Here is a 57,671-nt window from a genome sequence, read left to right on the forward strand (position 1 = left end):
GCGCCTGTCTGGTCTTGGCGCTTTGTGGTTCGTAGGGAACCTGTATCAAATCGTCCACCGGGGAATCGGCAATCAGCCGGAACTCAGTCCCTTTAATGACCGCAGCATCCAACTGGAGGCCTTCCACCCGAAAAGTCACATCGCCGCCGTATGACTTCCGAACGACCAAGTCTCCGATATTCATCAACGTAATCACCTCTACCCCATCGTATGGGCAGAGACCCGGTTTGGTTCATTCAAATTTTACAGCGCTGCACGTACCCCTGCTTCCCACATTACGGTGCTGAGTGTGGCATACTCTTGCAGACTCAACGTCTCTCCACGTCGGGACGGTTGAATACCTGCCTGCTCCAGCAGAATGTCTGCCTGTTCCCGGTTCTCCTTTGTGAAGAAACGTGCCTTCAAGTTGTTTGAGATTGTTTTTCTCCGCTGGGCAAAAGAAGCCTGTACCACTTCGAAGTAGTGTGCTTCATCCGGAATCTCCACTGGCGGCTGCTCACGCACTTTCAGCTTAATGACAGCTGATTCCACATTAGGTTGCGGAATGAATACCGTAGGAGGCACAATACACACAAGTTCCGGCATACTGTAGTACTGAACTGCGATGCTCAGACTACCGTAGTCTTTTGATCCCGGTGCAGCAGCCATGCGTTCAGCCACTTCTTTTTGGATCATGACAACAATGCTGTCTACCGGCAGCTTCTCTTCCAGCAGTTTCATCATGATTGGAGTCGTTACATAATAAGGCAGGTTAGCTACGACACTGACTTTGTCCACGGATGCAAAATCCGTATTAAACAACTCAGCCAGATCAAGCTTCAACACATCCCCATGATGAACACGTACATTCGAATAAGGCTGCATCACTTCTCCCAGGATTGGGATCAAGCGCTGGTCAATCTCTACGGCTGTGACGGGACCGGCTACCCGAGCCAGTCGCTCCGTGAGGGCTCCAATACCCGGCCCGATCTCCAGTGCGCCCTTAGACTCGTCCAGATCGGCTGCATTAACGATTTTGTTCAGGATATTTTGATCGATCAGAAAGTTCTGACCCAGACTTTTCTTAAATGAGAATCCGTGTCTTTGAATAATCTCTTTCGTACGCTTGGGCGTTGCAATTTCAATCGTCTCTTCCATGTTCTTCATATGCTCACAATCCTTCACGTTCAATTTGCGCTAATGCTGTAGAGAATTCTTCCCGTGTAATCTGAAATACACTGAGACGTTTGTGGAACTGCTTCCCGTTACAATAACCGATGCCTAGCAGATTGCCCATCTCCATGCGACGTGCAGCAGCCTGCGGATGCACGATAAGTCCTGCCGCGATCAGGTCCTCCCAATCGATCAGGCTCGGAGCACCTTCGTATGAAGTATGTACGCGCGCCAGAGCATGACGGATCGCCTCTGGTGAGGCATTCTCCACCCCAATGTCCCCTTTGCGCGTTGCATCGGCTTCCGGAATGAAGGCATGTTTGCAGCCAGGGACCTTGTTCGCAATAATTTTACGAATGCGTTCGCCAGCATGATCCGGATCTGTCAGTACAATGACTCCCCGTCTCTCCTGAGCAAGCGCAATCCGCTTCAGAATGCGTTGGTTGATGGCTGATCCACCTGTTTCTATGGTATCGGCCTCCACGGCCCGACGGATAGCTACCGTATCGTCACGGCCTTCCACCACAATGACTTCTTTTATCATGTTCCATTTCTTCCTTTCTAACGCAAAAAGAAGAGGAATATCCTCTTCTCTGCCAAACGGCGGGGGAGACTGAATTCAGACTCCTCCGCCGCATATTCCGCATGAATCATTCATGCAACTATTTTATAGCATTCCCATTTCAAAGTAAAACGATTTTAGTTCGCTTCCGGCTTCACCGGACCGATCACGTAGACCGTTTTGCCTTTCTTACGTCCAAAATTCAGGGCATGCTTCACACTGTCATAATACACATCAATTTTGTTGCCTTTAATGGCACCGCCTGTATCTTCCGCACGACGGAATCCCAGACCTTCGATATATACCCACCAGCCAATTGGAATGACTTTGGGATCAACCGCAATGGTGCGTCCTTCTGTTACACGAGTACCAGAAGCCGTTTTAGTACCAATGCCAGGCTCTTCGGAAGAGTAGGCAGTCATGGATACATTTTTAAGTACTTTGGAGTATTTAAAAGAAGTTCCGGATACGGTAATTACTTTGCTGCCCGAGGCAGATGTTTTCTTCGAGTTCGTTGTTGTAGCCTTTTTGGTTGTTGACGTTTGAGCCGATACGGTCTGAATCTCAGGTTCCTTCACGACCGGTTTTGCTTTGGTGCCGACAGCGATCACTTTATCTACACGATTATTAGCGACAGATTTGCCAACCATTTTTTTGGAGACCAATTCTCCATCCTGAAATACCTTTTCGATATGCTGTACAATTGTGCCTTCTTTGCCGTTCACAACGACACGGTTATCACCTTTGTACAAGCTAGGGTCAGCCGTTTTAATGACTTTGTAAGCGATCGGTTGCTCTACATCCACTGTACGCTTTGTTACGCGCACTACACGAATCTTCATCTCCGCTTTGATAGCAGTTCCAAGCGCCGGATACACTTTATCATTACTTTCAACTTGAATACCTGATTTTTGAATTGCATCTTCTACCGATGAATCGGTTGTATACAGAGTCTTGGTGTCTCCGTCTGCCGTAATGTTAACTGGAACGGCCCGCTCAATAACGATTCGGTCTCCATCTGTTAACGCCCCATTCATGGACATGGATACCTTATCGTGAGGGCTGACTGTGATCGACTGCTCCTCCAGCATTTCCTGAAGCATTCCTGTACGAGTCTCTACCACCTGAGCTTTGCCATCAATAACCAGTGAAATTTGTTTCCCGGCCTGACCGTAAACGACTAACAAGATCATGATTGTAAGCGCAATTGAGAAAATCGCGATCAATGCCATTTGACGCATGTTCTCATGCTTCCACCGCAACGCGAAAGACTTACTGGATGATCGTGACTCATGGGTCTCTTCTGGTTGGAATGTGCCCACTTCTCCGTCCTCCTTCATAGCCTCGCCGTCTAAAGTAATGCATGATGTCTTTGACGTGACTATACCAAATTTTCTACAGAACACAGATTGGACCAACATAATCCGGTTCTGCACCATGAATCAATCTTCGCAACATGATGTCATCCTCCTGAATACCTACCGTATGATGACAATATTTCTTTTATTCAAAAACAAAAAAGCCAAAGAAAGAGTGTAAGAGGAACTCTTTCGTGGCTTCCGAATGATTCTGAATATCGGAAATTCATGCACGAGGTTGCCTCTCTTTTTCCGCTTGCGAGGTTAGCTGTCGGGTTCGGGCGAAAGAGAGCCGCCCTATCTTGGGTCACCCGCTCATGGCGGACGCCCTTGAATTCACCCCGAGACCCAAAGAAGAAATCAAATACGGCTTCGCAGTTCCCTTCGCTGCTTTTGGGTCAGCGAACGTTGCGCATCGGCCAAATACACCGATGTTTAAGCCCTATTGGTTCCCCCGCTCTCCGATAACGGAGACTCAGCGAGACTGATTCATGAAAGTAATGTTGTTTCATCGGAAAGTGTCCCTTTGTTCATCCCCCGAACATCTGTCCAATTTTCCGCACAACAATTCACTGAAAAGATGATATCCTGTTTTGATGCATGTTGTAAAGCGTTGATCAAGTACGTTTTTCTGAATATTTGGTTAAAATATTGTAATATTCTTGATTTATTTGGATCAAAGGGCAAATTACCTCCGCTTACCTGCCTTTTTCACCTCATTTGCTCGTTTTTTTAACGAATCCCAAATCGTTCCATGGCATTTTTGGTTGTTATTGCAGCAATTTCCTCCACCGAAATGCCTTTAATTTCCGCAGCTGCCTCTGCAACCAGACGTACATGCGCTGTCTCATTTCGCTTCCCACGATAAGGGTGCGGTGTCAAATATGGAGCATCTGTTTCAATGAAAAACCGATCCATAGGAACCTTCTCCAGCACCTCTTTGGGTTGCTTTGCATTTTTGAATGTGATCGGTCCTCCGAAGGAGAGATGGAAGCCCATATCGAGACAACTTTTTGCTGTTTCCCAGCTGCCCGAGAACGAGTGCATCACACCACCAACTTCGCCCGCCTTCTCTTCACGCAAAATTCTTATGATATCCTCATGTGCATCCCGATTATGGATGACAATTGGCATGTTCACTTCACGCGCCAAAGCAATTTGTTGTCGTAATACGCGATGCTGTATTTCTTTTGGTGAAGTATCCCAGTGATAATCCAATCCAATCTCACCGATTGCAACCACTTTTTCATGCTTGCATAAAGATGCAATCCACTCCAAATCGCCCTCCTGCATTGTGATCGCATCTACGGGATGCCACCCTACAGCTGCATATATAAAGTCATACGTTTCGGCAAGTTTCATTGTGGTTGGAATTGTCTCCCGGTTAAAGCCAATGTTGATCATGCGACCAACTCCTGCATCCACAGCACGCTGAATCATGTCCTCGCGGTCCTCGTCGAATTGTGGTGCATCCAGATGTGTATGTGTGTCGAACAGCATCATGTCTGTATCTCCCTTCATGTCGAAATAACGACTATCTTCTTTTTCAAAATCCAATTTGTAAAATTCAATAATTCAATGACTCATACATAAAACATTTTGGGTATCTGTGTATTACATCATTACGTTTGTTTCTTCACAAATACAATATATAGAAGATATACGGATATTCTGATCTATATATTGTTGATTGTGCTCATTCTGTCTACTTGCATTTACAAAATTATGTCGATCTACATATACTCCCCATTAAAGCAGATTACTGTATCATGGAAAATAGCTCTTTTAGAAAGTGTTTTGATATCGAAATTCTTCATCGGATTATACCCACACGATTACAAGAAATAGGGGCGTATATGTGACGGTAATTCGTGAATAATCGCATCCACCTTGTTTTGCGGGTAATACAAATGATGTTTCCCTCGGTGAAGCCCACTGATGGAACGGACAATGTCAGATACTTCTGACAACTCACGTAAATTGTCCTGTCGATCCAGAAGAAGAATCTGCTTATCTGTGGATTCATCCGGACGAAACACATCATACGGATTATCCGAAGGAAAATCAATTTCAAGATCATATTCGGGATCGAGGCCAGCCTGTACAAAAGCTTCCCGAATCTCTTCCATCATTGTCAAGTCGACCTGTTCAAGCTCTACATACTTATATAACTTGCGATCCATAAAACGTTCGCATAACTCACTCAGAACAGTATCGTCCTCCTTGCGCCACTGCATAAATGCCGTCTGAATTAATGCTTCATCCAACTGCAAATATTCATCCACGGATAATTCTCCTTCAAATAATTGAGGGAGTGGATCAATCATGAAGCGGAATTGAAAACCATGTTGTAGGAGTGTTTTCGCTCGCTTGAATATTTGCCGCAATATAATTTCAGAACTACGAGTTACCGGATGGAAGTAAATCTGCCAATACATCTGATACCGAGACATTAGGTAATCCTCCACAGCATGCATGCCTGACTCCTTGACTACAATCCGCCCATGATAAGGACGCAGCATCCGAAGGATACGATCAAGGTCAATCGTGCCGTAATTTACACCTGTAAAATAGGCATCCCTGAGCAAATAATCCATTCGGTCTGCATCAAGCGGACTGGTCACCAAGTTCACCACAATCGGCTTTTCATACGTTTTTTGAATGACAGACGCTACTTTCTCAGGAAAATCAGGAGCATACCGTCTTAAGATCGCCCCTACTTCGGTATCACCTGTAATAATGCGACAAGTCCAATCTTCGTGATTCATGTCAAAAGCTTCCTCGATGGAGTGAGAGAATGGCCCATGCCCGAGATCATGAAGTAGAGCTGCACACAGAGCTACAATCTTTTCTTCCTTCGGCCAATCCGAATAATGACTTCTTTCAAATTGAGAGATGATCTTGCGTGTGATCTCATAAACACCTAGTGAATGTGAGAACCGACTATGCTCTGCTCCGTGAAAGGTAAGGTAAGAAGTACCCAGTTGACGAATCCGGCGTAAACGCTGAAATTCCGGGGTGTTAATTAACTGCCATATAACCGGATCTTGCACGTGGATATAATTATGTACCGGATCTTTGAATACTTTCTCTTCCGTTAAACGTTGTTCCATGTCGACTCACTCCTTTAATTTCTTTTATATTAACGCTTTGAGCTCTGCGATTCACCTAAGATTCGACACCATATGACGAACTTTGTCGAATGAAGTAGTTTTGTCGTTTTCCAAATCGACAAAGCTGACATTGAGGTTTAAATGCGAAAAATGGCTTCCAATCCCTTACCACCAGTAACCTTGTGAAAAACAGCCTTAATTTTAAGCTAATTTTAAGGTTGACTGATTTGGGAATCGTTGGTATGATGAGTATCATAAAACATAAAATAATGTCGAATAATGACAAAGATAGTTAGCTGAGAGGAGCACTGATTATAATGATGAAATCAACAGGTATTGTAAGAAAAGTGGACGAACTGGGACGGGTAGTTATTCCAATTGAATTGCGCCGTACGCTCGGTATTGGTGAAAAAGATGCTCTGGAAATCTACGTTGACGGCGAGCGCATCATGTTGAAAAAATACGAGCCTGCTTGTATCTTCTGTGGTAATGCAGAGAACGTTACTTACTTCAAAGGTAAAATTGTTTGTAACGAATGTATTTCCGAAATCCCTGCACCTGTGACAAAATAAGAAAAACCAGGTATACTGGACTTATCTAAATTGTTATTTCTAACCTTTTTAATATTCCTTAATGACCTTCCCGGTGTGAACCCCACCGCGGAAGGTATTTTTTTGCCTTGTTATGGGTTCCATTACCCAAAATGATTCTGTCACACGCGAACTGGGAGAGAACGATGAATTTTGTTCGGAATTTTTTTTAGCCACTCTGCTCTTTTTAATATTCCACTAAGGTTGGATATAAGCTTCTTTTCAGGTTATGTTCCCCACAACAGAAGATATTTGGTTAGATTACTACTCGATTAATGCATTATATACATCACGCTTCGCCAGACCGCGATCGGTAGCCGTTTTTTTCATTGCATCTTTGCGGTTATGTCCTTCACCCTCATAATGGCTGACATGATCCGCGAGTGACATGAGCTGCCACCATGCTTCGCGCTCAGCCTTACGCTCCTCTTCCTTAATGCCTTCTACCAGCAAGCAGTACTCGCCAAGAGGTGGATGCTCTTCAAGCCAGTCTATGCATTCCCTCACAGTACCCCTTGCGAATTCTTCATGACGCTTGGTTAGTTCACGAGCCAGGACAATCGAGCGATCACCCAGAATTTCTTCAAGGTGGACTAATGTTTTCCGAATACGGTGAGGCGATTCATAAAATAACAAAGTCCCGTTGGATTCGTCAAAAGCCTCCAGCACTTTTCGCATGTCCTTTTTCTCCCGCGGCAAAAAACCGCCGAATGTAAAACGCTCCGTCGGTAATCCGGACACGATCAGAGCAGACAACGCAGCGTTGGGCCCCGGGATGGGAATGACCGTTATTCCGGCTTCCAGTGCAAGCTGTACAAGGTCAGAACCAGGGTCCGAAATAGCTGGCAAACCGGCATCGCTGACGAGTGCCAAATTTTTTCCTTCTATTATATAGCGTATCAGTTCAGGTCCACTCGCCCCCTTATTATGCTCATGATAACTAAACAGCATCGAAGGTGTAATTTCAAAATGGGTAAGCAGCTTTCGGGTCTGGCGTGTATCTTCTGCTGCAATGATGTCACAACTCTGCAATGTCTTGATGGCACGGAAGGTCATATCCTCCAGATTACCAATGGGTGTTCCAACCAGATAGAGCTTGCCTGATCCTTCAGGCTGCTCCGCATAGCTTTTTTGAATATGCAAAGTCATCTAAAGCCCTCCTTTCGTAGTACGCTCAGCATGTTGCTGACCATAGTAAATATCCATAATCTCTTCGCAGTATTTCCCCTCTTCATTGTAGACAATGAGTGGAGGAAGCATCCTAACTTCCGGTTTACCATCTTTCATTCCTTCAATTAACACCATGTTGGCTTCCAAATGAGCACGGGGATGTACCATCCGAATCCTTTTTGGTTCCAGCTTATATTCGCGCATGAGTGAGATAATCTCTGCAAGGCGCTGTGGACGATGAACCATCGATACTTTGCCGCCATTACGTACAAGTCGACTGCAAGCCTGAATCACTTCTTCCAGGGTACATCCGATTTCATGACGTGCCATTGCCTGATGTGTGTTCATCTTGAGGTCACTGCCATTCAGAGGCATGTATGGAGGATTAACCGTTATTGCATCGTATACAGCATGTCCTGTTTCTTTCACGAGTTCTCGCAAATCACCTTCACGAATCATAATCGACTCATCCAATGCATTTAATTGCACACTGCGACGCGCCATATCAGCCAAACGTGGCTGAATCTCGATCCCTTCCAGACTAGCCTGCGTACGCGTTGTAAGCAAAATGGGAACCACCCCGTTACCCGTACACAAATCAAGTATACGACCCCGTTTAGGTACGGAAGCAAACCGGGCTAATAATACGGCATCCATCGAAAAACTAAACACTTCATCACTTTGAATGATTCTCAGATCATGAGAGAGCAGATCATCAATCCGCTCTGACTCATGTAACACAACTTCATTTTCTTCCATATGTTACGCTCATCCTCCGGTACTCTATATCTCATGTTTGTTTAGTTTAGGTTTATAACCTTGAAAAAAAACCGTAGGGGATCCCTACGGTCACTTCATTTATTCAAAAAAGACAGGCAGAACAGACAATCGCCTTCCGTCCGCAAATGTCCATAATAGACGTTGCAGATATGGAAGCCTTCGTGATACAACCGGGCCAGATTATCATACCCTTCACCCACAACATCCTCGCCTGTAGCCGGACCTGCTGGTCTTGCTACAGGAGCGAGTGCTGAAGAGATCGGCAGATCTGCCGGAGCCTCACGTTTGAGCAGTTTGCGTAACTGCTCATTCTCGATGGTAAGCCGCTGATTATCCTCAAGCAGCTCCTTCACAATCATTTTTAACTCTCCTAAATCACCGTGCAACTGACCCAGTTGGGTTTCCATTTCATGAATGTGCGTAAACAGATTTTTCTTTTCCAAGTTTCCACCCCGAAGCAACCTTTATGGTTTACTTGATAACGACGTCATCCAGCGGAAGTTCTTTGACTTTACTGATGTCGAACAGTTGAACATGGACTGTGCGGCTACCGGCATTAATTCCGACAACTTTTCCTTCACCCAATGAGGTGACGACCAATTTGCCTACAGCTGGCAGTTCTTCTCTCACACTTTCATAGTTATCATGCTCAAATTTCAGACAGCACATGAGTCTTCCGCACAACCCTGAAATTTTCGTCGGATTCAGTGACAGGCTCTGATCTTTAGCCATCTTGATTGATACCGGCTCAAAGTCTCCCAGCCAGGAAGAACAACACAACACACGGCCGCAAGGTCCGATTCCGCCAAGCATCTTCGCTTCATCACGTACACCAATCTGTCTCAGCTCGATTCGTGTCCGGAATATGCTTGCCAGATCCTTGACCAGCTCCCGGAAATCAACTCTTCCTTCAGCTGTAAAATAAAATATAATTTTATTGCGATCAAACGTAAATTCCACATCGACCAGCTTCATTTTGAGGCCATGGTCTTTGATTTTATTTAAACAAGTACCGAATGCTTCTTTGGCTGCACGTTTGTTCTCATCAACCACACGGGCATCTGTATCGCCCGCAACGCGGATGACTTTCTTCAGCGGCAACACCACATCGGACTCGCCCACTTCCTTCTTACCTACGACAACCTTACCGTACTCAACCCCCCGCGCTGTCTCCACGATAACGCAGTTTTCTTTCTCAATGGGAAGGTCCAGGGGATCGAAGTAATAAATTTTGCCCGCTTTTTTGAAACGGACACCCACTACACTGTACAAAAAATTAACCCCCTTGTAAGCCAACCCCACTTCGTCTGAAGCCCCGTCTTCTTAGGGAACCGGCCGAAGTTATAACCGTTTGCATATGATTGGAGCTAACTTTGCCCTCTCCCAGTCTTATGCCAAACCGATCAAAAATTGCTCCAGACAAAGCTGGCCATTGACGTTGAAACGCAATTTTTTTCTGCATGCTGCGGCCATATCCATATAGGAGACCCACTGCTCTGTGCTGCGGGTATGTGCCAACTGAGATAACATGTCTAACTGATCTATAAAAACGATATGTTCATGCCTATCGTACTGAACATACAGCATGTCCCTAAACCATAGATGGAACAAACTAAGCAGCATGTCCAGGTGTTCAGAGAGTCCGGTTTTAAAAAGCTTCTGCTGTGCAGAGATCAATGATGTACTTCCTCTACCCAGGGACTCCTTCCCTAATTGTAACATTACGTTTCTAATTTCTGCAAACCAATTCTGCTGGAGAATTTCTCTACATGCTTCCAATCCTGACGCTAAATGGACGGCAGAGCGAGCCAGATTGGCAGGGTGCCCTTCCTCAATTAGTGATTGCAGCATCTCTTCCGGATTCAGTGCGCTGAACGGTACCAATTGGGAGCGTGATCGGATCGTTGGCAACATGGCCTGTCCATTATCTGTAATCAGGATGCCGACTGCTGGTACCTGCGGTTCCTCCAGAAATTTGAGCAAACTGTTTGCTGCCTGCACCGTCATTTTTTCGGCTTGTTCTATAATATATACTTTGGGATGGCCTGCCTCTGATCGGTATGAAAAGATACGTTGCAGATCCCGGATTTGATCTATTTTAATGTTGTTTCCATCTGGTGCAAGCATGGTTAGATCCGGATGGTTACCATGATCTACCTTACGACATTCAAGACACTGCCCACAAGCGTCATCTTCAAGCTCTGTACAGAATATTGCCTTGGCAAAGGTAATTGCCGTCTTCCGTTGCCCGCTACCAGCTGGACCGCTAAACAAATACGCATGGCTTATTGCCTTACGTCTCAAACTGCTTTGTAACATTTTCTTGGCCGCTTGTTGACCCATAATCTGTTGAAAGGACATACTTCCTCCTCAGAAGCTTAAATTAATAAGCATCCCCCGAATTTCGCCTACTTGTTGTAATAGAGAGATTTTTCCTTCTTCTGTATCCAGCAATTCATCAGCCATGGATAACAGAGCGGAGTCAATTTCATCAATCAGCTTATACCGCTTACCTCTGCCACGACGATCCCAACCCCTTGTCTCTTTCATGGATACACCGCGACGAACGGTCTCTTCCAGGAACCTTTTAACAAGTTGCTTATACGCCTTCAGTTCACGAATCGTCATGGAACGTGCCAAGCGATCTCCCTGAAGCTGGATTTCACTAAACCGGCGATTCAGTTCAGCTTGTGAGGCCCGTTCCCCCTGGTGATTCATCATATCAGAGAAATTTTTGGATTGAACCGGTTTGGAACCTGAATCAGTAGAACTGATCCCGCTCTGAATCGGTCTGAATCCAGGATTGATTTTCATGGATACGCCCGCTTTCTATCATAGTTAGCCAATCGCCCATCAGCACAGTGCGCGTTGCGCCTGTGCGTGAGAATGAGGCTTTTATATATGCTGATCACACTCTATATATAATGGTAGATACACATCACCATCAAGGACTTGTTCTTTGTAGTCAACCTCTTTCCGAAAGGAACCATTCCCAGCTGGGAAATGCTCATCCGGAAAGAGTATGCTGATTCTTCTCGTCAAGAAAGGCGTTCCGTAAGTGGCACGCACGAACTCTGTTAACTCTTCTTGCATCCATCGTTTCCAACATGCTATCGATCATGAAGGACCCTCATGGGATCCATGCAATAGGTTTAATTAGAAATGTTCGAAGCGATCTACCGGGAGAACAAATACAGTAGCTCCGCCTACTTGAACTTCAACAGGTAGCGGCAGGTAAGAGTCGGTTGTTCCACTCATCGGTGTGACCGGAGTCACGAGCTGTTCACGAACCTTACAGCTGCTGCGAATGACGTTCATTACGGATTCGACTTGACCATCATCGACACCGATCATAAACGTCGTGTTGCCTGCCTTCAAAAATCCGCCCGTACTGGCAAGCTTCGTCGCCCGAAAGTTTGCTTTGACCAATGCGCTGGATAATCGGTTGCTGTCTTTATCCTGTATAATCGCAACAATCAGTTTCATCCTGCATAACCTCCTTTAGAATAAGCACCTTTATCAAATGCCCTGTCTATATATTAGACAATTACTCGTCAAAATCCTTCAAAATCCCTGTCTCCAGCGACAAAATCATTGCTGCCAAGACATCCTCCTGCTTCATGGAAGCATCGATAACTCTGATTCGTTCCGGGAACTGCTCTTTTAATAGGAAGTAACCCTCTCGCACTTTACGGTGAAACTCCAGATTTTCCAGATCCAGACGGTTCACTTCGCGGCCATCATGAGCATCGATCCGGGCAAGCCCCACTTCAGGCTCAATGTCCAGATATAAGGTTACATCCGGCATGAGATCACCAATCGCAAAACGATTAATGGCCCATACATTCTCTATCCCGAGTCCACGGGTGTATCCTTGATAGACCAGACTGCTATCGACAAATCGGTCACAGATGACTGCTTTTCCAGCTCTCAGCGCAGGCTCTACTTTCTCCGCCAGATGCTGGCTGCGTGCAGCTGCATACAATAGCGCTTCGGTTCGAGCATCCATTGCCGTATGAAGAGGGTCCAGAATAATTGAACGTATTTTCTCCGCAATCTCAATTCCACCAGGCTCTCGCGTAACTACGTAAGGTATACCCCGTTCTTCAAAATAAGAACCTATTCTACCGATCATCGTTGTTTTACCGGAACCCTCTCCCCCTTCCAGCGTAATGAATTTACCTCTGCCCTGCATATGCTTCCCTGCTTTCTATGTCGATAATTGCATCTATTGCTGCTGTAATGGAATATGCTTAGACCCTCTTACTACAAGATATGATATCCCCCGCCCAGAGGTGTATAACTACAGCTATATCGGTACGTATTAATAACACCAAGATCATACAAGCTTGTTTCTTTCTATCATACTATAGGTCAGCGGTTACTCCAACATGAACAACAAAGTAAAGCGTTCAACCGTAGATAATCCATACCCATAATGGAAGCATAATTGATCCGGCAATAGCACTGACAATCATGGAAACTGAACTGAGGGCTACCGCATTCTCTCCATATTCAAAAGACCTTGCCATGCCGAGGGCATGAGATGCTGAACCCAGTCCAATTCCATAGGCATGTTTACTGCGGACCTTGGCCCATTTCAAGAGCATCGGCCCCAATAATATCCCTGAGAATCCTGCAATCATCACAAACAGCGATGTGAATGAGGCATTCCCCCCAACCTGATTAGCGAGTTGAATAGCCACAGGAGTTGTCACTGATTTTGGCAATAAAGCGATGACCATCTCTTGCGGATAACCGAGCAGAATGGCGATTAAAGCACCTGTGGAGACACCTGTAATACTGCCTCCGATTGTTCCACCCACAATTGGAATGATATTTTGCTTCAGAACATGCAGATGTCTGGACAAGGGAAAAGCGAGCGATACAACTGCTGGACCCAAGAGCTCCTGTATCCATTTTCCACCCAGCATGTACGTATCCAGCTTTATACCGGAGATTACCAAGATCAGGATCAGTATGGCAGTCGTTGTGAGTACAGGCATAAGGATTGGCCATTTCAGCCTTTTATATAGACGAGTGGCTGGAATATATACAGCGATGGTTAGCGCGATCATTCCAATTCCGAGGATGAATGCTGACAAGTGATCGCCTCCTTTTTGCCTGAATGAGACGATCTCCATGTCATAAGCCACTCACTTAATTTGGCAGATATCAGACATGTGATTAATGTGCTAACAATCAAACCAAGTACCAATAACAATGTGTTGGCTCTAAAAAAATCAAAATGATTAATAATGCCCACAGTTGGCGGAATGAACAACAATTGCAGATGAGATTGAAGCCACGTCGACCCTTCTTCTCCCCAGCTCATTTTGATCCATCCCAGTTGAATGGTGACAAACAATACCAGCATGCCCACAATACTGCCTGTTAACGGCAGATGTAATACAGCTTGAATCAAGTTTCCAATCCAATAAAAACCGTACATCAACAAAACTTGCAGGACTATTCCTGTATATTTTTTTAGCGGAATACCCAAATTGTTCCCTTCTTTCTTATGTCTATCTCTATAAGTTGAACTAAAGCGTGTCTTCAAACTGAATGTGTCTGGAGCAGGGCACGGAGCGGGAGGGCTAACGACCCTGTGACGTCTTATTCAGCGATTTGAAGCGCCCGCAGCAATCTAAGGAATCTGAAACACGGTATATTGGAATAACCAGCCGTTTACAGCGTGTTTGTTAGGTCAATATGGTTAATAACGTGTCTCAGGTTCCTTACAAAATAAAAGGAGGACTCGAAGGCTAAATAAGACGTCCTCGGTTTCTTAGAAAATCGTCTGGACAATTCGCCAGGATCAGCAATCCTTGACTTCAAGCTGTTGGACCCTGACATCCTTCAACGTATTGCATGCCTGATTTTGAAGACACGCCCTAGCAACTAGATTAATGACCAAGAGACCCTCACATGTGTAGGGTCCAGTATCGCTATCCGTATTGGTCATATTGCCTACCTATTGGTGAATGCAATTCAGATCCTCATGTGTTCCCTTCATTCCTTCATAACCTTCAATGACTGTAGAGATGCATCGGATACCCCATGAAATTTTGCACCCTCATCCCGCAGGAGTTGTATACGAGCCACCATCGATGTACTAATACGTTCACCCGGATATACAAGCGGAATCCCTGGAGGATACGGGACTACCATCTCAGCTGATCGACAGCCTACGCTTTCTTCTATCTGCACATTGATCGTATTCGTCTCCACAATTGGTTGCAGTGTGAAGGAGATCGGTTCCGAGTAGCGAGTGGTTTCTTGTAAATTGTTCCACGTGGAAATATAATGTGCCGAACCTTTCGCAATCTGTTGCGATGGCTCTGTATTGGATTGGTTCAGCTCATGCCCATTGGTAGAGCTGATATGGTGTAAAGCCTGCAACAGGTGCTGAGCATCTTCCACCGTTGAGCCCAGGCTGAAGAGCAAGACGACGTACCGTTCGTCGCTCATCTCAGGCACACAGCCGCATGCTTCCAGCTGCTGCTGTAGCCCATAACCGCTCAGCACCCCTGCGCCGTCATAGATGACGGCCTTGAATGGGTCCTGAGCGGTATACCCCGCGGCAGCTGGCATCGCCGCCGCGGTCAGGCCCTTCCGTATCTGCTGCGCAGCGGACACGGACATGCCAGCCGGCTTCGCTGTTCCGGCTGGCGGTTCTGGCTGCAGCGGCTGTGCAGGCTGCAGCAACTGGAAGCGCGGCAGCTCCGCGAGGCCGCGCTTAAAGGCATTCACGGCGGCGAGCCCCGCCGTGAAGGTGTTCGCGCCCTGCACGTGAAGCAGCCGGCGCGCCAGATCAAGCGAAGCCATCACCGGGTATGATGGGCTTGAGCTTTGCACCATGGCCAGACGCTGCCTTAACAGGGACCGGTTTAACCGTGGTCCCTGAATGTGCAGCATGGCACCCATGGTGAAGGCCGTCAGCATCTTATGTGTCGACTGCACGACACCGTCTGCTCCGCATGACAGTGCAGAGACAGGCAGCTCCGGATGCTGCCCATAATGCGCGCCATGCGCTTCATCCACGAGCAATGGCATGCCAGCGGCGTGGCATACCTCGGCTATGGGCGTCAGATCAGCGCCCATGCCGTAATAATTGGGCAACGTGACTAACACGCCCTTTGCCTCAGGGTAGGACTGGACAGCAGCCTGAACCGTCTCCACAGACAGCATGACCGCAAGTCCAGACGCAGGATCGACCCACGGCTCCAGAAATACAGCTCTTGCGCCCGCCAGCATTAACCCGTGAATAACGGATTTGTGCACATTCCGTTGCACCAGTACAATACTATTCGGCTCATCACACACAGTTAGCAATAAAGACAGATTACCTGCAGTACTACCTCCCACAAGGAAGAAACTCTCCTCAGCGCCAAAACAATCTGCCGCAAGTTCCTGTGCTTCCTGGATTACACCTTCTGGATGATGCAAATCGTCGGTGCCCGTGATCTCCGTAACATCCATCTCCATCATCTCCAGGAATGAACTATCTGGTACCAGTTCTATTTCCGAACGAACCCCCTCGTCACCAAAATGTTTCCCGCTCTCCAGATCAGCCCCATGTTCATCCACCGAACTGAAACGCTCTACCTTCTGGTTAACATTCTTTCCTCCATCATTCTGAATCTCACCGTTGTGCTGGTGTTCCTCATTGACGATATCCTTAACTGGAGGTTGCCCTGCTTCTGCTTGTTCTACCAAATGTCGATAAGCTTGTCCATTCTTATGCCCAGGCACATGAAAAGAACGCTGCTTCGAATCACGATACGCAAGCAACGCTTCATATAAAGGGGCTCTACTTGATTTATTTTTATGTTCCATGAAATAACCATCCTGTACATATATTATGTGCGTCCTATGCGCTTCAAAATGCTTCCTAATCCAAGGAACTCACTTCTTCCCCCATCTCCACACGCGTTACTGCAAATGATCTATACCATTATATCAGCATACGCCTTCCCAAGATGGCATACAAGACAATCTCTCCTCTTAAAAACAGAAAAAGGCCCATTGGGCCTCTATACACATCAGCATCGTTACAATGTGATGTTTCGCTTCTACTTCTATTAGCAACATTTATTATGCGTTTTTTTGTACCCAAATTTGCTTCATTTGATGAATAAAATAATTGTACTTGGCATCCTGCGCGTCGGTATGAACCATTTCTGCTTCACAAGTGTCACATATGAATTCAGATACAATAAAAATGCCTTCTCTTTTTCTTTGCTCGCAGATAATACATGTGTGTTCGGCATGTTCTTCCATGAACCATCCCACCTTGTTTTACGTTTACTATCAGTATTGCACAGTTTCTATTATTTTATACATTTTCATAGTGCTTTCTTTCTATAAAATATATATATTCGCCCACCCCCTCTTGGGTGTCTGTACCGAAAAATACATTCATTCTCCCTACAAGAACATTCACCTGCTTATGTATATACAGTTATCCTACATTCCATCGCATTTACCTCTACATCACGTATCCCTTGGCCTGACTCAAACTTATATTTAATTTCCTTAAAAAAACTTGGAATCCCAGCCGATATATAATACATGATAACGATATCAAAGCCTGACAGTCCGTGTATTCGGGAGTATACTGAGATAAGCTCCGTCGAATCTCAATATCTTGTACAATCGTTATGGCGTGAGATACAAGGTTCATATATACATACATGCATGATTCATTCCCTTTTACTCGTGTAAGAAAAACGAATACCTACCCCACACAAACGTGAATCCGAAGGAGGATATATAATCGTATGATCGCCGAACCGGAGAATAAAGCAACATTTTATCAATACCGGCTTCTGAAAAAAAAGGCTATCGCCCGCAGTGTCATTTACAGCTATCTGTGTCTGCCGGTCATCATGCTCTTATTCAATCTACTCGCATTCTCCTGGACTGGCCTCTTCTTTTTTGTACTGGCAGGTCCAATCACCATCTGGATTCATTATGTCATCGCCAGAACGATATTACTTCTGGTCCGTACCTCTTACGCCAAACGCTGGCGCTGGAATATGCGTATGCCCTGGTTAGGTTATATTCCTGATCAGCATTTTAGCTTCCGTATGTTTGTCCGGGTACACCTTAACATGAGCTGGATTGGATTATGTATCATTACAGTATGTTTGATATCGTCGCCATTGTCCTTCACCCTCTCGCTGATCTTCTGGCATTTGTGGTTGCTGGGTCCTCGCTTGTATGTTGTAATGGTTCTCTCCCGTGAGCGTAAAGACGGACTCATCAAATTGAATGAACAAGATGTCTCATATTATCTGCAATAACACTCCCTCATTTATGCAATACTCAATGTACCGTGCTTACTTGTAATACATAACCGCTGAGCCCTTCGAATAATCTGATGCAAAAACATAATCGTGTATCGTTCCTCATATGCGCAAATAAAGGTTATCCACTGTGGATAACCTTTATTTATTGTTCCCTTCTCATCCATTATCCACAGCATGGGCATAGTTAAATGAGTTATCCCCACTCGTGGCTCCGTTCTTCTCCTCTTTTCCTCCCGCTGCTCCATATCCTCATAACCCCAGATATCTCGTAGATCTTACACCTTTAAGCGATCTCTCACTCAGTCTCAGCTCTATCCCCCTTATGGTCGCTTCCATCAGCCTTTCATTACCTCAATACCTTTATGCAACTTATATCTCTCCCCCTCTACTTTTAGCGCTCTACACTCCCCTATGCTTCAAGCACAAATACCACCTATACGTGTACATAAGAAGCTGCCCCATTCCTTCTAAACCTGTATGACCTCTGATCCACCATACGTGATAGGTTCTCCCATCATTACTAAAGCCTACTTCGCCAAATAACAAAAAGCCCCCGATCATGTACACGGGAGCTTTACTATATTATAAGGAACATCACAGCGTTAATTAATCATACCAAACCATACTTGAACCAGCTTAATCATCTTCAGCCAATGATTTAACTGTCGTTTGAGTAGCATCATTTCTAGGAACCATTAGTGTAAAGGAACCATCATGTACTGCTAAATGCACAGTATGTCCTTCCTTTGCAAATACACGCAAGGTACTGGATTCATTGGATGTACCCTTGGCTTGCCTCTCTGTCCAACCCCAGCTTTTAATCTCGTCTAGATATACCTCAGGCAAGCTAGTACTCTCACTAATACCAGACAGCGTATATCGAACATAATCCATATCCGAATTATTTTCAGACTGGTCAGATTTATTCGCTACTTTCGGCACCGGAAAACTCTTCTCGTTCACCGCGCCTTCATATGAAGTCCATACAGATCCTGAAGCTTCACCGCATCCTGCTAGAACAACGGTCAGACAAAGCAACAGAAATGATTGTAGTCCAAGTCTCCGCCAACTTAACACACACACCCTCCTTTTCACAGCTGCACATTCCAGCTCTGTGGTCAGGTACTTTTAGCATATTTAACATAGTCCTATTATACTGGTTTTGCCGCTGTTATCCGTAACAAAAATGTTACCTTCCAGTATCGATCATGTCAGAGCTTCCACTTATCATATTTAATTCTTATAAACAAATAAAAACCACCGCCGAATAACATCGGCAGTGGTTCTTTGCTTGGCGGCGTCCTACTCTCCCAGGACCCTGCGGTCCAAGTACCATCGGCGCTAGAGGGCTTAACGGTCGTGTTCGGGATGGGTACGTGTGGAACCCCTCCGCCATCGCCACCAAACGCATAGCTTAGCTTACATTCAGAGATCGTTCTCTGAAAACTAGATTCGAAACGAAACATGCGAATGACAACTTGCTATTGGATAAGCCCTCGACCGATTAGTACTGGTCAGCTCCATGCATTGCTGCACTTCCACCCCCAGCCTATCTACCTCGTCGTCTTCAAGGGGTCTTACATACTGGGAAATCTCATCTTGAGGGGGGCTTCACGCTTAGATGCTTTCAGCGTTTATCCCGTCCGTACATAGCTACCCAGCGGTGCTCCTGGCGGAACAACTGGTACACCAGCGGTACGTCCATCCCGGTCCTCTCGTACTAAGGACAGCTCCTCTCAAATTTCCTACGCCCACGACAGATAGGGACCGAACTGTCTCACGACGTTCTGAACCCAGCTCGCGTACCGCTTTAATGGGCGAACAGCCCAACCCTTGGGACCTACTTCAGCCCCAGGATGCGATGAGCCGACATCGAGGTGCCAAACCTCCCCGTCGATGTGGACTCTTGGGGGAGATAAGCCTGTTATCCCCAGGGTAGCTTTTATCCGTTGAGCGATGGCCCTTCCATGCGGTACCACCGGATCACTAAGCCCGACTTTCGTCCCTGCTCGACTTGTAGGTCTCGCAGTCAAGCTCCCTTATGCCTTTGCACTCTTCGAATGATTTCCAACCATTCTGAGGGAACCTTTGGGCGCCTCCGTTACTCTTTAGGAGGCGACCGCCCCAGTCAAACTGCCCACCTGACACTGTCCCCGCACCGGATTACGGTACCAGGTTAGAACCTAGATACGATCAGGGTGGTATCCCAACGTTGCCTCCACGCAAGCTGGCGCTCACGTTTCAAAGGCTCCCACCTATCCTGTACAGATCGTACCCAAATTCAATATCAAGCTGCAGTAAAGCTCCATGGGGTCTTTCCGTCTTGTCGCGGGTAACCTGCATCTTCACAGGTATTAAAATTTCACCGGATCTCTCGTTGAGACAGCGCCCAAGTCGTTACGCCATTCGTGCGGGTCAGAATTTACCTGACAAGGAATTTCGCTACCTTAGGACCGTTATAGTTACGGCCGCCGTTTACTGGGGCTTCGGTTCACAGCTTCGGATTGCTCCTAACCACTCCCCTTAACCTTCCAGCACCGGGCAGGCGTCAGCCCGTATACTTCGCCTTACGGCTTCGCACAGACCTGTGTTTTTGCTAAACAGTCGCTTGGGCCTTTTCACTGCGGCCCCCTCGTGCTATTCACACTACCGGGGCACCCCTTCTCCCGAAGTTACGGGGTCATTTTGCCGAGTTCCTTAACGAGAGTTCTTCCGCGCGCCTTAGAATACTCTTCTCGCCTACCTGTGTCGGTTTGCGGTACGGGCACCATCACCTGGCTAGAGGCTTTTCTTGGCAGTGTGAGATCATGACCTTCGCTACTATAATTTTCGCTCCCCATCACAGCTCAGCCTTACAATGTGCGGATTTGCCTACACATCAGCCTTACTGCTTAGACGGACATCCATCAGTCCGCGTCACTACCCTACTGCGTCCCCCCATTGCTCATAACGGCTTACGGTGGTACAGGAATTTCGACCTGTTGTCCTTCGACTACGCCTTTCGGCCTCGCCTTAGGTCCCGACTTACCCTGAGCGGACGAGCCTTCCTCAGGAACCCTTAGGCTTTCGGCGGATCAGATTCTCACTGATCTTTTCGTTACTCATACCGGCATTCTCACTTGTATAATGTCCAGCGCTCCTTACGGTACACCTTCAACCCTTATACAACGCTCCCCTACCCCTGATGCAAAGCATCAAGCCATAGCTTCGGTGGTGTGTTTAGCCCCGTTACATTTTCGGCGCAGAGTCACTCGACCAGTGAGCTATTACGCACTCTTTCAATGGTGGCTGCTTCTAAGCCAACATCCTGGTTGTCTGTGCAACTCCACATCCTTTCCCACTTAACACACACTTGGGGACCTTAGCTGATGGTCTGGGCTGTTTCCCTTTTGACAATGGATCTTAGCACTCACTGTCTGACTCCCGGAAGTAAGTCTATGGCATTCGGAGTTTGACTGAGCTTGGTAACCCTTGCGGGCCCCGCACCCAATCAGTGCTCTACCTCCACGACTCTGTTTTCCGAGGCTAGCCCTAAAGCTATTTCGGGGAGAACCAGCTATCTCCGAGTTCGATTGGAATTTCTCCGCTACCCCCACCTCATCCCCGCATTTTTCAACATGCGTGGGTTCGGGCCTCCAGTGCGTGTTACCGCACCTTCACCCTGGACAGGGGTAGATCACCCGGTTTCGGGTCTACGTCCACGTACTACATCGCCCTATTCAGACTCGCTTTCGCTGCGGCTCCGGCTCTTCACCTTAACCTTGCACGGGAACGTAACTCGCCGGTTCATTCTACAAAAGGCACGCCATCACCCCTAAAACGGGCTCTGACTTTTTGTAAGCACACGGTTTCAGGTTCTATTTCACTCCCCTTCCGGGGTGCTTTTCACCTTTCCCTCACGGTACTGCTTCACTATCGGTCGCTAGGAAGTATTTAGCCTTGGCAGATGGTCCTGCCGGATTCATACGGGGTTTCACGTGCCCCGCACTACTCGGGATCCGTCTCGGAGGGAACAGACTTTCAACTACAGGGCTTTTACCTTCTTTGGCGGGCCTTTCCAGACCTCTTCGCTTAACCGGTTCCTTTGTAACTCCATGTGAGACGTCCCACAACCCCAAAGAGCAAGCTCTCTGGTTTGGGCTTCTCCGCGTTCGCTCGCCGCTACTGACGGAATCACTATTGTTTTCTCTTCCTCAGGGTACTTAGATGTTTCAGTTCCCCTGGTATGCCTCTACATAACCTATGTATTCAGTTATGAGTAACTGGAAATTACCCCAGCTGGGTTTCCCCATTCGGACACCCCCGGATCAAAGCTTGCTTACAGCTCCCCGAGGCAGTTTCGTTGTTCGCCACGTCCTTCATCGGCTCCTAGCGCCTAGGCATCCTCCGTGTGCTCTTAGTAGCTTAACCATTTTGTTCCGGTTTCGGTCGCTCGCTTCCCTTGTTTTGCTTGCGCAAAGCCAAAAGTCGCTCTCACCCGATACCATCACAAAAGCAATTTGACTACCGTTTTTATTGAAACTTGTTTAACACAAGTTCAGCTAAAAAGGAATGTTCTAATTCGCGTTTGTTTCGTTTCGATATCTAGTTTTCAAAGAACAAGCTCCATGCAAAAGCAAGCTGTTTGAGAGTTTGAGCTCTCAAAACTGAGCAACGAGTGAGTTGCTTGTGCTCTTCATTTCATCCACACCGAAGTGACGGACCGAAATGAATCGCTGTTGCAGGTTCTAAGAACCTGCTTATTTGAATGTTTCCGTTGCAGGAAACGATTCTCCATAGAAAGGAGGTGATCCAGCCGCACCTTCCGATACGGCTACCTTGTTACGACTTCACCCCAATCATCTATCCCACCTTCGGCGGCTGGCTCCTTGCGGTTACCCCACCGACTTCGGGTGTTATAAACTCTCGTGGTGTGACGGGCGGTGTGTACAAGACCCGGGAACGTATTCACCGCGGCATGCTGATCCGCGATTACTAGCAATTCCGACTTCATGCAGGCGAGTTGCAGCCTGCAATCCGAACTGAGACCGGCTTTGTTGGGATTGGCTCCATCTCGCGATTTCGCAGCCCGTTGTACCGGCCATTGTAGTACGTGTGTAGCCCAGGTCATAAGGGGCATGATGATTTGACGTCATCCCCACCTTCCTCCGGTTTGTCACCGGCAGTCTATCTAGAGTGCCCACCCGAAGTGCTGGCAACTAAATATAAGGGTTGCGCTCGTTGCGGGACTTAACCCAACATCTCACGACACGAGCTGACGACAACCATGCACCACCTGTCTTGAATGTTCCGAAGAAAAGGTACATCTCTGCACCGGTCATTCAGATGTCAAGACCTGGTAAGGTTCTTCGCGTTGCTTCGAATTAAACCACATACTCCACTGCTTGTGCGGGTCCCCGTCAATTCCTTTGAGTTTCAGTCTTGCGACCGTACTCCCCAGGCGGAGTGCTTAATGTGTTAACTTCGGCACCAAGGGTATCGAAACCCCTAACACCTAGCACTCATCGTTTACGGCGTGGACTACCAGGGTATCTAATCCTGTTTGCTCCCCACGCTTTCGCGCCTCAGCGTCAGTTACAGCCCAGAGAGTCGCCTTCGCCACTGGTGTTCCTCCACATATCTACGCATTTCACCGCTACACGTGGAATTCCACTCTCCTCTTCTGCACTCAAGTCACCCAGTTTCCAGTGCGATCCGGGGTTGAGCCCCGGGATTAAACACCAGACTTAAATGACCGCCTGCGCGCGCTTTACGCCCAATAATTCCGGACAACGCTTGCCCCCTACGTATTACCGCGGCTGCTGGCACGTAGTTAGCCGGGGCTTTCTTCTCAGGTACCGTCACCTTGAGAGCAGTTACTCTCCCAAGCGTTCTTCCCTGGCAACAGAGCTTTACGATCCGAAAACCTTCATCACTCACGCGGCATTGCTCCGTCAGGCTTTCGCCCATTGCGGAAGATTCCCTACTGCTGCCTCCCGTAGGAGTCTGGGCCGTGTCTCAGTCCCAGTGTGGCCGATCACCCTCTCAGGTCGGCTACGCATCGTCGCCTTGGTGAGCCGTTACCTCACCAACTAGCTAATGCGCCGCAGGCCCATCCCCAAGTGACAGATTGCTCCGTCTTTCCAGTTTCCTTCAGGCGAAGAAAACAATTATTCGGTATTAGCTACCGTTTCCGGTAGTTGTCCCAAACTTGAGGGCAGGTTGCCTACGTGTTACTCACCCGTCCGCCGCTAACTATCAGAGAAGCAAGCTTCTCTTCAAGTCCGCTCGACTTGCATGTATTAGGCATGCCGCCAGCGTTCGTCCTGAGCCAGGATCAAACTCTCCAATAAAGTATTGAAAAGAGCGATAAGCTCATTTTGAATCTGACGAGATTAAAAATCTCATTTGTGCTCCAGTCGATTCAAGCCAAGGCTTGTCTCAAACTTTCGCGTTCATTCTGCAAGCAGAATGTTTACTCACTCGTTGTTCAGTTTTCAAAGATCAAACTTATTTCGTTACCGAATGTCGTTCTCTTCAGCAACTTTTATATCTTATCACATCCGAACCAACTTTGCAAGCTCTTTTTTTAAGTTTCTTTCGAAGCTTATTTCATTCGCTTGCCGCACCGTGTAAACCGTGTTTTCTTGGCCGGAATTAGAATATACCATGTAGAGATTTTGAATGCAAGTCTTTTTTTGAGTAATTATATATAACTCTACAATCTTTCTGTTTTTTCTACACTTCCACATTTATCTCACGTAAAAAGCCTCTCTATAAAAGAAAGGCCCTCTCATCAAGTTACTTTAATATCTATTGTTATCCGATAACCTCTTGGATATGAAGTTGCCGTTGCTGCATCAGGTTAATGATGGTTCCTTCTACTGACACCATAGGCCGTGTAGGATGATCTCGATCAGAGAATACGATCTCTCCAATCTGGTTATTGCTGAGTTTCACTCGGATGCCATTATGGATCTGGGTCGACCGTTGAACAAATACACTTACGATTGCAGGGTCCAATTTCCCAAATGCCTCACTTTGGATCTGTTCTAGGACTAGGTATGGTGATTGTGCCTTGCGGTAGATCTTCTCCAGCGTCATGGCGTGGAAAATATCAGCGATAGCTACAATCTTGGCATAAATATGAATCTGCGTCCCACTAAGCTGCAACGGGTAGCCTGAACCATCCACTTTTTCATGATGCTGCAAAGCTGCAAGTCTGGTTCCCTCATTAATGGCCTTTGCCTGTTTAAGGATCTGATAACCATATTTCGTATGCTGACGAATCTCTTCTTGCTCTGTAGCCGTCAACGTGGATGGTTTATGGAGAATCTGCGGATCTACCTTGTTGTTACCAATATCATGGAACAAGCCTGCAAAAGCCACTTGCATCCAATCCTTGGAGGGGAGATCGATCCATTGAGCCAGTTGATAGGATGTGATCGCACTCAGTACGGCATGGTGATATACATAATCATGTTCTTGCATTACTCGTGGACTGAAGGTAAGCACATTATATTGTTTGAGATGTGCAAACACAGCCTCCAACTGTGTACGTAACTCATAGACCGGTAATTCAGCCGCCAGAGAGGACAGGAAAGCATTTTTCGTTAGTCCGACCATCTTCTCATACTCATCCTGCAAAGACGTTACTACAGGAGCTGTGGTGACGTTCCCTGTCTTCCCTGCCCGTTCACCATTGTTATCATTGGCAGAACTTCCTGCGGGCACAGATGCACCTTTGGTTCCTGTACTACTCGACACCGTTCTTTCTTGTTCAATATCTACCTGTTGAATCATAAAGGCTCTGAGCACTTCCATATCCTTGGGTAAAATGACTTTTCCCTTCTGAAGCAGAACGTTGCCGCGAAGTGTTTGCACATCACTCCCAAGTTTGAGTCCTGGTTTGACTTCTGACAGGGTGATTAATCCCATGTGTATTCCCCTCACTCATCGTTCTTCTATGTTAATACAAACAAGACCATAGTCCCGGTTTTTCATGATATTTCCCATTATATTACTCAGGAATCAGGCTGTACATCCCAGATTCGAAAGAATAAAAGAAGAGATTCCTTTATACAAACAAAAGGGCTCCCGGTGGGAGCCCTCGCAATCTTCTTCCAATCTCAAAGAGATCAGTCTTTATAAAATTCTATTTTATGCTTCCGAACCGGAATCGTCGTCGCCCTCAACTTCATTAACCTCAGCGTCAGAAACGGTGCCTTCTTCCAAGCTTACTTCCGGAGCTTGGGACTCCTCGCCTTCCAAGCCTTCAAGCGACTCATCGTCTGGTTCCTCTTCATTTTTGTCAATTCGGCTGACTGTAGCTACTGAATCCTCGTCACGAATATGAATCAGCTTCACACCCTGCGTGTATCGACCCATAGTGGATATGCCTTCCATGCTCATCCGGATCAACGTACCGCTGGACGTGATAATCATCAGATCCTCTTCGGTTTTAACCATTTTGAGGCTGACTACTGAGCCGTTCTTCTCTGTGACATTAATAGTCTTGATCCCTTTACCGCCACGAGTCTGCATCCGATAATCACTGACAGGTGTACGTTTACCGTAACCTTTGGCTGTAACGATCAGAACATCAAGCTCTTTATCAACTACATCCATGCCGATAACAGCATCCTGTTCATCCAATGTAATCCCTTTGACCCCGGTTGCGCTACGTCCCATAGAACGTACGTTACCTTCCGAGAATCGAATAGACATTCCGTGAGCTGTACCCATGATGATCTCTTGCAATCCATCGGTCAGCTTAACATCGATCAGAACGTCATCATCACGTAAGGAAATACCGATCAAGCCGCCTTTGCGAATATTGGTGTAATCCTCAAGTGGCGTCTTCTTCACAACCCCTTGGCGGGTAGCAAAGAACAAGTATCTGTCACTTTCGAATTCCTGGACCGGAATTACGGCATTGACCGATTCGCCCTGCTCGATCTGGATCAGGTTGATAATCGGCGTTCCCCGTGCGGTACGTCCAAGCTCTGGAATCTCGTAAGCTTTGAGACGGTACACTTTACCTTTGTCAGTGAAGAACATGAGGTAATTGTGGGAGTTGGTCACAAACAGATGCTCGACAAAGTCGGTATCTTTCGTATCCATACCCACGACTCCACGTCCACCACGTTTCTGGCTGCGGTATGTGGATACCGGCAGACGTTTCACGTAGCCTGTATGAGTAATCGTAATGATAACCTCTTCACGTGGAATCAGGTCCTCATCCAGAATACTCTCTTCACCTACAGTGATCTCTGTACGACGATCATCGCTGAAGCGGTCGCGGATCTCTTGCAGTTCCGTACTGATAATCTCAAGCACCAGATGCTCATTGGCCAGAATTTCGCGATACTCTCTGATTTTGACCATCAGTTCGTTATATTCATTTTCAATACGTTCGCGTTCCAGACCTGTGAGGCGTTGCAAACGCATATCGAGAATAGCTTGAGCCTGATCATGACTGAGTGAGAAGCGCTCAATCAAACCTTCTCTTGCTGCATCCGCATTACTGGATGAACGAATCAACGTAATAATCTCGTCGATATGATCCAGCGCAATACGTAAACCTTCTAGAATGTGTGCACGAGCTTCAGCCTTTTTCAGTTCAAACTGCGTACGTCTGCGAATAACCTCAATCTGATGCTGCAGGTAGTGATACAACACTTCACGCAAGTTCAGAATTTTAGGTTCTTTATTAACAATCGCAAGCATGTTAATCCCGAAAGTGGATTGCATCGATGTATGTTTGTACAGGTTGTTCAGGACAACCCCCGGATTCACGTCTCTGCGAAGTTCAATTACAACCCGCATACCATTACGGTCAGACTCATCACGAAGGTCAGTAATACCATCAATCTTTTTATCACGTACCAACTCGGCGATTTTCTCAACGAGTCTCGCCTTGTTTACCTGATAAGGCAACTCTGTAACGATAATTCGTGCCTTGTTGTTATTCTCTTCGATGTTGGTTTTAGCCCGCATCGTTACTGAACCACGTCCGGTCTGATACGCCTGGCGAATGCCTGAACGGCCCAAAATGTAGCCGGACGTAGGGAAGTCTGGTCCTTGAATGTAATCCATGAGTTCCATGGATGTAATGTCCGGATTTTGAATCATGGCCTGTACACCATCAATGACCTCACCCAGGTTATGAGGAGGAATATTGGTAGCCATACCTACCGCGATCCCGCCGACCCCATTGACAAGCAAGTTAGGAAAACGAGCAGGCAGAACGATTGGCTCATGTTCTTCACCGTCATAGTTTGGTTGGAAATCAATCGTATCCTTGTTGATATCTCTGAGCATTTCCATAGCAATCTTGGACAAACGTGCTTCGGTATAACGCATGGCTGCTGCCATATCACCATCGACCGATCCAAAGTTACCATGTCCATCTACATGCATATAACGCAGGGAGAAATCCTGTGCCATCCGTACCATCGTCTCGTAAACAGCAGAGTCACCGTGTGGGTGATACTTACCGATAACTTCGCCGACGATTCTGGCTGATTTTTTATGTGGTTTATCGGGTGTCATGCCAAGCTCTGACATCGCGTACAGAATACGCCGGTGAACCGGCTTCAATCCATCACGCACGTCAGGTAAGGCACGGCTAACGATGATGCTCATCGCATAATCCATAAACGATTCACGCATCTCGACGCCTATATCCCGATCTGTAATCTGAGAGTTCATTTCTTCCGCCATGCTGGACCTCCTTCTTGTCCTTCAACAAACGTTCCATTCCGTCATGCAAAAAAGTTGATTATATGTGAAAAGCCTAACAAGGCTAAAACCGCGCAAGAACGCTACTCTTTATTATATTACTTTCACAAAAGTTACACAATTAAACGTCCGCTGGGCAATAGCCTTTCTTCCGGGAACTTCTGCGTGTCTGGGGATACGCCCTGCCTTCCTCCCCAATTGCACATACAATGCTAGAAAAACGGCATATGTACTGTGCCTACCGAGGCTAAAGCCATTCCCGTCCTACGATCAAACTGCAAATTGTGCAGCTCATCGCACAAAACGCCATATTTCTCTATTATACCACTGAAATCGTCTCTTGTCCTTTGATTTCTCCGTGTCTGGTCCCTCTTTAGAACTGAACAAAACATGAAAGGACTGATGAATCTTGGGTATCCAACGCGTCTCCAGCAAATGGGCCAAAACAGCCGTGTTACAACGCAGTCGCATTGTGAATGAATATATCCCAGTGACCCGAAAATATAGCCGTCAAACTCTGGAACGAATGACTGAATTATTTGAGTCCAACTATATCAAACCGGACCGTGGCACTTACGGTAATGGCGTTATGCGGGTGAGAACAACCCGTTTATACGAACCTGTTGTTAATTCCGAAGATTCCACCACAGATGCAGAGGTTTCGGAAGAAACCAATGATCGAAACCTGCCTGATGAACCCGAAGCAAGTGCTGTTATCTCCAGAGCTACCTATCTCACAACAACATATCATCTCCAATACGGTACAGAGGAGAGATCATTTCATTCTCTGGACGAACTCGAACGAGCACTGAATGATCGTATTCAGGAACGTGAATATATCATTCAACAGGGAATCTCGCTGATGAAGCATGAAAATTTGCCTTTTGACTTGCGTGTGTTAACTCAGAAAAATCTGCAACACAACTGGGAAACAACAGGTGTTCTGGGACGTATTGCTGCCCCGGGCAAAATCATCACCAACATTCATGGTGGTGGGCGATTGGCTACGTTTGAAGAACTCGTACTCCCCCATCTTCACCAGGATGGCTTCAAAAAACTTCGCACTGAGCTGTACCGCTTAGGTATTCATACCGCTGTGCAATTGCAAACATCATTTCCAAGACTCAAAGAGATTGGTATTGATATTGCGCTAGACGAAGCAGGGCGTCCCTGGATTCTTGAAGTCAACACACTGCCAGGCATTTATGCCTTTGGCTTATTACCGGACAAGGAGGCGTACCGGAAGATCAAACGTTATGCGATTGCGTACGGTCGTTTGCCCTCCAAAAAGGGTAAGAGCTCCCGGCCATCCCCTAAAGCACAGGCTTCATCTGCCAAAAAACGTGTACGCAGATAACAAAGGGATATGGAGATCTAAATATACGCCTTCCCTGTTCCATAGCTTCCCTAATATAAAAAAGGCGCCCTCTCAGGCGCCTCTTCGAATATGTTAAATGTCGAGGTTTTTCACGTATTTTGCATTTTCTTGGATAAAGTCACGACGCGGTTCAACGTTATCCCCCATCAGGGTGTCAAACATGGTATCAGCAAGTATGGCATCATTAATCGATACTTGCATCATGGTCCGGCTCTCCGGATCCATCGTCGTTTCCCACAATTGTCCGGCATTCATCTCGCCAAGACCTTTGTAACGCTGAACGTTGAATTTCGCATTTTCGCCGAGCGTTGCAATAATTTCATCGCGCTCTCTCTCGGAACCGGCATAACGAATCACTTTGTTACGCTCAATCTTGAACAATGGCGGTTGTGCAATATATACATAACCTGCCTCAATGATTTTACGCATGTACCGATACAGGAATGTCAGCAATAGTGTTCGGATATGAGCACCATCAACGTCGGCATCGGTCATCAAAATGATTTTGTGATAGCGTGCTTTGGCAATATCGAAGTCATCACCAATACCGGTACCCATTGCCGTAATAATTGCTCTAATCTCCGCATTACCCAATATCCGGTCGAGACGAGCTTTTTCCACGTTCAAAATCTTACCACGCAGTGGCAAAATCGCTTGGAAATGACGATCCCGACCTTGCTTTGCTGATCCGCCTGCAGAGTCACCTTCGACGATGTACAATTCGCTGATTGAAGCATCCTTGGATGAACAGTCTGCCAGTTTACCTGGAAGTGAGCTCACTTCGAGTGCACCTTTACGACGTGTCAGTTCACGGGCTTTACGGGCAGCTTCACGCGCACGTGCTGCTTGCAGACCTTTTTCCAAAATGCGACGGGATACGGAAGGATTCTCTTCCAGGAACTCCTGCAGCTTCTCGGCAAACAAGGATTCGACAATCCCACGCACTTCGCTGTTGCCCAGCTTGGTCTTGGTCTGTCCTTCAAATTGCGGTTCCGGAATCTTGACCGAAATAATAGCTGTCAAGCCTTCACGCACGTCATCTCCGGAAAGGTTCCCCGTGCTGTCCTTGATTACCCCCGCCTTACGGGCGTAGTCATTGATAATCCGCGTAAGGGCACTCTTGAAACCTGATTCATGCGTTCCGCCCTCATGCGTGTTGATATTGTTCGCGAAGGAATAGATATTCTCGGTGTAGTTGTCATTGTATTGCAGGGCAACTTCCACCTGGATGTTATCTCTGGAACCTTCAACGTAAATTGGATTTTCATGCAGTACTTCGCGCTTCTGGTTGAGGAAGGAGACGTATTCGATAATGCCGCCTTCATACAGGAATGAGTTGGTTGCACCTGTACGCTCATCCGTCAGTGTAAGACCAATACCCTTGTTCAGGAACGCCAGCTCACGAATACGGGCCAGCAAGATGTCATATTCATAAACTCTTGTTTCCGTGAAAATTTCAGGGTCCGGATGGAATCTAACCGTTGTTCCTGTTTCGTCGGTTGTACCGATCACTTTCAGGTCGTACTGTGGAGCTCCACGGCGATATTCCTGTTGATAGATATGTCCCTCACGTTTAACCGTTACAACCACTTTTTCAGAGAGTGCATTCACAACGGACACACCAACACCATGCAAACCACCGGATACTTTATATCCGCCGCCGCCAAATTTTCCCCCTGCATGGAGGACAGTCATAACTACCTCAAGTGCAGGACGTTTCATTTTGGTATGTTCGCCGACAGGAATACCCCGTCCGTTATCGACTACAGTCACGCTATTGTCTTCATGGATACTGACCTCAATGTGGTCGCAGTAACCTGCAAGCGCTTCGTCAATACTGTTGTCCACTACTTCCCAGACCAGATGATGCAGGCCCTTGGAACTGGTGGAACCGATATACATGCCCGGACGCTTCCGTACGGCTTCCAATCCTTCAAGGACCTGAATTTCATTCGCATCATATGACGGTTGATTCATAGACATGCCTTTCACCTACTTCTATAGATTCAATATCGTAAATATGCGTTAACTAATAATTGTTTGCTGAAATAGGCAACGTCCTTCATTTCAGCAGCTATTCAAATTTAAAGACAAGCAGCAAAAGAGACATCTTTTATGCCACACAACGCTAGAGATCCGGAAAAATGTGAGCCCGCTTTTTCAGCGTGGCTGAGGAAATAGGCGAGTAGTACACAATGTTTTTGGTCACCACAATGGACTTGGCTTCCTCTTCGCCGATGTGTTCCACTGTTTTTTCCTGCTCGGCATGCGTGACATACTGCTTGGAGATCTTTGAGGATTTTTCAATCGATATATCAAAAATAGCGACCAATTCGGAAGAACGGATGATCTTCTCACCGCCCAGATGAATGTACATAAGCCCCTCACTCCTTAGCGTTCAACCTGTCCGGCATGAACGTGATAAATACTGGCATCTTTGAGCTTGTCAACGTTCAGGCTCTCGATCCCCGTAGCCGTAATAAAGGTTTGCACCTTGCTCTGGAACGTTTCGATCAGCTGCGTCTGGCGAAAAGGGTCCAGCTCGGACAGAACATCATCCAGCAACAGAACTGGATATTCTCCGATTTCTTCATGAATCAGTTCAATTTCCGCAAGTTTAAGGGACAACGCCGTTGTGCGCTGCTGCCCCTGCGAGCCATATGTTTGTACTTCCCGATCGTTAATGAAAAAGGACAGGTCATCCCGATGCGGCCCACTAAGGGTTGTGCCTCGGCGAATCTCCTGCTCTTTCATTTGTGATAATTTTATCATAAATTGGTCCATTAAGACAGCTTCATCTTCCTCAGCGGCTTCGCTGAAGGAAGGAAGGTAGGCCAGCCGCAAGACTTCTCCGCCTCCGGTGATCCCCTGATGAATCGTTTCTGCCCACTTTTGCAGTTTCTTTATGAATTGTTTCCTTTTTTTGACGATTTTAACACCATGCTCGACCAGTTGTTCGTTCCACACCTCAAGCATGGTCTGGGCCGATGCCCCTTTTCCCCATAACTGCTTAAGCAAATTATTTCGTTGGACGAGCACTTTTTGGTATTGCTGCAGGTGGTACAGGTAGCCAGGTGCAACCTGTCCAATCTCCATGTCAAGAAACCGGCGGCGGACCCCCGGTGTGCCTTTTACAATCTCCAGATCCTCCGGTGCAAACATCACCACATTGAGCGCTCCGACAAAATCACTTAACTTGCGCTGCTCCAGGCCGTTAATCTTTGCTTTTTTGCCTTGTTGCGACAAAGATAGTTCAAGCTTGACCGATCCGTACTTTTTGTCGACCTCTGCTGCAAGTCTGGCACGTTCCTCACCGAAACGGATTAACTCCTTATCACGGGATGTACGGTGGCTCTTGGTGAGTGCAAGTACAAAAATCGCCTCTGCAAGATTGGTCTTGCCTTGGGCATTTTGCCCGATCAACAAGTTTACGGGACCAAAAGAATCCAGTCTCAGATGTTCATAATTGCGGAAATTCTGCAGATCAATGCTGTTCACAAACACGCGGTAACCTCCCTTTTATCCCGTCCGTCAGGAGGCAGCAGGATCGAACTGGTCTTCTTATTCTGCAGCAACTTCGAATGTGCCTTCTCCGTCCACTTCAACGATATCCCCAGGGTATAACTTACGTCCCCGGCGTTCCTCAGGCTCTTTATTCACACGTACAAGTCCTTCCTGAAGCAGAGCTTTGGCCATACCTCCAGTTGGGATGCAATCCGCCAGTTTCAAAAATTGATCAAGCTTAATATATTCCGTACGAATCGTAACTTGGTTCACTATGATCTTCCTTTCGTTAGTTGGTCGTCCGATATGGCAATATCACGTAAAGGCTGTGACTGTCATCCAGCGGTTTCAAGATAATTGGACTCATGACTCCTGTAAAAGCAATCATCAGTTGCTCACTTTCAACAACTTTCAGCACATCCAGCATGTATTTGGAGTTGAACGAGATTTTTAACGGATCTCCTGTAAACTCGGCAGGTTCGATTTCTTCTCTTACTTTACCTAGCTCGGAAGAGCTTGAAGAAATTTCAACGGATCCTGAATCCATCGTTTGCATACGCACGATGTTTGTTTTCTCTTCACGCGACAGCAAATAAGCCCGGTCAATGGATTCACTTAATTTTTTTGTATCTAAAACAAGTTCTGTTTTGTATGACGTTGGAATAATTCTAGAAGTATCCGGATATGTTCCGTCCAAAATACGGGAGTAGAACAATACACGGTCGATTTTGAACAGAACCTGGTTATCTGCAACAACGATATCCACAAGGGTATTTTGATCCGGAACAATTTTGCTGAGCTCGTTCAGCGTTTTACCGGAAATGACCACGTTGTTAAAGCGGATACCTTCTGCATTATCCAGCATTGCTGATCGAGTAGCAAGACGGTGACGGTCTGTTGCCACAAATTTCAATTCGTTGTCACCCAAACTCCAGAGTACGCCTGTCAGGATTGGAGTAGTCTCATGTGTGGAAATGGAGAAGACCGTTTGTTTGATCATATTTTTCAGCAAATCTCCTGGAATGGAGACGGTTTGGTTTTCTTCGATGCTTGGCAGTACCGGGAATTCTTCCGGATCCAGACCTACCAGTTGAATTTCGGTAGCACCTGCGGAGATAAAGGTGTTGAAGTTCTCTTTGACTTCCATGTGCACTTCCTGTGATGGCAGCTTTTTGATGATCTCCACAAAAAACTTGGCTGGCAAAACTACACTGCCGGGTTGATCTACCTGAACTACGCTTTTATCTCCATCTTCAAGCGGGATGAAGGATTGAATGGATATATCGGTGTCACTTGCTGTCAACGTTACACCTTGATGATTGACGTCGAATTTAATACCGCTCAGGATCGGAATCGTCGTACGGCTTGAGATCGCTTTGGATACTTGCTGTATGGAATCGTTTAAGTAGTTTTTCATTATGCTGATTTTCATGGTTTCACTCCTAGCTGTTTTTTTGGGTGTTGGGGTGTTAAAAGGTGTTTTTCAAAGGCCGAAGGCTAAGCTCCGAAATGGCTATTTTGGAGATGATATCTTTAAGATCTTTTTAGTAATAATAGTAATAGGGGCACTGAATATGTGGATAAGTGGGTATAAACCCGTACACCCAAGCCTATCCACATGTGTATACGTTGTGCATAGGCTTGGGACTTGTTCAGGTTGGATTCTTTATTTTTTCGGTTAAGTTGTTGATAACTTTATAGAGATCCTGATCGTTTTTAATCGCTTGGGAGATTTTTTCGTGAGCATGTATGACAGTGGTGTGATCTCGTCCTCCGAATGCTTCCCCAATTTTGGGCAGAGAAAAGTCTGTCAGTTCACGAGAGAGATACATGGCAATCTGTCTTGGAAAAGCAACTGCCTTGGTCCGTTTCCGTGCTTTGAAATCTTCAAGCTTAAGGCTATAATACTCGCCGACCTTTTGTTGGATGTCATGAATAGTGATCATTTTGGGACGACTGGAAGGAATAATATCCTTCAGTGCTTCAGCTGCCAGATGAGTGGTTACATCTTGATTAGTCAGTGAAGAATAAGCAACGACCCGAATCAGGGCGCCCTCCAGTTCACGGATGTTGGTGTCAATCTGGTTGGCAATGTACATCATCGCTTCATTCGGAATATCCAAGTTTTCCGCACGTGCCTTTTTCCGCAAAATTGCGATCCTTGTCTCCAAATCTGGAGGCTGGATATCCGTGATTAACCCCCATTCAAAGCGAGAACGAAGCCGTTCTTCCAATGTCGGAATTTCCTTCGGTGGTCTGTCGCTGGAGATGATAATCTGCTTCCGTTCCTCATGCAGCGCATTAAACGTATGGAAAAATTCCTCTTGTGTTGATTCTTTTCCCGCCAAGAACTGAATATCATCAATGAGCAAAATGTCGACGCTCCGGTATTTGTTACGGAAGCTCTCCCCGCGGTTGTCACGGATTGAGTTAATGAATTCGTTCGTGAATTTCTCAGACGACAAATAAACGACTTTGCTGCCCGGATCATGCTCCAGAACATAATGTCCAATCGCATGCATCAAGTGAGTTTTACCGAGACCTACTCCTCCATACAGAAATAGAGGATTGTAAGCTTTGGCGGGCGCTTCAGCGACCGCCAGCGATGCGGCATGGGCAAAACGGTTGCCCGGCCCGATGACAAATGTATCGAACGTATATTTCGGATTCAGCATGCTGAGTACGGCTTCTTCTTGTACAACTGTAGGCGTTGGAGCCGGCAGTTGCGGGTCCGGTTCAGCAGGCTTGTTCTCTTCGATGACAAATTTCACATCGACTTGCTTGCCAAGCAACTCGTATACCGTCGAGCCAACCAATTTGGTGTAACGGCTCTCCAGCCATTCGACGGCAAACGTGGTTGGTGCGGAAATGACGATTGAACGGTCATTCAGCTTGGTGGCTTTGGTTGCTTTGAACCAGGTGTCAAAGCTGGGTTTGCTGAGTTTGTTTTGTATGATTGATAAAATTTGCTGCCATAAATCAGAAGTATGGCTGTCCACAGACTGTCACTCCTTTTACATGTTCCAAGTGTGGCTTAAGCCATGATGCAGTGTCGAAATACGAGATATATTGTTGAATTTATCCCCAAACCCCCGCAGGTCGAAAACAAAAAAAGTATGAACAACGGAAAATTGTTCACAACTTTATCCACAGGCTGTTGATAATATTATGGGTCAGATCACATATTCACATCCAAAAGTAATACAATCATAGCAAAAGAAACCCCGCATTTCAACGTATCGCGTGATTTTATCCACAAATTCAATAACTTGTGTATAATTTTTAGTCACAACACAATATATTGTTTATAAACTGTTTAATTTTCGACAGAATGACCTAAAAACTAAAAATGTCTTATACACAGGTTATCCGTCAAATGATGCCAAATTGTGTGTAAAAGTATTCTTCGTTTGTGAATAACCTATCTGTGGATAACCGTGAAGTGAAAATGGAGCATGGTTGAGATCGGAAAAAGAGTGACCTCTCACCCTCGTGTTTTTCTTGCTAATGGGGCGATGGTGAAAGCGACGAATTCAGTGTCTGGATGGGAGACGGAGAGGGAAGTAAACTCATGCTTTTGATTGAACAAGATCAGTGGTGTATTTTCTAAGTAGATGGTAATTCTGTGATGACAATGTATAAGGATAATGGACATAGATAACTTCATTTTGAGACATATGTAATGAGAATTATCAGGATCAAGAGGTAAGCTGATGCTCGAATATGGAGGTTGAAGTGTATGAATGTATAATATGAAATCAAAGGATAGATTATGCGTGTATAGCAAAAGAGGGTGTCCTCTAAAACCGATTTTTGGTTTTAGAGGACACCCTCTTTTTTAATGCAGAGACGAAGTATGGATTGATGATTTAGAGACGGGGAAGGGACATCTTACGCTGGAATTCAGCGATATCTGCGTATTCCTCTTCCAGTTTGCGAGAGATCCGAATAAAGATGGGCAGCAGCTCTTGGTAGAGTACAGCATTCTCTTTGACAGGGGTATGCCGATGCGTTGTACCGACCATGGAAGAAACGGCATGAAGCGATTGGATCCGCCCTGTAGCGTACAAACCAAGCACGACGGCACCCAGACAGGAACTTTCGAAGCTCTCGGGTACAACCACTTCCTGATTGAAGATATCAGACATCATCTGGCGCCAGAGAGGAGAGCGTGCAAACCCACCGGTGGCTTGAATGGAGGTAGGTTGCCCAATCTGTTCTTCCATGGCGAGCAGTACCGTATATAGGTTGAAAATAACCCCTTCCAGGACAGCACGAATCATATGCTCTTTCTGGTGATGGAGTGTTAAGCCAAAAAAGGAACCACGGGCATCCGGATTCCATAAAGGGGCACGTTCGCCCGAAAGGTACGGATGGAACAGAAGCCCTTCCGATCCCGGCCGGACACGTTCGGCAATTTTGGTCAGCACATCATAGGAATTGATACCAAGTCGCTTCGCTGTCTCCACTTCAGACGCGGCGAATTCATCCCGTACCCAACGAAACAGCATGCCACCGTTATTCACAGGTCCACCAATGACCCAAAGATTCTCTGTGAGGGCATAACAGAAGGTCCGACCTTTGGGATCGGTAACTGGACGGTCCACGACAGTGCGAATGGCCCCGCTGGTTCCGATGGTTGCTGCGACAACACCAGGTTCAATGGCGTTCACGCCGAGATTGGATAAAACCCCATCACTTGCGCCAATAACAAAGGGCGTAGAGGGGGAGAGGGCCATTTTTTCAGCCGATTCGTGATTCATTCCTTCTAATATATGTGTTGTAGGTACGAGCTTCGAGAGATGGTCGGGTGTAATGCCTGCAACCTCAAGGGCTTCCGCGTCCCAGTCCAGTTGTTCCAGATTGAGTAAACCTGTGCAGGAAGCGATGGAATGGTCGACGACATATTGTCCGAATAGACGGAAGAACAGATATTCTTTAATCGAAATAAATTTGGCGGTGCGCTCAAAAAGTTCAGGTTCATCGTGGCGCAGCCACATTAATTTGGTCAGCGGTGACATGGGATGGATCGGTGTACCTGTGCGCAGATAGATGCGATGGCCCAATCCATTCTCTTGCAGCTTGGCAGACCAAGCTGCACTTCGATTATCCGCCCAGGTGATGCAACGGGTTAAGGGTTTATTATCCTGTCCCATGGCAATGACACTATGCATAGCCGAGCTGCAGGATACAAACAGGATCTGCTCGGCAGCAACACCACTCTGATCCATGACTCCTCGTACAGAGCGGAGGGCCGCCTGTACAATCTCTTCAGGGTCCTGCTCGGCAACATCGGGTGCCGGGGTATACAAAGGGTATTCCTGCGTTGAGGTACTGATGACGGAGCCCTGCTCGGTAAATAACACGGATTTGGTACTGGTGGTACCAATATCGATCCCAATCATATAGTTGTTCATGTATTTAATCCTTCTTTCTCCAGAAAGCGATGAGATTTTAATTTCTTTCTACTATAGATACTCCATTTATACCACTGTACTCAGGAGCAAAATAAAGATCAGTCCCACTACAGATAATAGTGTTTCCATAACGGTCCACGTTTTCAATGTCTGGGAAACGCTCATATTAAAGAATTCTTTGATCATCCAGAATCCTGCATCGTTTACATGAGACAAGATGAGTGACCCCGCACCTGTGGCGAGTACAACCAGCTCAATATTGGCCCCTGGTGTGAGTGCAAGCACTGGAGCGACAATACCGGCGGCTGTTGTCATGGCTACGGTTGCTGAACCGGTAGCTACACGAATGAGCCCAGCGACAAGCCAGGCAAACAGGATCACGTTGATGTTGGCATGGGTAGCGACTTCAGCAATCGCGTTACCCACACCACTATTGATCAATACCTGTTTGAAGGCACCGCCTCCACCAATAATGAGAATGATGGTCGCCGTAGGCGCCAGACATTCACTGGTGAAACGGGAAATATCATGTTTGGTGAATCCACGTGCAAAGCCGAGTGAAAAGAGGGCAAATACAACTGAAATGAGCAAAGCAATGATCTCATGACCGATAAATTCACTGAAAACAGTGAAACCGCTCGTGGCATTTGGGTCAATGATGCTTGCTATGGAACCAATCAGCATCAAAATAACCGGCAGCAATATGGTAAACAGGGTAATACCAAACCCAGGCATGTTGCTGTTTGTTTTGGTTGCGAATTGTTCAGCTAGTTCTGCTGGCGGTTCGGTGTGTATTCTTTTTCCAATAAATTTACCAAACAAAGGACCTGCAATAATCGCTGTAGGAATACCAACAATAAGGGAGTACAAAATGGTTTTACCCAGATCTGCGCTGAAAGCTTCAATTGCTATCATTGGCGCTGGATGGGGTGGAACCAAACCGTGTACAGTCGACAGACCCGCCAAAATGGGAATACCAATCTGCAACAAAGACATGTTGGTTTTACGTGCAACGGTAAAAATGATGGGGATCATCAAAATCACGCCAACTTCGAAGAAAACGGGAATACCAACGATAAATCCAACGATCATCATGGCCCAGTGCACACGTTTCACACCAAACCGATCAACCAATGTAGTTGCAATGCGCTCGGCACCGCCAGATTCGGCCATCATCTTACCAAGCATTGTACCGAGAGCAATAACAATTGCGATGGTTCCAAGTGTGCCGCCAAGTCCCCCGGTAATGGAAGAGATCACATCGGCAGGTTTCATGCCTGTAAGCAAACCGAGCATTAATGCGGACAACAGTAGGGTGATAAAGGGATTCCATTTATACTTGGAGATCAAAACGATCAGAAAAACGATCGCAATTAACGTCCAAACCAATAATGTTGCATTGTGGGATAGTCCAAAAAGAGTGCTCATGATGTTGTGTGCTCCTTTATTTCTGATATAGAACGCTTACAAGTGAAATTATCGTCAACAATTAAAGTTGTACCAGTACCGCAGAAGGTGTTGGCGAAAAATGTAGTTTTATCATGCCCAAATTTGAAACAAATCGCATTTTGTATACTTGTCGACAAGTTAAGTCGCAATCATTCACGATGGATATGATTGCAAACTCCTTGCATCGATTAGGAATCAAAGCTTTCGTGCAGGGTTTTGCCTGAATCTTGGAAATAGGTGCGGACTCCAGCCTGAATGAGCATCTTGTCACCTGATTCAAGTGCTTCAATAAGCAAACGATGTTTCTTAATTACAGCGCTTACTTTCTGCTCGCCTTGAACAAATACTCTGCGCGTTGTGAGCAGCATAACGGTCATCACAACATATCGAATACTCTTCCATAGATGTGAAATACGGGAATGCTGAGCAGCTTCAATGATGGTCTCGTGGAAAACGAGATCCTGATAGGCGAATTCGACGGCGTCCTGATGTCGTCCAGCAAGTTGCATTTTGTCGATCACGTTACGCAGCTGGGTGATTAATGATTCTGGGACATCACCAGCAAGTCGCTGCTGCACAAAACTTTCAATCAGGAAACGGACATCATACAATTCTTCGACATCCTTGATTCGTAGTCCAATGACAACGACACCCATACGTTCAAGTCGAATAAGTCCTTCATTGGACAATGTTCGTAACGCTTCACGAACAGGTGAACGACTGCTGTCAAAATCAGCCGCAATTCGATTTTCCGACAAAATCTCTCCAGGTCGAAGGGTACCGCTGATGATCCGCAGCCTTAATTCGCAGGCAATGGCTTCACCACGGGAAGCCCCTTGAAGCCAGGAAGAAGGAAATAACATATGGCTAACGCTCCTATTAATAAGTAATCAGTTCATTACTGATCATAGCATAACTATTTTGCGGACTGGACATTCAGTTCCATCCATAGTCTGTAGCTACAAGCTAACGGCTAATGTTTTTTTCAAAGGACTACTTGTATACAAGATGTGATTTTTATCCTACACCTTTCTCAAAAGCTTGTAAACCTTAATTGAAGCGGATAAAACGGGATTAGAATATGACGATATTAATAGCCTATAATCATTATCCACATGTGAATAACTTTAAACAGGATGTAATGAAGGAGATAACGGGTATTGGAGGGTGTGGATAACTATAAATGCTGAAATATGGTGATTTGATCAGGGTCTGGGGATAACTTTCAGGACTCTCTTCGGGGCTTGGTCATGGTGTTGAAGTGAACGGACTGTGGTCATTACTATGGGTGGGATGGAGAGCGTATATAAAAGAGGGAGAAGCCTTGCGCCTTGCAGTTGACTTTTCCAGGTGGTCATGGTTAAATATATAAAGGTGTTTTCTGTGAAGATGAAAGTGATTCATCACATAAGTATTTCCTTGTGAGGAGGTGCAATACATTGAGACCTACATTCAAACCGAACGTTAGCAAACGTAAAAAAGTTCATGGTTTCCGGAAAAGAATGAGCACGAGCAACGGCCGTAAAATTTTGGCCGCACGTCGCCTTAAAGGCCGTAAAAACCTGAGTGCTTAATGCATTGAAGACCACCGAGGTGGTCTTTTTTTTCTTAATTAGCTCAAATCAGACTGGATGCTGCTACAGATCAGGTCTGAATGGTCTGCGAAAAAGTGCTGAACACACACGATGTATGTTGAGTGAGTTTTCCATTTTTCGAAAACTTACCTTATATAATGATGAATCGTTGATAGGTTTAAATGGCCAATCAACATTCATCCCGGCTGAATGCGGATCAGTTCAAGTAGCTGATTAACAATCATCCCAAATGAAGTTGTCGCCAAGGCGGTTTACCGTCATTCAAGAAAGCCTATACTAAATCAGTAATGAGGCCTCCGTCAATAACATTGGTGGAGAACAGCAAGGAGAAGCGCCGTGTATAAAAGACTGCGTCTACGAAACCGGGCGGACTTTAGCCGTGTATACCGGTATGGGAAATCGTTTGCCAATCATCAATTTGTGGTGTATGGTTGTCGCCGTAAAGATACGGAACAATTTCGGGTCGGCGTATCATGCAGCAAGAAAATCGGAAACGCTGTCGTACGCAACCGGATGAGACGCATGATCAAGGAAATTGTTCGGCATCATGAGCATGAGATCGTCACGCAGATGGATCTGATTTTTATCGTCAGAAAAGGTGCACTGGACATGCCCTATAAGGAAATGGAAAAAAGCCTGCTACACGCGATGCGTAAGGGCTCTCTTTTGAAGTCGAGCAAGCGGTAAGCTTCGGTTTATTTGTCCTCCTAATTATGGTATGATTTTACGATGGAATGGATTGGTTAAGAGAGGGGTTATGAAGTGTCGCGATTGAAGACATCAAAGGGGAAGTGGATTCTCCTCATTGCAGTCATTGCAATGGTCACTGTACTCGCCGGATGTACTCCACAAGGAGCCGGGGTTACTACGGAAGATCTGAAGAATAGTGATTCTTTTTGGCAAGCTAATGTTATTTACTGGTTCTCACTGGCGCTCGATACTTTCGCCAACTGGTTCAACGGTGAATATGGACTGGCCGTCCTCGTGATGGTGCTTATTGTACGGACATTGATTTTACCATTAACAATGAAACAAGTCCGTAGCTCCAAAGCTATGCAGGCGATTCAGCCGCAGCTGAAGGAGATTCAAGCCAAGTTTAAAGATACACCTGAGAAAGTTCAGCAAGAAACGATGAAGTTGTTCCAGGAGAACAAAGTTAATCCGATGGCCGGTTGTCTGCCACTTATCATTCAGATGCCGATTTACATCGCACTTTATAACTCAATTTACGGAAACTCCAGTCTGAGAACGCATGATTTCTTGTGGCTCCAGCTCGGATCACCCGATCACCTGTTTATTTTGCCAGTGCTGGCTGCCATAACAACATTCATTCAAACATGGATGATGATGCGTATGAATCCTGCACAGCAAGTGGGTCCGATGCAGTTTATGCTGTGGGTGTACCCAATTCTGATCTTCGTGATGTCTTATCAGTTCCCGTCAGCACTTCCGCTGTACTGGTTCTACAGTAACATCTACACGATCGTGCAAAACTATTTCCTTTACCGGAATAATGATAAAATCGTGGCTGAGGTCAACGTGAAGCAGAATAGCTCTTCCAAAAATGGAGCTAAACGCAAAAACGGTGGCAAAGCGACCGTCTCTGGAAAAGGGTCGAAAGGGGCCAAAAAATCGAAATGACCAAAGTCATTACGTCAGGAAAAACCGTTGAAGATGCTGTAAACCAAGGATTGACCGAGCTTGGCGTAAGTCGGGACAAGGTCGAGATACAAGTGTTAGAGCAGCCGTCAAAAGGATTCCTGGGTTTGTTCGGGGTGAGGGCGGCCAAAGTTGAAGTGAAATTATTGCCTGTACCGGAAGTTGTTCCACAGCCGATCAAGCCAGCTGCATACAAATCTGAAGTAGATGCATTACTCGAGGATGTTGCAGCTAAAAATCCCTATGAAGAAGCGGCTGCTTTCTTGAAAGAGGTCGCAGCAGGTATGGGACTGGATGTTGAAGTGCATATCAAAAAACAGCGGGATGGACATATCTTCAATATTGCCGGCGAAGATCTGGGCATGATTATTGGCAGACGTGGACAGACGCTGGATGCGCTTCAGTATCTAACGAACATTGTAGCGAACCGATATTCGGAAAGCTTCGTTCGAATTGTGCTCGACGCGGAGAATTTCCGTCAACGTCGGCGGAAGACGCTGGAGGATCTGGCTGAACGGTTGGCTGGACAAGCAATCCGTACCGGTAAGGAAGTTGTACTGGAACCAATGCCACCGCTCGAACGAAAAGTCATCCATGCAAAACTGCAAAATCACCCGCAGATTAAGACGTTAAGTAAGGGCGAGGAGCCTAATCGGCGTGTGGTTATTACGACGAAATAACACGAAATTGAAGACGCAATGGCTTCCTGCCCGGTGCAGAAGCCATTGCTTTTTTCGTACAGAAGCAATTTGATAAGGTGCGTAGAACAAGTAAAGAGTGGACTTAATACGATAAACAACATGTCATATGATATATCATTAATAGATTTGAAAATGGATATGGCGTCCCCAGAGGGACGGCAATTTAAAATAGAGCAAGGAGAGATAACTATGATCAGTGATACGATCACAGCGATATCAACGGCTGTCGGAGAGGCGGGTATCGCCGTGATCCGGGTCAGCGGCCCGGAAGCAGTGTCGGAGACGGAAAAGATTTTTCGCAGCAAAACCCCTTTAACTCAGGCAGCATCTCACACGGTTCATTATGGTCATATCATAGATCCCGTTAATGGGGAAAAGATTGAGGAAGTATTGGTTACGGTCATGCGAGCACCACGCTCGTTCACAACAGAAGATGTGGTGGAGATCAGTGCGCATGGTGGTGTGGTGTCCGTAAAACGGGTCATGGACCTCCTATTGCAGCTTGATATTCGTCTGGCTGAACCCGGTGAGTTCACGAAGCGTGCTTTCCTTAATGGGCGGATTGACCTGTCTCAGGCGGAAGGTGTCATGGATCTTATTCGTTCCAAGTCGGACCGAGCTTTCTCGGTTGCGCTGAAACAGGTTGAAGGCAAGCTGTCCTCCAAATTGCGTGATCTACGATATACACTGGTGGAAACACTGGCACATATTGAAGTGAATATCGATTATCCCGAGCATGATGTGGAATCGTTAACGTCTGATTTTATTAAAGAAAAGTCCAGTCAGGTTATGACTGAAATTGATAAATTGCTGACTACAGCAGAGCAAGGAAAGATCCTGCGAGAAGGTATCACGACGGCTATCGTTGGACGACCTAACGTAGGTAAATCCTCATTAATGAATACACTTGCGCAAGACAACCGGGCCATCGTCACGGACATTCCAGGAACAACTCGTGATGTAATCGAGGAGTTCATTACGATCAATAATATCCCACTGAAATTGCTGGATACGGCAGGAATACGGGAAACGATGGACGTTGTTGAGAAGATCGGGGTAGAACGCTCTCGTTCTGCGGTAAGTGAAGCTGATCTGATCTTGATGGTTGTGAATGCTGCGGAGCCACTTCATCCCGATGAGATTGAATTATTGGAACAAATCCGCGGTAGACAATCGATAATCATTATGAATAAAATGGACTTAACGCCACAGGTAGAACGTGACGTGCTGCTTCGTTACATTCCGGAAGAACGGCTTGTACCGATGTCGGTGAAAGATGATCTGGGTGTGGATCGACTGGAAGATGCCATCTCTACGCTATTCTTCAGTGGTAAACTGGAGTCCGCAGATCTGACCTATGTCAGTAATGTGCGTCATATTGCTTTGCTCAAAAAAGCGAAGCAGTCCCTGGTGGATGCCTATGAAGCAGCAGAGCAGTTCATTCCGATCGATATGATTCAGATTGATGTTCGTTTGGCGTGGGAGCATTTGGGCGAGATTGTTGGAGATACAGCACATGATGCATTAATTGATCAGATTTTCTCCCAGTTCTGTCTAGGAAAGTAAAAAAATATACTGCCGTTTGACTTAAATCGTAGTGTATGATAGAAAAGTACAATTTCTGCCTGTTGTCAAAGGATGGAATGATATTGTAGCCATTACGTGTTGGTTTCATATAGATAGGAATGCAAGTTCCGATGAACGGTTAGAAGTAGTTTCATTATTTTAGAACATGATCCGTCTGCGTGAGTTACACCAAATGCAGCGGAATAAGGAGGTAAACGGGAATGGCTTTTGATGGCGGCAGTTATGATGTAATCGTCGTTGGTGCAGGGCATGCTGGTGTGGAATCCGCGCTGGCCGCAGCTCGTATGGGGTCCAAAACACTAATGATTACGATCAATCTGGATATGGTGGCCTTTATGCCTTGTAACCCATCTATTGGGGGACCGGCTAAAGGACATGTTGTCCGTGAGATTGATGCACTTGGTGGAGAAATGGGACGGAATATCGATAAAACCTTTATTCAGATGCGGATGCTTAACACGGGGAAAGGGCCTGCTGTTCACGCGCTTCGTGCTCAGGCAGATAAATTCTCCTACCAGCATAAAATGAAGGAAACGATGGAGAATGAACGTAATCTGACAATGCGTCAGGGTATGGTTGATTCACTGATCGTTGAAGACGGAAAATGTGTAGGCGTTGTGACTCAGACCGGAACAGAGTATCGGGCCAAAGCGGTCGTTCTGACAACAGGCACATACTTGCGCGGTAAAGTAATTATGGGCGAGTTGATGTATGAGAGTGGACCGAACAATCAACAACCCTCTCTTAAATTGTCAGAGAATTTGCGTGAACTGGGCTTTGATCTGGTTCGTTTCAAAACGGGTACACCACCACGTGTGCATAAGGATACGATTGATTTTAGCAAAACCGAAATTCAGCCTGGTGATGACAAGCCGAAGTTCTTTTCCTATGAAACAGAATCTTCCGATAATGAGCAGTTGCCTTGCTGGTTGACGTATACATCTGTGGATACACATCAGATTATTAATGATAATCTGCATCGTGCTCCGATGTTCTCGGGGCTTATTGAAGGAACCGGACCACGTTATTGCCCTTCCATTGAAGATAAAATTGTTCGTTTCAGTGACAAGCCGAAACATCAGATATTCCTTGAGCCGGAAGGCAAGAACACATCCGAGTATTACGTACAGGGGTTGTCTACGAGTATGCCAGAAGACGTTCAACTGGCTATGCTGCGTTCCATTCCAGGTATGGAAAAAGTGGAAATGATGCGTAATGGTTATGCGATTGAATACGATGCGATGGTGCCTACACAATTGTGGCCATCACTGGAAACTAAACGTCTACCAGGTCTGTTTACGGCGGGTCAGATTAATGGTACCTCTGGCTATGAAGAAGCAGCAGGACAAGGTGTTATGGCTGGAATCAACGCTGCACTCAAAGTACAGGGGAAAGAGCCGGTAATACTTGATCGTTCCCAAGGTTATATTGGCGTGCTGATTGATGATTTGGTAACAAAGGGTACAAATGAACCGTATCGTCTGTTGACTTCACGCGCTGAATATCGTCTGTTGCTTCGCCATGATAATGCAGATATGCGTTTGACGGAAATCGGACATGACATTGGCCTGATCCCTGAAGAGCGTTATGCGAAATTCCTGGATAAAAAGGCGAAAGTCGAGCAGGAAGTTGCACGTCTGAAAGTGGCTAAAGCTCGCCCGGTTGAAGTGAATGCCAAGCTGGAAGAGTACGGATCTACACCTATTCAGGATGGCAGTACGTTGCTTACCTTGCTGCGTCGCCCGGAGCTGGGGTATGAACTGATTGAACAGCTCTCACCATCTGAGGTAGAACTGACAGCAGATATGAAAGAACAAGTGGAAATACAAATTAAATATGCGGGTTATATTGAGAAACAATTGATCCACGTGGAACGTTTGCAAAAGATGGAGAAAAAGAAAATTCCGGACACCATCGTATATGATGAGATTCATGGTCTTGCTATGGAAGCCAAACAGAAGCTCGCTACGATTCGTCCAATCTCGATTGGTCAGGCTTCTCGTATTGCTGGAGTTACTCCTGCCGACATCTCCATTCTGCTGGTCTACCTGGAGCATTATAACCGTGTAACCGCAGCAAGGGGACAATAATGGACGATATTCAACAGCAACTGCAGCGGCGCTTAAAGAAACATGGATTAGAGCTGGGCGAACTCCAGTTGGAGCAATTCGAATTGTATTATCAGGAACTGGTATCCTGGAATGAAAAGATGAATCTGACTGGAATTACGGATCGGGAGCAAGTGTATACAAAACATTTCTATGATTCGGTATCGCTGGCTTTTTATACTGACATGACTAAAGTGAATAAGCTTGCTGACATTGGATCAGGTGCGGGTTTTCCGGGATTGCCACTGAAGATCTGTTTCCCGCATATTAAGCTTACGATCATTGATTCATTAAATAAACGTATTGGCTTTCTACAGCATGTGGTAGATATCCTTGGTCTGACTGATGTAGAATTGGTCCATGGACGTGCTGAAGAGATTGGACGCAAAGAAGGGTATCGTGACAGCTACGATCTCGTTACGGCGCGTGCAGTAGCCAAGCTGGCTGTGCTGAATGAATTCTGCCTTCCGTTTGTTCGTAAAAGTGGAATATTCGCTGCCATGAAGGGCGGAGACCCGCGTGAAGAAATGAAGGAAGCGGAGTTCAGCTTCAATCAGCTGAAAGGACGGGTTAAGGCCGTTCATCCTTTCCAGCTGCCGGTTGAAGAATCAGAGCGTCACATCATTCTGATTCAGAAATTTGATAAGACACCATATAAGTATCCGCGTAAACCAGGTACTCCAATGAAGACTCCGCTGATATAGTTGCGTGATGGTTTTGAAGTAAGTCAAAACAAAATAGAATTTTAGACATGGATGAAGAGGATGTTTCACGTGAAACATTCTCTTTTTTTTGTTTTCTAAAATGGAGGACTGGATCAACATTACAGATACTTCGTATTACATATCTTTTAAAGAACCTGTATTGATGAATTTTACGCACAGTAACTCATGAACAATTTCATTAATTGAATGTGTGCAAGTCGTCATATTTCCAATATTCACAAAGAAAAAGCAGGATAATTAGTAGAGTTTAAAGAATAGGTAAGCATAGGATTATGATAGAAAAGATGATAGAATAGAAGTATCCGATCCTGGGTCACAGCGATCATAGATTATATGTATAGATAGATGGATATGCGTTCGATGTTGCATGACAGAAAGCGTTATGAAAGGCAAAACTTATTCCAAGAACGATGCATGTGAAAGGTCGCTTATTGAATAAGAAGCACCTGCAAAGACTGTGGGAGCTATTACGAAACTAGGTGGTAATCTGCGGAATGAAAGAACAATTTTCGAAGTTGTTTGGTTTGGCGGAGCGCAATAACGGAGATGAGATCAAACAGATTCCGGTTAATGAAATTGTGAGCAGCCCATATCAACCCCGTACTATTTTTGATGATGATAAAATTGATGAGTTGTTGCAGACGATCAAAACACATGGTGTAATTCAGCCTATTGTCGTTCGCGTGCGAAATGGATCATATGAGATTATTGCCGGGGAACGTCGCTGGCGTGCAGTTCGAAAATTGGGTTTGGATACGATTCCGGCTATTGTGCGTGAATTCAACGACTCTCAGGCCGCATCCATTGCACTGATTGAGAACTTGCAGCGTGAAGGATTGACTTCCATTGAGGAAGCTGTCGCTTATCAGAAGCTGATCGACTTGCATCAATTGACACAAGAAAGTCTGGCACAACGACTCGGCAAAAGCCAGTCAACCATCGCGAACAAAATTCGGTTGTTACAGCTCCCGGACGGCATTAAGGCCGCATTGATGGAACGCAAAATTTCTGAACGGCATGCAAGAGCATTACTTTCTCTGGATACGGAAGAACTGCAGATGAAGTTGCTCGGTGAGATTATCGAAAAAGAATTGAATGTGAAACAGACAGAGGCACGTGTTGCCTTCTACAAGGAATCTTCCAAGATTAAAAAATCTAGACGTGTTTCCTTTACCAAGGATGTAAGGCTTGCACTTAATACAATTCGCCAATCCATTGATATGGTAACTGGCTCTGGTCTGGACATCAAAACAAAAGAAGCAGACCATGAGGATCATTATGAGATCGTTATCCATATTCCAAAACGCAAATAATTGAAGCTTATGGCGGCAATGGGCCGCTTTTTATGTCTATAAAGCAAGTTAGGTCAGACATTTTTAAAGAACGGTATATTGATGGAACGGTAGTTGTTGTTTGTGTGGACGATAGCCGCCTGCTTTTTGTTAACAATATCTCACAACCTACAGAAAAGACTCCTATTTTATTTGAGGTGAAGTAATTGTCTAAGATTATGGCCGTAGCAAATCAAAAGGGCGGTGTGGGGAAAACGACGACATCTGTTAACTTGGGTGCAGGACTGGCTTCACTCGGGAAAAGAGTATTGCTTGTCGATATTGACCCTCAGGGGAATACAACCAGCGGAGTCGGAATCAATAAAGCAGATGTGGCTAATTGTATATATGATGTCATTATTAATGAGGTTCCTCCTCAAGAAGCGATTTTGGAGACTCAGATTGAAGGCCTTCATATCATACCTGCAACGATTCAGCTTGCCGGAGCCGAGATCGAATTGGTGTCCACGATATCACGGGAAGTTCGCCTGAAAAAATCACTCGCCATGGTGAAAAAAAACTATGATTACATACTGATCGATTGTCCACCATCTCTTGGTATGTTAACGATCAATTCGTTAACTGCTTCCGATTCGGTGATCATTCCGATTCAGTGTGAATATTATGCACTTGAAGGATTAAGTCAGTTGCTCAATACGGTTCGTCTGGTACAGAAACATCTGAATACATCCCTGCAGATTGAAGGGGTATTGCTAACGATGTTTGATGCGCGGACCAATCTGGGGATTCAGGTTATTGAAGAAGTGAAAAAGTATTTTCAACAAAAAGTATATCAAACGATTATTCCGCGTAACGTACGGCTTAGTGAAGCACCATCTCATGGTCAATCCATTATTACGTATGACCCTCGTTCAAGAGGGGCGGAAGTGTATTTAGAGCTCGCAAAGGAAGTGATTTCTTATGAGTAAGCGGCTTGGAAAAGGTCTTGATGCCCTCATTCCTTCGCTTTCAATTAATGACGATGATAAAGTCGTAGAAATCCCGATTAGTCAACTGCGGGCTAACCCCTATCAACCACGTAAAGTATTTGATGAGGGCGCAATACATGAACTGGCTGAGTCCATTCGTCAGCATGGTGTCATACAACCCATTATTGTTCGTCCGGTATTACGAGGTTATGAGATTATCGCCGGAGAACGACGGTTCAGAGCTTCGCAATATTGTGGTAATGCCACGGTACCGGCTGTAGTCCGCAACTTCAGTGATCAGCAGGTAATGGAGATTGCGTTGATTGAGAATCTGCAACGGGAGAATCTGAACGCCATGGAAGTTGCAGTTGCTTATCAGGGGTTAATGGATCAATTCGCGTTGACTCAGGAAGAGTTGTCTGTAAAAGTAGGTAAATCACGTTCTCACATTGCTAACTTCTTGCGTCTGTTATCATTGCCCGAAGAAGTAAAAGACCATGTTTCACGTGGAACATTATCTATGGGACATGCACGTGCGATCGTGGGTGTTAAAGACGAGGTTATAGTGAAGCAACTTGCCAAACAGACCATTGATCAGCAATGGAGTGTACGTGAGTTGGAGGAAGCTGTTCAACAACTGGATCGCTCCAAAACAGGTGAGGCTAAAGCCAAATCGAAGTTAAAAAAGAAAGATCCATTCATTGATACATTGGAAGAATCTCTTCGTGAACGTTTCAAAACCACAGTGAAAATCAAGCATAATAAAGATAAAGGTAAAATTGAGCTCAACTACTACAGTCAACAGGATCTGGAACGGCTATTGGAATTGTTACAATAACAGTCGGGTCTATGATTCATTAACAACATGCGGGGCTTACTCATGTCATGACATATCGCCTCTGTACCATGGAGAAACGATATGTCATTCTTTGTTTATAGGGTTATATGTGCAGTATGTGCAGGCGAATTATTAATTTATAGGACAGAGGTGGTTGTGAGGTGGAGGGAGTTATCTATCTAGATCATGCAGCAACATCTTGGCCCAAACCACCTGCTGTCGGTGATGCGATGTTGAGTGCATTGGAGATTGCCGGAGCTAATCCTGGCAGAGGAAGTCACCGTATGGCTGTTCAGGCAAGTCGTGTATTGTTCGAGGCGAGAAAATCCATATCCAATATCTTTGGAATCAAAAATGCGAATGATATTGCATTCGGATCAAATACGACAGAAGCACTGAATCTGGCGATTCAAGGCTCGCTCAGAGAGGGCGACCATGTGATTGCCACCATGGCGGAACATAACTCAGTCAGACGACCACTGGAGTACATGCGAAGACTCCGAAATGTAGAGATTGATTATGTACCTGTTGATGCTTCGGGAGCCATTGATCTGATGCAAATGGAACGTATGTTTCGTTCCAATACCAGATTGGTGGTATGTACACATAGTTCGAATCTGCTTGGCAGTATTCTTCCTATTGGAGAGATTTCGCTCCTATGTCGTAAACATCAGGCGATCTTATTGGTAGATGCAGCTCAGAGTGCTGGGGTTATACCTGTGAATGTACAACAATTGGGCATTGATATGTTGGCTTTTCCAGGGCATAAGGGACTGCTCGGTCCTCAGGGTACAGGGGGCTTGTACATTGCTCCAGAGCTCGATATAGAGCCTTTACTTCATGGAGGAACAGGAAGTCAGTCAGAAGCTCTAGAGCAGCCAAAGGTGCGTCCTGATCGGTATGAGGCGGGGACGCCGAATACAGTCGGGATCGCAGGGCTGAATGCGGGTGTGAAACATGTACTTGAGATGACACCAGCGGTCATCTACCAACATGAGTGGGAACTGACCCAACTTATGATGGATGGGTTGTCATCCGTTAAGGGTATACGAATGCTTGGTCCAGAGATTGGACAGCCACGCACTGGATTAGTATCTTTTACTGTAGATGGGTATGATTCAGCACAACTCGCCTTCCGTTTAGATCGGAATTATGGGATTGCGGTTCGCTCCGGTTTTCATTGCACACCCCTTGCACACGAATCTGCTGGTACAACCGCTACCGGAGCAGTAAGGGCCAGTGTGGGATACAATTCAACTAGAGAACATGTGGAAGCACTCGTTAAGGCAGTGTTGGAATTGACTGGAGCAGACTAGATTAGAGTTGAAATGATGAACTCATTTGATACAGGGTTGCTTGATTAAGCTTATGGATATCGGGTTGATTTATAATGAATGATAATATTACAGGACAGACGTTAATCTGATCAAAAATATAGAGGGGTAGTTGCAATTACATGGCTGAATTAAACGAGCTGATTCTGGAACAGCTGTTATGGATTATTGGCGGAATGGCATTACTTACGGTGATCTTGCTGATTGTGAGTATTGTTCAAGGGGCAAAGTTACGAAAGTTTAAACGTAAATATGAAGCCATGATGGCTGGCAGTGGAGTAGAGGACCTGGAATCATTGCTGATTAATCTGAAACTTCAGATGGACAGCATTGAGGATGAACACAAACTGCAAACGAATCAGCTGCAAGTTGTCATGCAAAAGCTGACCCGCATTCAAGGTAAAGTTGGCGTGAAAAGGTACAATGCATATGGAGAGCGTGGCAGTGATCTGAGCTTCTCAATGGCCATGATTAACGATAGCCAGGATGGCATGATTCTTACGGGGATATATAACCGCGACGGTTCTTATGTATATGCCAAACCTCTTAAAGGGGGAGAGTCCACGTATACTCTGTCCCCAGAGGAAAAGGAAGCTATTACTCTGGCACAGCAAGCAGAGTAGAACGTGTATGCCATTCCCGAATGGCCGAGTACAGACTGCTGGATATAATCTCGGACATGCGCATAACAAGACTGAGCCGTGTGTTCTGTAGAACAAAGTATTCCATAAAGCCGCCGACGTTAACGATACCTGTCAGATGGATATCGCCGACCGGCGGTAATTCTTTATTTACCCCCGCACCCGGCTTGAGTGGACCATTCACAACTTGAATGCATCCCACACTGGATGATTGTCCGAGACAGGCGTCAATGCCAATCACATAAGGGTTATGGTGTGTTTTCTGTATGTTGTGGAGTGTATCTTGCAGGTTCATCGCATGGACTGGTTCATCCAAGGTACCATATAAATGGAATAAAGGGCTGTCCCACTTGGAAAGGGCTGATCCGACCAGAGGACCAAGGCAGTCGCCTGTTGAGCGATCTGTTCCGATGCAGACAATCACTACATTTTGCAGAGAATGGGCTTTATAGAGATGGAACATTAAGCGATGGGTAATGGCTGAGTGAATACCTGGATCGGTATGGGGGATTTTCAAACTGGTCATGTCTTGTGATGAAAAGGAACGCGAAGTAGGATTCATAGGATCTATCCTTTCCCTTGGAATAGTAGTAACAGTATATGGAAAGGTAGAGCGTTTTATACTTCACGAGGACAAGCTTTTTCTCTAGGGTTGGACGTATGGCGAAAGGAGCCGAACATGGACGAATGGATTAACGATTGGATGCTGATTGCGTTTGATTCAACCCAGCAGGCACTGCGTGCTGAAATGCTGCTGGAGTTTGCTGAGATAGAGATTGATTTGTTCCCTACACCAAAAGAAATTACAGCAGGGTGTGCGCTATGTATTCAGTTTCCAAAAGAGGATCTGGAGCGAGTGCAGAAGATCATTCGTAACGAGTTCGTAGAGATCCGAGGCCTCTATTTCAAAACAGAAGACAGCTATGATAACATACCGATGTAGAGGAGGGATGATGAATGTTGTCATTTCAGTTTGCTCAAGGGAATGATGGCGGCGGTGCGGTAGCGGCCGTCGGTGAAGCCCTTCGATGGACGGATAAAGTATGGAACAAAATTGCAGATCCAGAAATGTGGCTTAACATTATGTTCAGCTCAATCCGGATCATCATTATTTTTATCATCACCCGTATTGTCATTAAGGTAGTCTATCGAATTATAGATCGTTCTATGGAACGTAAGCAGGAAGGCAAGATTCGCGTGAATCCGCGGAGGTTCGTAACCGTAGGGGAACTGTTGAAAAATGCGACCTCCATAACATGTAATTTTATTATGATTCTGCTACTGTTATCTGAGATCAATATCCAAGTTGGACCTCTACTCGCGAGTGCCGGTGTGCTCGGGCTTGCCATTGGTTTTGGTGCACAGGGTCTGGTCAAGGATGTTATTACCGGTTTCTTCATTATATTGGAGGACCAGTTCGCTGTGGGGGATGTTATTCAGACGGGAACCTACAAGGGAACGGTTGAAGTGATCGGACTTAGAACAACGAAACTAGTCAGCTGGCAAGGCGAAGTGCACATTATCCCAAACGGGGCGATTGCAAGTGTAACGAACTACTCCATGTCGAATTCGCTGGCTGTAGTGGATATTCCGATGAAGGCGGACTTAAGTCTCGATGAGTCAGTACATCTGGTGAAAAAGTCTTTGGTTGGGATTGAAGAGCGTGACCTAAATATTGTGAAGGTGCCGGATGTGCTCGGTATACAGTCGATGTCTACATCTGAGTATGTGGTGCGAATTGTGGCTGAATGTATGCCTAACTCTCGTGCTTCGGTGGAACGTCAGATTCAGGGCGATGTGAAAAAAACGCTGGAGTATCATGAGATGAGCAATCAAGCTGTATTGGAACAGGCAGTAGCTTTGGAGAAAGATGAGGGGGATGGCACAGGTGGAGCGTAAAAGTTTCCAGCTTGGGGATATCGTGCAGATGAAGAAGCAGCATCCCTGTGGCAGCAATGAGATGGAGATCATTCGTATGGGTATGGATATTCGGATTAAGTGTGTCGGATGTAAACACAGCGTGTTGATTCCAAGAGCGAAATTCGAGAAAAACATGAAGAAGGTACTGCGTTCAGCCGAAGATTCCACTGAATCCTGATCTTGCAATAATTCGGTATGCAGTATGCGTAATAACGTTTACATGCAGGCTCCGTAGGAGTGTTGCGTTCTGTAAATGATCATGCTATAATCAATATTGCTGCGGAAAGGTACCCAAGAGGCCCAAGGGGGCTGACTCGAAATCAGTTAGGCGTGTCACAGCGTGCGTGGGTTCGAATCCCACCCTTTCCGCCACTTCAATTGTAACTTACTCAATACACATTGAGTTTAATAAAAAGATCGATAAGAAGACTTTCCATTAGGAAAGTCTTTTTTGGTATAACGGTTTATTGAATATGTATTGAACATGTATCCACATCAGATGCATCATTAATGACTCGAACGAAAAACAAAGAGCCCCGAAGGGCTCTTTATCCGGCGGTGCATTTGTTTGTTAGGAAACAATCGGTCGTAACAATCAGACACTTGGTGTACTGCACGTAGCAATACGCGTGCTTCAGACGAAGGGCCTTACTACACATAACCACTTGCTTCTTAAATTACGTGATGAATCTCCAACAGCGAATGATCGGCTTCGTTGTCCAACGGAACCACACCTCTCTCGTGCACCGCCTGATTGTATTATGTGCTTTATTCTGTTTTATATACATGGATCGTAAAAAAGTATTGCGATTAATGGACGCGGGCTTTGGTCAGCTTCTTCCACTTGCGATTATGATTGCTTGTTTCGGGAAAAGCTTCACCTTTTTGCAACGTTACCCGCTTTGGGTTCTGAATTTCCGTGACAAAGCTTTTTTCCCCAACTTCCGTGTACTCTCCATCGTTTGGGGCTTTGTCTCCTGGTTCAAACTCGGTTTTTTCACCCATGATAAAACCTCCTCTGCAGATTATGTTACTTTGTTGCTTCTGTAGTGTGCTCCATAGCCGGGCTGATCATGTGCCAATATGTACAGGGAACGTTTGCTTGCACTTTGACTCGGTATTTGTTATATTAATATAGTTCGAGTTTGTGCTCGTTCCTTGCTCTCAACCTAGATTGAGGGCCAGAGTCCATAAGGAGGTGAAAATTATGCGCAAATATGAAGTGATGTACATTATTCGTCCTGACATTGAGCAAGAAGTTGTTCAAGCTACAGTCGATAAATTCCAAGGCATCATCTCCAACGGCGGTGGTGAAGTTACAGCTCACGACGTTATGGGTAAACGCCGTCTTGCGTATGAGATCAAGAAATTCCGTGATGGTTTTTATGTTCTGGTACATTTCACTGCTGAACCAGCAGTTGTAACTGAACTTGAGCGTCTCATGAAGATTTCTGACGAAGTAATTCGTTATCTCATTACCAACGACGTTAAGTCTGCTTAAGACTACTCGTGATTAACGCACCAATACGCTCTGAAGGAGGGGATTACATTGTTGAACCGTGTCATTCTGATCGGACGGTTAACCCGGGATCCTGAGTTGCGTTACACTCCAGCAGGAGTGGCAGTTACGCAATTTACTTTGGCAGTGGACAGACCGTTTACAAGCCAAGGGGGAGAAAAGGAAGCCGATTTCATTCCGGTCGTAACCTGGAGACAGCTTGCCGAGACCTGTGCGAACTACTTGCGCAAAGGACGCCTGGCTGCAGTCGAAGGACGCATTCAAGTACGGAACTA

Annotated in this window: 52 protein-coding genes, 1 tRNA gene, 3 rRNA genes and 1 riboswitch (2 of these 57 cut by a window edge); of the genes, 21 read left to right on the forward strand and 35 right to left on the reverse strand. The window is 45.9% G+C overall.

Annotation, left to right across the window (positions count from 1 at the left end; translation table 11 throughout):
• From yabG to MKY28_RS25980, 6 genes are all read right to left on the reverse strand, one after another.
• On the reverse strand, positions 1-184 hold the start of the coding sequence (gene yabG / locus MKY28_RS25955; RefSeq protein WP_017691377.1) for a sporulation peptidase YabG. 713 nt of this gene lie to the left of the window's left edge; 184 of the gene's 897 nt are visible here — the first part of the coding sequence; it begins with the start codon at positions 182-184; its stop codon lies beyond the left edge, outside the window.
• A gap of 59 nt (positions 185-243) precedes the next feature.
• The gene (gene rsmA / locus MKY28_RS25960; RefSeq protein ID WP_100528122.1) at positions 244-1,146 is read right to left on the reverse strand and encodes a 16S rRNA (adenine(1518)-N(6)/adenine(1519)-N(6))-dimethyltransferase RsmA; all 903 of its coding nucleotides are present in this window, start codon (positions 1,144-1,146) and stop codon (positions 244-246) included.
• 4 nt (positions 1,147-1,150) lie between these two features.
• Complete coding sequence (gene rnmV / locus MKY28_RS25965) at positions 1,151-1,696, reverse strand: ribonuclease M5 (protein ID WP_017691379.1); 546 nt, start codon at positions 1,694-1,696, stop codon at positions 1,151-1,153.
• 155 nt (positions 1,697-1,851) lie between these two features.
• Positions 1,852-3,036: a 3D domain-containing protein gene (locus MKY28_RS25970; protein WP_074092915.1), complete on the reverse strand. Its 1,185-nt coding sequence runs from the start codon at positions 3,034-3,036 to the stop codon at positions 1,852-1,854.
• Positions 3,037-3,309: 273 nt separating this feature from the next.
• Positions 3,310-3,563: riboswitch (cyclic di-AMP (ydaO/yuaA leader) on the reverse strand.
• Between the two features lie 241 nt (positions 3,564-3,804).
• Complete coding sequence (locus MKY28_RS25975; RefSeq protein ID WP_179087975.1) at positions 3,805-4,575, reverse strand: TatD family hydrolase; 771 nt, start codon at positions 4,573-4,575, stop codon at positions 3,805-3,807.
• Positions 4,576-4,907: 332 nt separating this feature from the next.
• On the reverse strand, positions 4,908-6,185 hold the full coding sequence (locus MKY28_RS25980) for an HD domain-containing protein (RefSeq protein WP_340937380.1): 1,278 nt from the start codon (positions 6,183-6,185) through the stop codon (positions 4,908-4,910).
• A gap of 317 nt (positions 6,186-6,502) precedes the next feature.
• On the opposite strand from MKY28_RS25980, the gene MKY28_RS25985 reads away from it, so the two are divergent.
• A complete protein-coding gene (locus tag MKY28_RS25985) occupies positions 6,503-6,757 on the forward strand; it encodes an AbrB/MazE/SpoVT family DNA-binding domain-containing protein (protein WP_024633700.1) in 255 nt (84 codons plus the stop codon).
• 282 nt (positions 6,758-7,039) lie between these two features.
• Here MKY28_RS25985 and rsmI read toward each other — a convergent pair whose 3' ends face one another.
• From rsmI to MKY28_RS26045, 12 genes are all read right to left on the reverse strand, one after another.
• Positions 7,040-7,924, reverse strand: coding sequence for a 16S rRNA (cytidine(1402)-2'-O)-methyltransferase (gene rsmI, locus MKY28_RS25990; RefSeq protein ID WP_036606130.1), 885 nt, complete (start codon positions 7,922-7,924; stop codon positions 7,040-7,042).
• Positions 7,925-8,704 carry a tRNA1(Val) (adenine(37)-N6)-methyltransferase gene (locus MKY28_RS25995; RefSeq protein ID WP_036606131.1) on the reverse strand — a complete coding sequence of 260 codons (780 nt, stop codon included), beginning with the start codon at positions 8,702-8,704 and terminating at the stop codon, positions 7,925-7,927.
• Between the two features lie 95 nt (positions 8,705-8,799).
• The gene (yabA, locus tag MKY28_RS26000) at positions 8,800-9,168 is read right to left on the reverse strand and encodes a DNA replication initiation control protein YabA (RefSeq protein WP_017691386.1); all 369 of its coding nucleotides are present in this window, start codon (positions 9,166-9,168) and stop codon (positions 8,800-8,802) included.
• A gap of 28 nt (positions 9,169-9,196) precedes the next feature.
• On the reverse strand, positions 9,197-9,997 hold the full coding sequence (locus MKY28_RS26005; RefSeq protein WP_017691387.1) for a PSP1 domain-containing protein: 801 nt from the start codon (positions 9,995-9,997) through the stop codon (positions 9,197-9,199).
• A 117-nt stretch (positions 9,998-10,114) separates the two neighbouring features.
• Entirely contained in the window at positions 10,115-11,086 is a 972-nt protein-coding gene (holB, locus tag MKY28_RS26010) for a DNA polymerase III subunit delta' (RefSeq protein WP_036606132.1), read from the reverse strand.
• A 9-nt stretch (positions 11,087-11,095) separates the two neighbouring features.
• Positions 11,096-11,539: a YaaR family protein gene (locus MKY28_RS26015; protein ID WP_017691389.1), complete on the reverse strand. Its 444-nt coding sequence runs from the start codon at positions 11,537-11,539 to the stop codon at positions 11,096-11,098.
• 342 nt (positions 11,540-11,881) lie between these two features.
• The gene (locus MKY28_RS26020) at positions 11,882-12,211 is read right to left on the reverse strand and encodes a cyclic-di-AMP receptor (RefSeq protein ID WP_017691391.1); all 330 of its coding nucleotides are present in this window, start codon (positions 12,209-12,211) and stop codon (positions 11,882-11,884) included.
• A gap of 61 nt (positions 12,212-12,272) precedes the next feature.
• Positions 12,273-12,920, reverse strand: a complete 648-nt coding sequence (gene tmk, locus MKY28_RS26025) for a dTMP kinase (RefSeq protein ID WP_340937381.1) — start codon at positions 12,918-12,920, stop codon at positions 12,273-12,275.
• Positions 12,921-13,137: 217 nt separating this feature from the next.
• Positions 13,138-13,830 carry an LrgB family protein gene (locus MKY28_RS26030; RefSeq protein WP_051449580.1) on the reverse strand — a complete coding sequence of 231 codons (693 nt, stop codon included), beginning with the start codon at positions 13,828-13,830 and terminating at the stop codon, positions 13,138-13,140.
• Complete coding sequence (locus MKY28_RS26035) at positions 13,800-14,177, reverse strand: CidA/LrgA family protein (protein WP_076329926.1); 378 nt, start codon at positions 14,175-14,177, stop codon at positions 13,800-13,802. Before MKY28_RS26035 ends, MKY28_RS26030 begins: the two co-directional genes overlap by 31 nt.
• 560 nt (positions 14,178-14,737) lie before the next feature.
• A complete protein-coding gene (locus tag MKY28_RS26040; RefSeq protein ID WP_340937382.1) occupies positions 14,738-16,564 on the reverse strand; it encodes an aminotransferase class I/II-fold pyridoxal phosphate-dependent enzyme in 1,827 nt (608 codons plus the stop codon).
• A gap of 258 nt (positions 16,565-16,822) precedes the next feature.
• The gene (locus MKY28_RS26045) at positions 16,823-17,008 is read right to left on the reverse strand and encodes a sigma factor G inhibitor Gin (RefSeq protein WP_017691396.1); all 186 of its coding nucleotides are present in this window, start codon (positions 17,006-17,008) and stop codon (positions 16,823-16,825) included.
• 500 nt (positions 17,009-17,508) lie between these two features.
• Here MKY28_RS26045 and MKY28_RS26050 point away from each other — a divergent pair, with 500 nt between their 5' ends.
• Positions 17,509-18,033 (forward strand): hypothetical protein, encoded by a 525-nt coding sequence (locus MKY28_RS26050; RefSeq protein WP_340937383.1) that lies wholly within the window; start codon positions 17,509-17,511, stop codon positions 18,031-18,033.
• Positions 18,034-18,675: 642 nt separating this feature from the next.
• Here the strand turns inward: MKY28_RS26050 and MKY28_RS26055 are convergent.
• From MKY28_RS26055 to gyrA, 6 genes are all read right to left on the reverse strand, one after another.
• Entirely contained in the window at positions 18,676-19,116 is a 441-nt protein-coding gene (locus MKY28_RS26055; protein ID WP_017691399.1) for a hypothetical protein, read from the reverse strand.
• A gap of 212 nt (positions 19,117-19,328) precedes the next feature.
• Positions 19,329-19,445 (reverse strand): 5S ribosomal RNA (gene rrf / locus MKY28_RS26060).
• A 78-nt stretch (positions 19,446-19,523) separates the two neighbouring features.
• A 23S ribosomal RNA gene (locus MKY28_RS26065) occupies positions 19,524-22,449 on the reverse strand.
• A gap of 369 nt (positions 22,450-22,818) precedes the next feature.
• Positions 22,819-24,371: ribosomal RNA gene (locus MKY28_RS26070) — 16S ribosomal RNA — on the reverse strand.
• The 16S, 23S and 5S rRNA genes sit together here, the layout of an rRNA operon.
• Positions 24,372-24,837: 466 nt before the next feature.
• Positions 24,838-25,956, reverse strand: coding sequence for an HD-GYP domain-containing protein (locus tag MKY28_RS26075; protein ID WP_340937384.1), 1,119 nt, complete (start codon positions 25,954-25,956; stop codon positions 24,838-24,840).
• 222 nt (positions 25,957-26,178) lie between these two features.
• Positions 26,179-28,743, reverse strand: coding sequence for a DNA gyrase subunit A (gene gyrA / locus MKY28_RS26080; protein WP_036612002.1), 2,565 nt, complete (start codon positions 28,741-28,743; stop codon positions 26,179-26,181).
• A 427-nt stretch (positions 28,744-29,170) separates the two neighbouring features.
• On the opposite strand from gyrA, the gene MKY28_RS26085 reads away from it, so the two are divergent.
• Positions 29,171-30,118: a YheC/YheD family protein gene (locus MKY28_RS26085; RefSeq protein ID WP_340937385.1), complete on the forward strand. Its 948-nt coding sequence runs from the start codon at positions 29,171-29,173 to the stop codon at positions 30,116-30,118.
• Between the two features lie 93 nt (positions 30,119-30,211).
• Here MKY28_RS26085 and gyrB read toward each other — a convergent pair whose 3' ends face one another.
• The 9 genes from gyrB to MKY28_RS26130 form a co-directional block, all read right to left on the reverse strand.
• Positions 30,212-32,122 (reverse strand): DNA topoisomerase (ATP-hydrolyzing) subunit B, encoded by a 1,911-nt coding sequence (gene gyrB, locus MKY28_RS26090; protein ID WP_047841032.1) that lies wholly within the window; start codon positions 32,120-32,122, stop codon positions 30,212-30,214.
• A 145-nt stretch (positions 32,123-32,267) separates the two neighbouring features.
• Positions 32,268-32,516, reverse strand: a complete 249-nt coding sequence (remB, locus tag MKY28_RS26095) for an extracellular matrix regulator RemB (protein WP_017691405.1) — start codon at positions 32,514-32,516, stop codon at positions 32,268-32,270.
• A 14-nt stretch (positions 32,517-32,530) separates the two neighbouring features.
• Positions 32,531-33,643, reverse strand: a complete 1,113-nt coding sequence (recF, locus tag MKY28_RS26100; protein WP_017691406.1) for a DNA replication/repair protein RecF — start codon at positions 33,641-33,643, stop codon at positions 32,531-32,533.
• A 57-nt stretch (positions 33,644-33,700) separates the two neighbouring features.
• Entirely contained in the window at positions 33,701-33,916 is a 216-nt protein-coding gene (yaaA, locus tag MKY28_RS26105; RefSeq protein WP_036611994.1) for a S4 domain-containing protein YaaA, read from the reverse strand.
• 16 nt (positions 33,917-33,932) lie between these two features.
• Positions 33,933-35,075, reverse strand: a complete 1,143-nt coding sequence (gene dnaN, locus MKY28_RS26110; protein ID WP_017691408.1) for a DNA polymerase III subunit beta — start codon at positions 35,073-35,075, stop codon at positions 33,933-33,935.
• A 220-nt stretch (positions 35,076-35,295) separates the two neighbouring features.
• On the reverse strand, positions 35,296-36,642 hold the full coding sequence (gene dnaA / locus MKY28_RS26115) for a chromosomal replication initiator protein DnaA (protein WP_036611990.1): 1,347 nt from the start codon (positions 36,640-36,642) through the stop codon (positions 35,296-35,298).
• A gap of 870 nt (positions 36,643-37,512) precedes the next feature.
• Entirely contained in the window at positions 37,513-39,060 is a 1,548-nt protein-coding gene (gntK, locus tag MKY28_RS26120) for a gluconokinase (RefSeq protein WP_340937386.1), read from the reverse strand.
• A gap of 66 nt (positions 39,061-39,126) precedes the next feature.
• Positions 39,127-40,488: a GntT/GntP/DsdX family permease gene (locus MKY28_RS26125; protein WP_036671886.1), complete on the reverse strand. Its 1,362-nt coding sequence runs from the start codon at positions 40,486-40,488 to the stop codon at positions 39,127-39,129.
• A gap of 209 nt (positions 40,489-40,697) precedes the next feature.
• On the reverse strand, positions 40,698-41,372 hold the full coding sequence (locus MKY28_RS26130) for a GntR family transcriptional regulator (protein WP_282319772.1): 675 nt from the start codon (positions 41,370-41,372) through the stop codon (positions 40,698-40,700).
• A gap of 576 nt (positions 41,373-41,948) precedes the next feature.
• On the opposite strand from MKY28_RS26130, the gene rpmH reads away from it, so the two are divergent.
• From rpmH to MKY28_RS26190, 12 genes are all read left to right on the forward strand, one after another.
• Positions 41,949-42,083 (forward strand): 50S ribosomal protein L34, encoded by a 135-nt coding sequence (gene rpmH / locus MKY28_RS26135; RefSeq protein ID WP_017691413.1) that lies wholly within the window; start codon positions 41,949-41,951, stop codon positions 42,081-42,083.
• Positions 42,084-42,440: 357 nt separating this feature from the next.
• The gene (rnpA, locus tag MKY28_RS26140) at positions 42,441-42,791 is read left to right on the forward strand and encodes a ribonuclease P protein component (RefSeq protein ID WP_036611981.1); all 351 of its coding nucleotides are present in this window, start codon (positions 42,441-42,443) and stop codon (positions 42,789-42,791) included.
• 75 nt (positions 42,792-42,866) lie between these two features.
• Positions 42,867-43,745 carry a YidC/Oxa1 family membrane protein insertase gene (locus tag MKY28_RS26145; RefSeq protein ID WP_017691416.1) on the forward strand — a complete coding sequence of 293 codons (879 nt, stop codon included), beginning with the start codon at positions 42,867-42,869 and terminating at the stop codon, positions 43,743-43,745.
• Positions 43,742-44,443, forward strand: a complete 702-nt coding sequence (jag, locus tag MKY28_RS26150) for an RNA-binding cell elongation regulator Jag/EloR (protein WP_036611977.1) — start codon at positions 43,742-43,744, stop codon at positions 44,441-44,443. The genes MKY28_RS26145 and jag overlap by 4 nt, the downstream gene beginning before the upstream one ends.
• 210 nt (positions 44,444-44,653) lie before the next feature.
• Complete coding sequence (mnmE, locus tag MKY28_RS26155) at positions 44,654-46,030, forward strand: tRNA uridine-5-carboxymethylaminomethyl(34) synthesis GTPase MnmE (protein WP_036671881.1); 1,377 nt, start codon at positions 44,654-44,656, stop codon at positions 46,028-46,030.
• Between the two features lie 221 nt (positions 46,031-46,251).
• Positions 46,252-48,141 (forward strand): tRNA uridine-5-carboxymethylaminomethyl(34) synthesis enzyme MnmG, encoded by a 1,890-nt coding sequence (gene mnmG / locus MKY28_RS26160; protein WP_036611972.1) that lies wholly within the window; start codon positions 46,252-46,254, stop codon positions 48,139-48,141.
• Positions 48,141-48,863 (forward strand): 16S rRNA (guanine(527)-N(7))-methyltransferase RsmG, encoded by a 723-nt coding sequence (rsmG, locus tag MKY28_RS26165; RefSeq protein WP_036611970.1) that lies wholly within the window; start codon positions 48,141-48,143, stop codon positions 48,861-48,863. The genes mnmG and rsmG overlap by 1 nt, the downstream gene beginning before the upstream one ends.
• A 515-nt stretch (positions 48,864-49,378) precedes the next feature.
• Positions 49,379-50,197, forward strand: a complete 819-nt coding sequence (noc, locus tag MKY28_RS26170; RefSeq protein WP_036611968.1) for a nucleoid occlusion protein — start codon at positions 49,379-49,381, stop codon at positions 50,195-50,197.
• Positions 50,198-50,382: 185 nt separating this feature from the next.
• On the forward strand, positions 50,383-51,144 hold the full coding sequence (locus tag MKY28_RS26175; RefSeq protein ID WP_036611966.1) for a ParA family protein: 762 nt from the start codon (positions 50,383-50,385) through the stop codon (positions 51,142-51,144).
• Positions 51,137-51,982, forward strand: a complete 846-nt coding sequence (locus MKY28_RS26180) for a ParB/RepB/Spo0J family partition protein (RefSeq protein WP_036611964.1) — start codon at positions 51,137-51,139, stop codon at positions 51,980-51,982. Before MKY28_RS26175 ends, MKY28_RS26180 begins: the two co-directional genes overlap by 8 nt.
• 161 nt (positions 51,983-52,143) lie before the next feature.
• A complete protein-coding gene (locus MKY28_RS26185; protein ID WP_340937387.1) occupies positions 52,144-53,298 on the forward strand; it encodes an aminotransferase class V-fold PLP-dependent enzyme in 1,155 nt (384 codons plus the stop codon).
• A gap of 140 nt (positions 53,299-53,438) precedes the next feature.
• Positions 53,439-53,939, forward strand: a complete 501-nt coding sequence (locus tag MKY28_RS26190) for a DUF4446 family protein (RefSeq protein WP_047841029.1) — start codon at positions 53,439-53,441, stop codon at positions 53,937-53,939.
• On the opposite strand, the gene yyaC is transcribed toward MKY28_RS26190, so the two are convergent.
• Complete coding sequence (gene yyaC / locus MKY28_RS26195) at positions 53,914-54,519, reverse strand: spore protease YyaC (RefSeq protein WP_036611957.1); 606 nt, start codon at positions 54,517-54,519, stop codon at positions 53,914-53,916. The genes MKY28_RS26190 and yyaC overlap by 26 nt on opposite strands.
• A gap of 117 nt (positions 54,520-54,636) precedes the next feature.
• Between yyaC and MKY28_RS26200 the strand changes: the two genes are divergently transcribed.
• The 4 genes from MKY28_RS26200 to MKY28_RS26215 all read left to right on the forward strand — a co-directional run bounded on the left by MKY28_RS26200 (position 54,637) and on the right by MKY28_RS26215 (position 56,249).
• Positions 54,637-54,900 carry a DUF3343 domain-containing protein gene (locus MKY28_RS26200; RefSeq protein ID WP_017691427.1) on the forward strand — a complete coding sequence of 88 codons (264 nt, stop codon included), beginning with the start codon at positions 54,637-54,639 and terminating at the stop codon, positions 54,898-54,900.
• A gap of 14 nt (positions 54,901-54,914) precedes the next feature.
• The gene (locus tag MKY28_RS26205; RefSeq protein ID WP_445670911.1) at positions 54,915-55,856 is read left to right on the forward strand and encodes a mechanosensitive ion channel family protein; all 942 of its coding nucleotides are present in this window, start codon (positions 54,915-54,917) and stop codon (positions 55,854-55,856) included.
• Positions 55,846-56,055, forward strand: coding sequence for a DUF951 domain-containing protein (locus MKY28_RS26210; RefSeq protein ID WP_036611950.1), 210 nt, complete (start codon positions 55,846-55,848; stop codon positions 56,053-56,055). The genes MKY28_RS26205 and MKY28_RS26210 overlap by 11 nt, the downstream gene beginning before the upstream one ends.
• A gap of 103 nt (positions 56,056-56,158) precedes the next feature.
• A tRNA-Ser gene (locus tag MKY28_RS26215) sits at positions 56,159-56,249 on the forward strand.
• Between the two features lie 438 nt (positions 56,250-56,687).
• On the opposite strand, the gene MKY28_RS26220 is transcribed toward MKY28_RS26215, so the two are convergent.
• Positions 56,688-56,882: a YjzC family protein gene (locus MKY28_RS26220; RefSeq protein ID WP_036671877.1), complete on the reverse strand. Its 195-nt coding sequence runs from the start codon at positions 56,880-56,882 to the stop codon at positions 56,688-56,690.
• A gap of 202 nt (positions 56,883-57,084) precedes the next feature.
• Between MKY28_RS26220 and rpsF the strand changes: the two genes are divergently transcribed.
• Positions 57,085-57,378 (forward strand): 30S ribosomal protein S6, encoded by a 294-nt coding sequence (rpsF, locus tag MKY28_RS26225; protein WP_036611944.1) that lies wholly within the window; start codon positions 57,085-57,087, stop codon positions 57,376-57,378.
• Positions 57,379-57,426: 48 nt separating this feature from the next.
• Positions 57,427-57,671, forward strand: partial view of a single-stranded DNA-binding protein gene (gene ssb / locus MKY28_RS26230; protein WP_017691432.1) — the 5' portion only. Its footprint extends 241 nt past the window's final position; 245 of the gene's 486 nt are visible here — the first part of the coding sequence; it begins with the start codon at positions 57,427-57,429; its stop codon lies off the right edge, out of view.

Source organism: Paenibacillus sp. FSL R5-0473, assembly GCF_038004565.1.
Taxonomy (GTDB): domain Bacteria; phylum Bacillota; class Bacilli; order Paenibacillales; family Paenibacillaceae; genus Paenibacillus; species Paenibacillus amylolyticus.

Excerpts from the sequence above, each read along its gene's own strand:
- yyaC (WP_036611957.1), bottom strand. The coding sequence starts at position 54,519 with ATGAATCCTACTTCGCGTTCCTTTTCATCACAAGACATGACCAGTTTG.
- remB (WP_017691405.1), bottom strand. The coding sequence starts at position 32,516 with ATGTACATTCATCTGGGCGGTGAGAAGATCATCCGTTCTTCCGAATTG.
- MKY28_RS26040 (WP_340937382.1), bottom strand. The coding sequence starts at position 16,564 with ATGGAACATAAAAATAAATCAAGTAGAGCCCCTTTATATGAAGCGTTG.
- holB (WP_036606132.1), bottom strand. The coding sequence starts at position 11,086 with ATGTCCTTTCAACAGATTATGGGTCAACAAGCGGCCAAGAAAATGTTA.
- MKY28_RS25975 (WP_179087975.1), bottom strand. The coding sequence starts at position 4,575 with ATGATGCTGTTCGACACACATACACATCTGGATGCACCACAATTCGAC.
- MKY28_RS26035 (WP_076329926.1), bottom strand. The coding sequence starts at position 14,177 with ATGTACGGTTTTTATTGGATTGGAAACTTGATTCAAGCTGTATTACAT.
- noc (WP_036611968.1), top strand. The coding sequence starts at position 49,379 with ATGAAAGAACAATTTTCGAAGTTGTTTGGTTTGGCGGAGCGCAATAAC.
- gyrA (WP_036612002.1), bottom strand. The coding sequence starts at position 28,743 with ATGGCGGAAGAAATGAACTCTCAGATTACAGATCGGGATATAGGCGTC.
- MKY28_RS26020 (WP_017691391.1), bottom strand. The coding sequence starts at position 12,211 with ATGAAACTGATTGTTGCGATTATACAGGATAAAGACAGCAACCGATTA.
- gyrB (WP_047841032.1), bottom strand. The coding sequence starts at position 32,122 with ATGTCTATGAATCAACCGTCATATGATGCGAATGAAATTCAGGTCCTT.
- mnmG (WP_036611972.1), top strand. The coding sequence starts at position 46,252 with ATGGCTTTTGATGGCGGCAGTTATGATGTAATCGTCGTTGGTGCAGGG.
- MKY28_RS25980 (WP_340937380.1), bottom strand. The coding sequence starts at position 6,185 with ATGGAACAACGTTTAACGGAAGAGAAAGTATTCAAAGATCCGGTACAT.
- dnaN (WP_017691408.1), bottom strand. The coding sequence starts at position 35,075 with ATGAAAATCAGCATAATGAAAAACTACTTAAACGATTCCATACAGCAA.
- MKY28_RS25985 (WP_024633700.1), top strand. The coding sequence starts at position 6,503 with ATGATGAAATCAACAGGTATTGTAAGAAAAGTGGACGAACTGGGACGG.
- MKY28_RS26220 (WP_036671877.1), bottom strand. The coding sequence starts at position 56,882 with ATGGGTGAAAAAACCGAGTTTGAACCAGGAGACAAAGCCCCAAACGAT.
- gntK (WP_340937386.1), bottom strand. The coding sequence starts at position 39,060 with ATGAACAACTATATGATTGGGATCGATATTGGTACCACCAGTACCAAA.
- jag (WP_036611977.1), top strand. The coding sequence starts at position 43,742 with ATGACCAAAGTCATTACGTCAGGAAAAACCGTTGAAGATGCTGTAAAC.
- MKY28_RS26190 (WP_047841029.1), top strand. The coding sequence starts at position 53,439 with ATGGCTGAATTAAACGAGCTGATTCTGGAACAGCTGTTATGGATTATT.
- rsmI (WP_036606130.1), bottom strand. The coding sequence starts at position 7,924 with ATGACTTTGCATATTCAAAAAAGCTATGCGGAGCAGCCTGAAGGATCA.
- MKY28_RS26205 (WP_445670911.1), top strand. The coding sequence starts at position 54,915 with ATGTTGTCATTTCAGTTTGCTCAAGGGAATGATGGCGGCGGTGCGGTA.
- MKY28_RS26050 (WP_340937383.1), top strand. The coding sequence starts at position 17,509 with ATGATCGCCGAACCGGAGAATAAAGCAACATTTTATCAATACCGGCTT.
- MKY28_RS26045 (WP_017691396.1), bottom strand. The coding sequence starts at position 17,008 with ATGGAAGAACATGCCGAACACACATGTATTATCTGCGAGCAAAGAAAA.
- rsmA (WP_100528122.1), bottom strand. The coding sequence starts at position 1,146 with ATGAAGAACATGGAAGAGACGATTGAAATTGCAACGCCCAAGCGTACG.
- MKY28_RS25995 (WP_036606131.1), bottom strand. The coding sequence starts at position 8,704 with ATGGAAGAAAATGAAGTTGTGTTACATGAGTCAGAGCGGATTGATGAT.
- rpsF (WP_036611944.1), top strand. The coding sequence starts at position 57,085 with ATGCGCAAATATGAAGTGATGTACATTATTCGTCCTGACATTGAGCAA.
- rsmG (WP_036611970.1), top strand. The coding sequence starts at position 48,141 with ATGGACGATATTCAACAGCAACTGCAGCGGCGCTTAAAGAAACATGGA.
- MKY28_RS26180 (WP_036611964.1), top strand. The coding sequence starts at position 51,137 with ATGAGTAAGCGGCTTGGAAAAGGTCTTGATGCCCTCATTCCTTCGCTT.
- MKY28_RS26130 (WP_282319772.1), bottom strand. The coding sequence starts at position 41,372 with ATGTTATTTCCTTCTTCCTGGCTTCAAGGGGCTTCCCGTGGTGAAGCC.
- MKY28_RS26015 (WP_017691389.1), bottom strand. The coding sequence starts at position 11,539 with ATGAAAATCAATCCTGGATTCAGACCGATTCAGAGCGGGATCAGTTCT.
- rnmV (WP_017691379.1), bottom strand. The coding sequence starts at position 1,696 with ATGATAAAAGAAGTCATTGTGGTGGAAGGCCGTGACGATACGGTAGCT.
- MKY28_RS26200 (WP_017691427.1), top strand. The coding sequence starts at position 54,637 with ATGGACGAATGGATTAACGATTGGATGCTGATTGCGTTTGATTCAACC.
- MKY28_RS26075 (WP_340937384.1), bottom strand. The coding sequence starts at position 25,956 with ATGGGATTAATCACCCTGTCAGAAGTCAAACCAGGACTCAAACTTGGG.
- mnmE (WP_036671881.1), top strand. The coding sequence starts at position 44,654 with ATGATCAGTGATACGATCACAGCGATATCAACGGCTGTCGGAGAGGCG.
- tmk (WP_340937381.1), bottom strand. The coding sequence starts at position 12,920 with ATGCAGGGCAGAGGTAAATTCATTACGCTGGAAGGGGGAGAGGGTTCC.
- MKY28_RS26125 (WP_036671886.1), bottom strand. The coding sequence starts at position 40,488 with ATGAGCACTCTTTTTGGACTATCCCACAATGCAACATTATTGGTTTGG.